Annotated in this window: 57 protein-coding genes and 1 riboswitch (2 of these 58 only partly in view); of the genes, 25 read left to right on the top strand and 32 right to left on the bottom strand. The window is 41.8% G+C overall.

Going from position 1 to position 57,671, the window contains the following annotated elements; all coding sequences use genetic code 11:
• The 9 genes from clpB to argC form a co-directional block, all read right to left on the bottom strand.
• A protein-coding gene (clpB, locus tag ISX45_RS01495) for an ATP-dependent chaperone ClpB (RefSeq protein WP_194519824.1) crosses the window boundary here: on the bottom strand, positions 1-2,094 show its 5' portion. It extends 507 nt beyond the left edge of the window; 2,094 of the gene's 2,601 nt are visible here — the first part of the coding sequence; its start codon is at positions 2,092-2,094; its stop codon lies off the left edge, out of view.
• Between the two features lie 161 nt (positions 2,095-2,255).
• Positions 2,256-2,435, bottom strand: a complete 180-nt coding sequence (locus ISX45_RS01490) for a YjzC family protein (RefSeq protein ID WP_181555769.1) — start codon at positions 2,433-2,435, stop codon at positions 2,256-2,258.
• Between the two features lie 122 nt (positions 2,436-2,557).
• Positions 2,558-3,517, bottom strand: coding sequence for an ornithine carbamoyltransferase (gene argF / locus ISX45_RS01485; RefSeq protein WP_181555768.1), 960 nt, complete (start codon positions 3,515-3,517; stop codon positions 2,558-2,560).
• Positions 3,514-6,648, bottom strand: a complete 3,135-nt coding sequence (locus ISX45_RS01480) for a carbamoyl-phosphate synthase (glutamine-hydrolyzing) large subunit (RefSeq protein WP_194519823.1) — start codon at positions 6,646-6,648, stop codon at positions 3,514-3,516. The genes argF and ISX45_RS01480 overlap by 4 nt, the downstream gene beginning before the upstream one ends.
• Entirely contained in the window at positions 6,641-7,711 is a 1,071-nt protein-coding gene (locus tag ISX45_RS01475) for a carbamoyl phosphate synthase small subunit (protein WP_181555766.1), read from the bottom strand. Before ISX45_RS01475 ends, ISX45_RS01480 begins: the two co-directional genes overlap by 8 nt.
• Before the next feature lie 78 nt (positions 7,712-7,789).
• Positions 7,790-8,947: an acetylornithine transaminase gene (locus tag ISX45_RS01470; RefSeq protein WP_181555765.1), complete on the bottom strand. Its 1,158-nt coding sequence runs from the start codon at positions 8,945-8,947 to the stop codon at positions 7,790-7,792.
• The gene (gene argB, locus ISX45_RS01465; RefSeq protein ID WP_181555764.1) at positions 8,947-9,723 is read right to left on the bottom strand and encodes an acetylglutamate kinase; all 777 of its coding nucleotides are present in this window, start codon (positions 9,721-9,723) and stop codon (positions 8,947-8,949) included. The genes ISX45_RS01470 and argB overlap by 1 nt, the downstream gene beginning before the upstream one ends.
• Before the next feature lie 20 nt (positions 9,724-9,743).
• On the bottom strand, positions 9,744-10,976 hold the full coding sequence (gene argJ, locus ISX45_RS01460) for a bifunctional ornithine acetyltransferase/N-acetylglutamate synthase (RefSeq protein WP_181555763.1): 1,233 nt from the start codon (positions 10,974-10,976) through the stop codon (positions 9,744-9,746).
• A gap of 15 nt (positions 10,977-10,991) precedes the next feature.
• A complete protein-coding gene (argC, locus tag ISX45_RS01455) occupies positions 10,992-12,029 on the bottom strand; it encodes an N-acetyl-gamma-glutamyl-phosphate reductase (protein WP_194519822.1) in 1,038 nt (345 codons plus the stop codon).
• Between the two features lie 629 nt (positions 12,030-12,658).
• Here argC and ISX45_RS20175 point away from each other — a divergent pair.
• Positions 12,659-12,754: a helix-turn-helix domain-containing protein gene (locus ISX45_RS20175; RefSeq protein ID WP_228485605.1), complete on the top strand. Its 96-nt coding sequence runs from the start codon at positions 12,659-12,661 to the stop codon at positions 12,752-12,754.
• 96 nt (positions 12,755-12,850) lie between these two features.
• On the opposite strand, the gene ISX45_RS01445 is transcribed toward ISX45_RS20175, so the two are convergent.
• The 8 genes from ISX45_RS01445 to ISX45_RS01410 all read right to left on the bottom strand — a co-directional run bounded on the left by ISX45_RS01445 (position 12,851) and on the right by ISX45_RS01410 (position 19,062).
• On the bottom strand, positions 12,851-13,585 hold the full coding sequence (locus ISX45_RS01445; RefSeq protein ID WP_194519821.1) for a YwiC-like family protein: 735 nt from the start codon (positions 13,583-13,585) through the stop codon (positions 12,851-12,853).
• Between the two features lie 18 nt (positions 13,586-13,603).
• Positions 13,604-13,834: a molybdopterin converting factor subunit 1 gene (gene moaD / locus ISX45_RS01440; protein ID WP_181555856.1), complete on the bottom strand. Its 231-nt coding sequence runs from the start codon at positions 13,832-13,834 to the stop codon at positions 13,604-13,606.
• Positions 13,834-14,304 carry a molybdenum cofactor biosynthesis protein MoaE gene (locus ISX45_RS01435; protein WP_194519820.1) on the bottom strand — a complete coding sequence of 157 codons (471 nt, stop codon included), beginning with the start codon at positions 14,302-14,304 and terminating at the stop codon, positions 13,834-13,836. Before ISX45_RS01435 ends, moaD begins: the two co-directional genes overlap by 1 nt.
• Positions 14,301-14,810 carry a molybdopterin-guanine dinucleotide biosynthesis protein B gene (gene mobB / locus ISX45_RS01430; RefSeq protein WP_194519819.1) on the bottom strand — a complete coding sequence of 170 codons (510 nt, stop codon included), beginning with the start codon at positions 14,808-14,810 and terminating at the stop codon, positions 14,301-14,303. Before mobB ends, ISX45_RS01435 begins: the two co-directional genes overlap by 4 nt.
• Positions 14,807-16,066 carry a molybdopterin molybdotransferase MoeA gene (locus tag ISX45_RS01425; RefSeq protein ID WP_194519818.1) on the bottom strand — a complete coding sequence of 420 codons (1,260 nt, stop codon included), beginning with the start codon at positions 16,064-16,066 and terminating at the stop codon, positions 14,807-14,809. Before ISX45_RS01425 ends, mobB begins: the two co-directional genes overlap by 4 nt.
• A 348-nt stretch (positions 16,067-16,414) precedes the next feature.
• Positions 16,415-17,437: a GTP 3',8-cyclase MoaA gene (moaA, locus tag ISX45_RS01420; protein WP_194519817.1), complete on the bottom strand. Its 1,023-nt coding sequence runs from the start codon at positions 17,435-17,437 to the stop codon at positions 16,415-16,417.
• 14 nt (positions 17,438-17,451) lie between these two features.
• Positions 17,452-18,108, bottom strand: a complete 657-nt coding sequence (gene modB / locus ISX45_RS01415; RefSeq protein WP_194519816.1) for a molybdate ABC transporter permease subunit — start codon at positions 18,106-18,108, stop codon at positions 17,452-17,454.
• A gap of 366 nt (positions 18,109-18,474) precedes the next feature.
• The gene (locus ISX45_RS01410; protein ID WP_181555755.1) at positions 18,475-19,062 is read right to left on the bottom strand and encodes a molybdenum cofactor guanylyltransferase; all 588 of its coding nucleotides are present in this window, start codon (positions 19,060-19,062) and stop codon (positions 18,475-18,477) included.
• Between the two features lie 393 nt (positions 19,063-19,455).
• Between ISX45_RS01410 and ISX45_RS01405 the strand changes: the two genes are divergently transcribed.
• Positions 19,456-19,602 carry a hypothetical protein gene (locus tag ISX45_RS01405; protein ID WP_181555754.1) on the top strand — a complete coding sequence of 49 codons (147 nt, stop codon included), beginning with the start codon at positions 19,456-19,458 and terminating at the stop codon, positions 19,600-19,602.
• A 556-nt stretch (positions 19,603-20,158) separates the two neighbouring features.
• Here the strand turns inward: ISX45_RS01405 and ISX45_RS01400 are convergent.
• Positions 20,159-20,926: an alpha/beta fold hydrolase gene (locus tag ISX45_RS01400; protein ID WP_194519815.1), complete on the bottom strand. Its 768-nt coding sequence runs from the start codon at positions 20,924-20,926 to the stop codon at positions 20,159-20,161.
• Between the two features lie 113 nt (positions 20,927-21,039).
• Here ISX45_RS01400 and ISX45_RS01395 point away from each other — a divergent pair, with 113 nt between their 5' ends.
• The 3 genes from ISX45_RS01395 (at position 21,040) to ISX45_RS01385 (ending at position 22,285) form a co-directional block, all read left to right on the top strand.
• A complete protein-coding gene (locus tag ISX45_RS01395) occupies positions 21,040-21,846 on the top strand; it encodes a Cof-type HAD-IIB family hydrolase (protein WP_181555752.1) in 807 nt (268 codons plus the stop codon).
• Between the two features lie 86 nt (positions 21,847-21,932).
• Complete coding sequence (locus ISX45_RS01390; RefSeq protein WP_181555751.1) at positions 21,933-22,085, top strand: hypothetical protein; 153 nt, start codon at positions 21,933-21,935, stop codon at positions 22,083-22,085.
• Positions 22,086-22,087: 2 nt separating this feature from the next.
• Positions 22,088-22,285, top strand: coding sequence for a DUF3813 domain-containing protein (locus tag ISX45_RS01385; protein ID WP_194519814.1), 198 nt, complete (start codon positions 22,088-22,090; stop codon positions 22,283-22,285).
• Between the two features lie 340 nt (positions 22,286-22,625).
• Here the strand turns inward: ISX45_RS01385 and ISX45_RS01380 are convergent, their stop codons facing one another.
• Entirely contained in the window at positions 22,626-23,468 is an 843-nt protein-coding gene (locus ISX45_RS01380; protein WP_181555749.1) for a YitT family protein, read from the bottom strand.
• A 123-nt stretch (positions 23,469-23,591) separates the two neighbouring features.
• On the opposite strand from ISX45_RS01380, the gene ISX45_RS01375 reads away from it, so the two are divergent.
• Both ISX45_RS01375 and ISX45_RS01370 read left to right on the top strand, forming a co-directional pair.
• A complete protein-coding gene (locus ISX45_RS01375) occupies positions 23,592-24,455 on the top strand; it encodes a DegV family protein (protein ID WP_194520592.1) in 864 nt (287 codons plus the stop codon).
• Positions 24,456-24,517: 62 nt separating this feature from the next.
• On the top strand, positions 24,518-24,649 hold the full coding sequence (locus tag ISX45_RS01370) for a DUF3941 domain-containing protein (RefSeq protein WP_181555747.1): 132 nt from the start codon (positions 24,518-24,520) through the stop codon (positions 24,647-24,649).
• Between the two features lie 126 nt (positions 24,650-24,775).
• On the opposite strand, the gene ISX45_RS01365 is transcribed toward ISX45_RS01370, so the two are convergent.
• The 3 genes from ISX45_RS01365 to ISX45_RS01355 all read right to left on the bottom strand — a co-directional run bounded on the left by ISX45_RS01365 (position 24,776) and on the right by ISX45_RS01355 (position 28,400).
• A complete protein-coding gene (locus tag ISX45_RS01365; RefSeq protein ID WP_228485604.1) occupies positions 24,776-26,431 on the bottom strand; it encodes a methyl-accepting chemotaxis protein in 1,656 nt (551 codons plus the stop codon).
• Between the two features lie 14 nt (positions 26,432-26,445).
• On the bottom strand, positions 26,446-27,429 hold the full coding sequence (locus ISX45_RS01360; protein WP_194519813.1) for a BMP family lipoprotein: 984 nt from the start codon (positions 27,427-27,429) through the stop codon (positions 26,446-26,448).
• A 107-nt stretch (positions 27,430-27,536) separates the two neighbouring features.
• A complete protein-coding gene (locus ISX45_RS01355; RefSeq protein ID WP_194519812.1) occupies positions 27,537-28,400 on the bottom strand; it encodes a CvfB family protein in 864 nt (287 codons plus the stop codon).
• A 102-nt stretch (positions 28,401-28,502) separates the two neighbouring features.
• Between ISX45_RS01355 and ISX45_RS01350 the strand changes: the two genes are divergently transcribed.
• The 11 genes from ISX45_RS01350 to ISX45_RS01300 all read left to right on the top strand — a co-directional run bounded on the left by ISX45_RS01350 (position 28,503) and on the right by ISX45_RS01300 (position 40,186).
• Entirely contained in the window at positions 28,503-28,994 is a 492-nt protein-coding gene (locus tag ISX45_RS01350) for a YajQ family cyclic di-GMP-binding protein (protein ID WP_181555744.1), read from the top strand.
• Positions 28,995-29,195: 201 nt separating this feature from the next.
• Positions 29,196-29,313, top strand: a riboswitch (SAM riboswitch).
• 305 nt (positions 29,314-29,618) lie between these two features.
• Complete coding sequence (locus tag ISX45_RS01345; RefSeq protein ID WP_194519811.1) at positions 29,619-31,469, top strand: bifunctional homocysteine S-methyltransferase/methylenetetrahydrofolate reductase; 1,851 nt, start codon at positions 29,619-29,621, stop codon at positions 31,467-31,469.
• On the top strand, positions 31,462-34,872 hold the full coding sequence (metH, locus tag ISX45_RS01340; protein WP_194519810.1) for a methionine synthase: 3,411 nt from the start codon (positions 31,462-31,464) through the stop codon (positions 34,870-34,872). The genes ISX45_RS01345 and metH overlap by 8 nt, the downstream gene beginning before the upstream one ends.
• A gap of 188 nt (positions 34,873-35,060) precedes the next feature.
• On the top strand, positions 35,061-35,924 hold the full coding sequence (locus ISX45_RS01335; RefSeq protein WP_194519809.1) for an SDR family oxidoreductase: 864 nt from the start codon (positions 35,061-35,063) through the stop codon (positions 35,922-35,924).
• A gap of 1,039 nt (positions 35,925-36,963) precedes the next feature.
• On the top strand, positions 36,964-37,596 hold the full coding sequence (gene hxlA / locus ISX45_RS01330) for a 3-hexulose-6-phosphate synthase (protein ID WP_181555740.1): 633 nt from the start codon (positions 36,964-36,966) through the stop codon (positions 37,594-37,596).
• 9 nt (positions 37,597-37,605) lie between these two features.
• The gene (gene hxlB / locus ISX45_RS01325) at positions 37,606-38,163 is read left to right on the top strand and encodes a 6-phospho-3-hexuloisomerase (protein WP_181555739.1); all 558 of its coding nucleotides are present in this window, start codon (positions 37,606-37,608) and stop codon (positions 38,161-38,163) included.
• 355 nt (positions 38,164-38,518) lie between these two features.
• Positions 38,519-38,767 carry a hypothetical protein gene (locus ISX45_RS01320; RefSeq protein ID WP_228485603.1) on the top strand — a complete coding sequence of 83 codons (249 nt, stop codon included), beginning with the start codon at positions 38,519-38,521 and terminating at the stop codon, positions 38,765-38,767.
• A gap of 80 nt (positions 38,768-38,847) precedes the next feature.
• Positions 38,848-38,979, top strand: a complete 132-nt coding sequence (locus ISX45_RS20170) for a helix-turn-helix domain-containing protein (RefSeq protein ID WP_194519808.1) — start codon at positions 38,848-38,850, stop codon at positions 38,977-38,979.
• 6 nt (positions 38,980-38,985) lie between these two features.
• Positions 38,986-39,360: a DDE-type integrase/transposase/recombinase gene (locus ISX45_RS20165; RefSeq protein ID WP_194519807.1), complete on the top strand. Its 375-nt coding sequence runs from the start codon at positions 38,986-38,988 to the stop codon at positions 39,358-39,360.
• Entirely contained in the window at positions 39,357-39,509 is a 153-nt protein-coding gene (locus ISX45_RS20160) for an IS3 family transposase (RefSeq protein WP_407649739.1), read from the top strand. Before ISX45_RS20165 ends, ISX45_RS20160 begins: the two co-directional genes overlap by 4 nt.
• Before the next feature lie 206 nt (positions 39,510-39,715).
• Positions 39,716-40,186: a MarR family transcriptional regulator gene (locus ISX45_RS01300; protein ID WP_194519806.1), complete on the top strand. Its 471-nt coding sequence runs from the start codon at positions 39,716-39,718 to the stop codon at positions 40,184-40,186.
• A gap of 118 nt (positions 40,187-40,304) precedes the next feature.
• Here ISX45_RS01300 and ISX45_RS01295 read toward each other — a convergent pair whose 3' ends face one another.
• Both ISX45_RS01295 and ISX45_RS01290 read right to left on the bottom strand, forming a co-directional pair.
• The gene (locus ISX45_RS01295) at positions 40,305-41,522 is read right to left on the bottom strand and encodes a pulcherriminic acid synthase (protein ID WP_194519805.1); all 1,218 of its coding nucleotides are present in this window, start codon (positions 41,520-41,522) and stop codon (positions 40,305-40,307) included.
• A 41-nt stretch (positions 41,523-41,563) separates the two neighbouring features.
• Positions 41,564-42,283: a tRNA-dependent cyclodipeptide synthase gene (locus ISX45_RS01290; RefSeq protein ID WP_194519804.1), complete on the bottom strand. Its 720-nt coding sequence runs from the start codon at positions 42,281-42,283 to the stop codon at positions 41,564-41,566.
• Between the two features lie 340 nt (positions 42,284-42,623).
• Here ISX45_RS01290 and ISX45_RS01285 point away from each other — a divergent pair, with 340 nt between their 5' ends.
• The 5 genes from ISX45_RS01285 (at position 42,624) to ISX45_RS20155 (ending at position 45,619) form a co-directional block, all read left to right on the top strand.
• Positions 42,624-43,136 carry a MarR family transcriptional regulator gene (locus ISX45_RS01285; RefSeq protein ID WP_194519803.1) on the top strand — a complete coding sequence of 171 codons (513 nt, stop codon included), beginning with the start codon at positions 42,624-42,626 and terminating at the stop codon, positions 43,134-43,136.
• 29 nt (positions 43,137-43,165) lie between these two features.
• Positions 43,166-44,377, top strand: coding sequence for an MFS transporter (locus tag ISX45_RS01280; RefSeq protein WP_194519802.1), 1,212 nt, complete (start codon positions 43,166-43,168; stop codon positions 44,375-44,377).
• Positions 44,378-44,623: 246 nt separating this feature from the next.
• Complete coding sequence (locus tag ISX45_RS01275) at positions 44,624-45,001, top strand: hypothetical protein (RefSeq protein ID WP_194519801.1); 378 nt, start codon at positions 44,624-44,626, stop codon at positions 44,999-45,001.
• An 83-nt stretch (positions 45,002-45,084) separates the two neighbouring features.
• On the top strand, positions 45,085-45,342 hold the full coding sequence (locus tag ISX45_RS01270; RefSeq protein ID WP_194519800.1) for a hypothetical protein: 258 nt from the start codon (positions 45,085-45,087) through the stop codon (positions 45,340-45,342).
• A gap of 109 nt (positions 45,343-45,451) precedes the next feature.
• Entirely contained in the window at positions 45,452-45,619 is a 168-nt protein-coding gene (locus ISX45_RS20155) for an IS3 family transposase (protein WP_407649688.1), read from the top strand.
• 400 nt (positions 45,620-46,019) lie between these two features.
• Here the strand turns inward: ISX45_RS20155 and ISX45_RS01260 are convergent, their stop codons facing one another.
• The 5 genes from ISX45_RS01260 to ISX45_RS01240 form a co-directional block, all read right to left on the bottom strand.
• The gene (locus tag ISX45_RS01260; RefSeq protein ID WP_194519798.1) at positions 46,020-46,571 is read right to left on the bottom strand and encodes a DJ-1/PfpI family protein; all 552 of its coding nucleotides are present in this window, start codon (positions 46,569-46,571) and stop codon (positions 46,020-46,022) included.
• A gap of 137 nt (positions 46,572-46,708) precedes the next feature.
• On the bottom strand, positions 46,709-47,380 hold the full coding sequence (locus tag ISX45_RS01255) for a GNAT family N-acetyltransferase (protein ID WP_181555737.1): 672 nt from the start codon (positions 47,378-47,380) through the stop codon (positions 46,709-46,711).
• A gap of 17 nt (positions 47,381-47,397) precedes the next feature.
• On the bottom strand, positions 47,398-48,072 hold the full coding sequence (locus tag ISX45_RS01250) for a GNAT family N-acetyltransferase (RefSeq protein ID WP_194519797.1): 675 nt from the start codon (positions 48,070-48,072) through the stop codon (positions 47,398-47,400).
• A 34-nt stretch (positions 48,073-48,106) separates the two neighbouring features.
• Entirely contained in the window at positions 48,107-48,964 is an 858-nt protein-coding gene (locus ISX45_RS01245) for a carbon-nitrogen hydrolase family protein (RefSeq protein WP_181555735.1), read from the bottom strand.
• Between the two features lie 461 nt (positions 48,965-49,425).
• Entirely contained in the window at positions 49,426-49,791 is a 366-nt protein-coding gene (locus tag ISX45_RS01240; protein ID WP_181555734.1) for a transcriptional activator HxlR, read from the bottom strand.
• 593 nt (positions 49,792-50,384) lie between these two features.
• Here ISX45_RS01240 and zwf point away from each other — a divergent pair.
• Positions 50,385-51,842 carry a glucose-6-phosphate dehydrogenase gene (gene zwf, locus ISX45_RS01235; RefSeq protein WP_194519796.1) on the top strand — a complete coding sequence of 486 codons (1,458 nt, stop codon included), beginning with the start codon at positions 50,385-50,387 and terminating at the stop codon, positions 51,840-51,842.
• A gap of 103 nt (positions 51,843-51,945) precedes the next feature.
• Positions 51,946-52,839 (top strand): phosphogluconate dehydrogenase (NAD(+)-dependent, decarboxylating), encoded by an 894-nt coding sequence (gnd, locus tag ISX45_RS01230; protein ID WP_194519795.1) that lies wholly within the window; start codon positions 51,946-51,948, stop codon positions 52,837-52,839.
• 182 nt (positions 52,840-53,021) lie between these two features.
• Here the strand turns inward: gnd and ISX45_RS01225 are convergent, their stop codons facing one another.
• The 3 genes in view from ISX45_RS01225 to ISX45_RS01215 are tightly spaced (at most 22 nt apart) and all read right to left on the bottom strand, a layout consistent with a single transcriptional unit that may run on beyond the window.
• Complete coding sequence (locus ISX45_RS01225; protein WP_181555731.1) at positions 53,022-54,047, bottom strand: LacI family DNA-binding transcriptional regulator; 1,026 nt, start codon at positions 54,045-54,047, stop codon at positions 53,022-53,024.
• Positions 54,048-54,069: 22 nt separating this feature from the next.
• Positions 54,070-56,433 carry a glycoside hydrolase family 31 protein gene (locus tag ISX45_RS01220; protein ID WP_194519794.1) on the bottom strand — a complete coding sequence of 788 codons (2,364 nt, stop codon included), beginning with the start codon at positions 56,431-56,433 and terminating at the stop codon, positions 54,070-54,072.
• Positions 56,434-56,444: 11 nt separating this feature from the next.
• Positions 56,445-57,671, bottom strand: partial view of an alpha-amylase family glycosyl hydrolase gene (locus ISX45_RS01215; protein ID WP_194519793.1) — the 3' portion only. The gene runs 306 nt beyond the window's last position; only the last 1,227 of its 1,533 coding nucleotides appear in the window; its start codon lies off the right edge, out of view; its stop codon occupies positions 56,445-56,447.

Below are 57,671 nucleotides of genomic sequence, written 5' to 3'. Positions count from 1 at the left end.
TTGTAATAAAATATTAAACACTTCTGGATGCGCTTTTTCGATTTCGTCAAGTAAAATGACGGAATACGGTTTGCGCCGTACCGCTTCCGTTAATTGCCCCCCTTCTTCATAACCGACATAACCAGGCGGAGCACCAATTAAGCGCGATACCGCATGTTTTTCCATATATTCGGACATGTCGATGCGAATCATTTGTTCTTCGCTATCAAATAACGCTTGCGCGAGCGCCTTCGCCAGCTCCGTTTTTCCGACACCGGTTGGTCCTAAAAAAATAAAGGAACCGATCGGACGATTAGGATCTTTAATGCCCGCACGAGCACGCAACACCGCATCAGCGACAAGCTCGACCGCTTCATCTTGCCCGATGACACGCTCATGTAAAAGGTCATGCAGACGCAACAGTTTTTCGCGTTCCCCTTCGACTAATCGTGTTAACGGAATTCCTGTCCATCTTGAGACGATTTCCGCGATTTCTTCCTCTGTTACTTCCTCACGAAGGAGACGACCTTCTTTGTTTGTTTCGTTCATTTGCTGTTCAAGCTGCTTTAATTGTTTTTCCAGCTGTGGGATGCGACCATGGCGAAGTTCAGCAGCTTTATTTAAGTCATACTCGTTTTCTGCTTCTTCCAATTCGCGTTTAGCTTTTTCAAGAGCTTCACGAACATTGCGCACTTGTTGAATCGCTTCTTTTTCTTGTTGCCATTGCGCTTTCATGCTGTTTGCTTTTTCGCGCAAATCGGCGAGTTCTTTTGTTAAAGTCTCGAGCCGCTCCTTGCTTGCTTCATCCGTTTCTTTTCGCAACGCCGCCTCTTCGATTTCCAGCTGCATGACTCGCCGCATCACTTCATCAAGCTCGGATGGCATGGAGTCAATTTCGGTACGAATCATCGCACACGCTTCGTCGACTAAATCGATCGCTTTATCAGGTAAAAAACGGTCGGAAATATAGCGATCCGATAATGTTGCTGCCGCCACAAGAGCACGATCGTGAATGTTGACGCCGTGATGGATTTCAAATCGCTCTTTTAAACCGCGCAAAATGGAAATCGTATCTTCGACGCCCGGTTCTTCGACAAGCACTTGTTGGAACCGACGCTCCAAGGCCGGGTCTTTCTCGATATATTGCCGATATTCATCGAGTGTTGTTGCACCAATGCAATGCAATTCCCCGCGCGCTAGCATCGGCTTTAGCATGTTTCCAGCATCCATTGCGCCTTCTGCTTTTCCCGCTCCGACAATCGTGTGCAATTCGTCAATAAATAAAATAATTTTTCCTTCGCTTTTTTTTATTTCATTGAGCACCGCTTTAAGACGTTCTTCAAATTCACCGCGAAATTTCGCTCCGGCAACAAGAGAACTCATGTCTAAGGCAAAAATCGTTTTATCTTTTAACCCTTCTGGAACGTCTTTCCGAACAATACGTTGCGCCAACCCTTCAACGATCGCTGTTTTTCCGACGCCCGGCTCCCCGATTAACACCGGATTGTTTTTTGTCTTGCGCGATAAAATGCGAATAACGCGGCGAATCTCACTATCGCGACCGATGACAGGATCGATTTTTCCCGCTCTCACTTCCGCTACTAAATCGCGGCCGTATTTTTTTAGAGCTTCGTATGTAGCTTCTGGAGTTGGACTTGTCACGCGCTGATTCCCCCTTATTTCTGTTAATACTTTTAACAATGATGAACGGTCAATACGGTATTGCTGGAGCAAATGGCTAATATCGTTGTTTTCAATTGTTAATGCCAATAATAAATGTTCGACTGATAGATATTCATCTTGCATTTGCTTTGCCTCTTGTTCGGCATTCGTAATGAGGCGTTGCAAGCGATGGGTCATATAGATGTTTCCTTCTTCGACCCCTGCGCCAAGTACTTCCGGTTTTTTCTTTAAACGCGCTCGCAACTCGTTCGTGAACGCCTCTACATTCACATGAAGCAGAGTTAATATTCTTCCTGCTAGTCCTTCTTCTTGTTGAAGCAAAGCGAGTAAAAGATGCTCGATATCCATTTGTTGATGATGATGTTTCACAGCAAGAGATTGGGCAGCGATGAACGCTTCTTGCACTTTTTCTGTCATTTTATTTATGTTCATTGCTTTCGCCCCTTTTTTGACTTTTTTTGACCTTTAAAGTCATTATAACGGATGCTCCCTTTTGAATTCAAATGGAAAGCCATCCCCATATGAGAATGGCTTTTTCGCATGATTAAGAAAGTATAACTTTTTACCGTTCACAGCGTCCCCGCTTTTCTTGTTTACGGTTTTCGCATATATGTCCAATGACGATTATGGTTCGATGTTTCTGGGAACGTGTCTCCGGCTTTTAACCTGATTTTCTTTGGATGCTTCACATTATCTCCTGTTTCACCAATTTCGATATAGACACCATTGTTCGGTGCTTTATCCCCCGGTCCAAAATGTCGTCTCTGGCCCATCTTCATTCCTCCCTTAAACCAAAGGTACATTATTAACGTTCCCGTTGTCTCTTCCGTTCATAACTACGCAAATGATGGTACAACATGATAAAAGCACCGGAATGTAATCCAGTGCTTTTCGTTTATACTAAAAGAGATAGTAAAATCGCTTTTTGTACGTGAAGTCGATTCCCTGCTTGTTGAAACACAAATGAATGAGCGCTGTCAATCACATCAGCTGTCACTTCTTCACCACGATGTGCCGGCAGGCAATGGAGAAAGATGTAATCATCTTTCGCTTTTTGTACTAGCTGCTCATTGACTTGAAACGGCTGAAAGACAGAAAGCCGCTCTTCACTTTCTTGTTCTTGTCCCATGCTCGTCCATACATCGGTGTAAATGACATCTGCACCTACCACTGCTTCGCTTGGATCATGCGTAACGGTAATCGCTGCTCCTGTTTGTTCTGCCGCTTTTACTGCCTCTTTTACATAATTCTCTTTCGGTTCATAGCCAATCGGACAAGCGATTGTACAATCCATGCCCACTTTTGCTGCGGCGATCATTAACGAATGAGCAACATTGTTGCCGTCACCGACATAAACAAGCTTAATCCCTTTTAATTTCTTTTTTAATTCATAAATTGTTAATAAATCGGCTAATGCTTGACACGGATGATCATCGTCGGTTAAGCCGTTAATGACAGGAATCGTTGCATAGTGAGCTAATTCCTCAATTTTACTATGGGCAAATGTACGAATCATAATTGCATCAACATATTGGGATAATACTCTTGCTGTGTCAGCAATCGTTTCGCCGCGACCGATCTGTAAGTCATTACTATTTAAATAAAGGGAATGGCCTCCTAATTGCGTCATTCCAACTTCAAATGATACTCTCGTGCGCGTTGATGGCTTTTCAAAAATCATTGCTAATGTTTTTCCCGCGAGCGGAGTATAACGTTCCCCCGCGCGCTGTTTTTGTTTTAATTCCGCAGCTAGTGCTAATACATCATGAATTTCTTCCGAAGAAAAATCGATTAGTGTTAATAAGTCTTTTCCTTTTAACGAGGAACTGATTGTTTGTTTTACGACTGGGTTCATACAATCACCGCTTTCTCTGATTTTCTTTTCTGTTCGAGCCAATTTTGAATAGACGAAACAGAAGCATTATCAATACCGATCGCCTGTAAAAATAGCTCACATGTTTCTATTTCTGTAAAGGTGATGATTTGTCGGGACAACGCAAGCATTCTCTCTTCGGTGCTTTCAGTATCTTTTTTCAGATTAAAAAACGCTAACGCTTCTTTTCGTTTCACCCATTGGGCAAACGGTATATCCGTTACAATGGTAAGTTGTTTATCTTCAATGAGTTCAAGTAGTGACTGCATATTGTTCATATCAATATCTACATAAATTTCATAAGCGCCGCCTTTTTTAGATAAATACGAATGGAACGCCTTAGCTGCCGCTTCAGTCACTGTTTCAGCGATGCTGATGCCTTCTCCTGTCGATTTCATTTCCGGACCGACGAGAGGATCGACTCCCGGCAATTTATGCGTTGAAAATACCGGATATTTTAAAACGATATATGGCATATTCGCTAATCCTCGGTGTTTTTCGCCAACCGAGTCACACAAACATTTCCCAAGCAATAATTTTGTCGCAATTTGCGCGAGCGGAATTCCTGTCGTTTTGCTGACAATCGGCACGGTACGGCTTGCGCGCGGATTGACTTCTAGTACATACACTTGACCGTTGGCAATGACATATTGAATATTCATAATCCCTTTAAATTGGAGTTTTTGAACAATTTTTTCCGCGAACGTCATGATTTGCGTTTTCTCTTCTTCCGTCAACGTCTGAGCGGGTAAGAAAGCATAACTATCTCCAGAGTGGACTCCCGCTTTTTCTACATGTTCAATAATCGTTGGAAGCAACATCGCTTCTCCATCGGCGACAACATCGACTTCCGCTTCTTTTCCGTCTAAATATGCGTCGATTAAGACCGGATATGTAAACGTTAATCCTTCTTTTAACAGTTGCTGCAATTGTTGTTCATTGTTGACGATAAACATTCCTTTTCCGCCAATAACATAGGAAGGGCGAAGTAAAACCGGATAGCCTACCGCTTTGGCATTGGCGATGAGTTCATTTTCATCGTTTGCCATTAACCCCGGTACATGTGGAATATCGAGCTCTTCTAGTAATTGATAAAAGCGGTCGCGATCTTCAAGTTGGTCAATGACGTCATGGGAAACACCAAGAATGGTTACGTTCGCTTCTTCTAATCCTTTCACAAGGTTAATAGCCGTTTGACCGCCAAATTGAACGATCACTTTTTCAATTCGTTCCGCTTCAATAACATTTAACACTTCTTCTAACGTAAGGGGCTCGAAATAAAGGCGGTCCGCCACAGCAAAATCGGTACTTACTGTTTCTGGATTGTTGTTAATCAAAACCGTTTCATATCCTTCTTCTTGCAACGCATAAACGCTATGAACGGAGCTGTAGTCAAATTCAATGCCTTGCCCGATCCGAATCGGACCTGCTCCGATAATTAACACTTTCTCTTTATCACTTTCTTTTCTCTCATCTTGGCCAAAATACGTCGAATAATAATAGTCCGTTTCCGAATGGAACTCTGCTGCGCATGTGTCAACCATTTTGTACGAAGGAACAATGCCAAGCTGTTTCCGTTTTTCTCTTACCGCCCATTCACTTACGTTCCAGACATCAGCTAAAAACGCATCGGAAACCCCTTTTTCTTTCAAAAGACGGAACGTCGCTTCATCAATATCGTCTAAACTTGTTTCTTTCGCTTTCTGTTCCAACAAAATAAGCTGATAAAAGGAATTCAAAAAGAATCGATCAATCTTTGTCAATTCATAAATCGTTTCGATCGTTTCCCCGCGGCGGAATAGCTCGAGAATCGCAAAAAAGCGACGATCATCTTTGTTAACAAGAAGTCCTTTAAGTTGCTCATTCGTTTGTGCTGCTAATTCCGGTAAACATAACCCGACGTTTTCTCCTTCTAACGAATGGACTGCTTTTTGAAAAGCGCGCTCCATATTGCGGTCAATCGCCATGACCTCACCGGTCGCCTTCATTTGTGTACCGAGTCGGCGATCGACGTGAGGGAATTTATCAAACGGTAGGCGTGGAAACTTGACAACAACGTAATCAAGAGCTGGTTCAAAGCTGGCATACGTATTTTTCGTTACCGGATTTAACAGCTCCGCCAATGTATAGCCGACCGCTAATTTCGCTGCGATGCGCGCAATCGGATAGCCCGTCGCTTTTGACGCGAGCGCGGAAGAACGGCTGACACGCGGATTGACTTCGATTAAATAGTAATGTTTGCTGAATGGGTCAAGGGCAAATTGGATATTGCATCCGCCGATAATGCCAAGAGCAGAAATAATTTTGACTGCAGCGGAGCGCAACATATGGTATTCTTCATCTGTTAATGTCTGCGATGGAGCGACGACAATAGAGTCGCCGGTATGCACACCGACCGGGTCGACGTTTTCCATATTACATACGGTAATACACGTATCTGTATGGTCGCGCATCACTTCGTATTCAATTTCTTTATAGCCGGCGACACTTCGCTCAATAAGACATTGCGTAATCGGGCTTTCCGCTAATCCTTTTTCGACTAAAGCGACAAATTGCTCCATCGTCATTGCAATACCACCGCCTGTTCCCCCTAACGTATAGGCAGGGCGGATAATAATTGGGAAGCCAATTTTTTCAGCAAATGCGACAGCATCGTCTACGTTTGTGATGATCTCGCTCTCTGGAACCGGCTCTCCTAATTCATACATGAGTGAGCGAAACGCCTCGCGATCTTCCCCTTTTTTAATTGCGTCAATCGGCGTTCCGAGCAACTTTACGCCGTATTTTTCTAAAATTCCGGCTTCATGAAGTTGGAACGCTAAGTTTAACCCCGTCTGTCCTCCGAATGTTGCTAACAAGCCATCGGGTCGCTCTTTGGCAATAATTTTTTCGATGCTATCGACAGTTAGCGGTTCAAAGTAGACGGCATCCGCATGAACTTCGTCTGTCATAATCGTTGCCGGGTTATTGTTGACTAAAATTATACGGTAGCCTTCTTCTTTTAATGCAATACACGCTTGAGTGCCGGAATAATCAAACTCGGCTGCCTGACCAATGACGATCGGTCCGGAACCGATGATTAAAATCGATTGCAGCGTTAAATCCTTAGGCATATACTTTCTCCCCTTTTAGCACGGTTTGTAAAAATTCATCAAAGATGTCATTCGTATCGCTAGGGCCGGGATGTGCCTCTGGATGATATTGCACCGATAAAATTGGCTTGTAGCGATGCACCATTCCTTCGACCGAGCTATCGTTCACGTTCGTAAACCGAACAATGAACGGTGTATTCGCTAAGCTGTTTTCATTAACGACATAGCTATGATTTTGCGAAGTCATGAATACTTTCTTTTTAACTGCATCATACACCGGTTGATTCGCCCCGCGATGTCCAAAGCGAAGTTTTTCCGTATTCGCTCCGTACGCCAACGCCACTAATTGATGACCTAAACAAATCGCAAGTGTCGGATAATGATCGATGATATGGCGAATATTCGGCAAATGTTTCGAAAGTTGTTTCGGGTCTCCCGGTCCGTTCGATAACACAATGCCGTCCGGCTGAAGCGCTTGAATCGTTTGCGATGATGTATAGTAAGGAACGATGGTTACTTTGCATCCTCTTGTGACTAATGATTGTAAAATCGATTTTTTATAACCAAAATCGACTAACACAATGTGTGTGTCTCCGTTTCCGTATGTTTCGATTTGCGAGGTTGAGACTTCACGCACAGGAAACGCTTTTTCTTGTAACGCTTGGATATCACATTCCGCTTCCAATGTGATATTGCCAAGCATTGTTCCCTGGTTGCGAATGTCTTTGACTAAGGCCCGTGTGTCTACATGAGTCAATAGAGGAATATTCCATTGCTGCAAATATTCTTTTAAGCTATATTCCGCTTCATAGTGGTATCCCTGAGCACTTGCCTCATAGACAATGACCGCCTGTACATGCGGACGTTTGCTTTCAAAATCTTCGGCGTTAATTCCGTAATTTCCAATTAAAGGATACGTAAATACGACGATTTGATTTTTATAAGAAGGGTCCGTCAGCACTTCTTGGTAACCGGTCATGCCGGTAAAAAAGACGACTTCCCCGCTCACTTCACTGTCTGGAAGCGGAAATTCAAGCCTTCCCGCAAATTTCTTTCCGTTTGCTAAATGCAAATACGCATTCATGATTGCCACCTCATGATCGAATTTTTATTTACTAATAAGAATTTTTATACATACAGTTCATTAAAGATGCAGCTATGTTCAACTAGCTGCGACACTTTCTTTCATTAATGTTTGTTGTAATATATCGACAGCCATATCAAGCTCTTCGTTCGTAACAATAAGCGGCGGTAGTAAACGGATAACGTTAGGTCCAGCGGTTAGTACAAGCAGTCCATTGGCATGAATCGCTGGAATCAGCTTTGTGATCTCTTGTTTACATTCAATCCCTATCATTAGTCCAAGACCGCGCACGTCTTTTACAATATCTACTCCGTGTAGCGCTTCGCGAAGTTGTTGTAAAAAGTATGCTCCTTTTTTTTGCACTTCCTGTAAAAATTCCTCTTTGAAAATGACTTGTAATGTCGCTTTCGCAGCCGCCATAGCAAGCGGATTGCCGCCAAATGTCGAGCCGTGGATACCGGCTGTAAACGTATCTCGCAAAAATGCTTTTCCGATCATTGCACCAACCGGAACTCCGCTTCCTAATCCCTTGGCGCTCGTAATGATGTCTGGCTCGATTGAAAAATGTTGATATGCAAATGCGGTCCCAGTACGACCAATGCCGGTTTGCACTTCATCGACAATGAACAGAGCGCCATACTGTTTGCAAAGTTCGGCGATTTTTTGCAAAAACGCTTCGTTCGCTTGTCTCACGCCGCCTTCGCCTTGCACAATCTCGACCATGATCGCAGCCACACGTTCGTCCATTTCTTGTTCCAATGTGGCGATATCGTTAAAAGGAAGATGAATAAATTCCGGTAACAGCGGCCCGAACCCTTTATACACTTTTTCTTGCCCAGTCGCTGACATCGTCGCAAACGTCCGACCGTGAAACGATTGTTGAAACGTAATGACTTTCGAGCGACCCGTGTGCTTACGCGCTAACTTTAGCGCTGCTTCGTTCGCTTCCGCCCCGCTGTTACAAAAAAACACATAATCTCCGCAGCTATGCTCAACAAGAAGCTGTGCCACTTCTTCTTGCAAATCGCTTGTGAATAAATTGGAGACGTGCCAAACTCGCTGTAGCTGTGCCTCGATTGCAGCTTGAACAGCGGGATGGCGGTGACCAAGATTACAAACCGCGATTCCTGCAACGAAATCTAAATATTGTTTGCCGTCTTTCGCGACAACTTTTGTCCCCTCCGCTGATTCGAGACAAATGTCCCAACGGTTATAAGTAGGAAATAACGCTCCCATTAGTAAACCCCCGCTTCTTTTCGAATGATCGTTCCATAAATCCGCCCATTTTCGGAATAAAATGTTGTTTTTCCGCTGACAATCATTACTTCATCAAGTGACTCCGATAGTGCAGCCACCGCTGCTTTTACTTTTGGAATCATCCCTCCGGAAATAATCCCGTCATCAATCATGTTCTCAATCGTCTCAATGGTTGCGTGCTCGACCAAGGAACCGTTTTGTAAAATGCCCGGAACATCGGTAACGAATACGAGTTGTTTTGCTTGTAACGCTTTGGCGATAGACCCTGCGGCCGTATCAGCGTTAATGTTATATTTTTGTCCTTTCCGGTCACTTCCGATCGGAGAAATGACCGGAATATACCGAGAGAGAAGAAGATCGTTTAAAAATTGTTCATTGACATTTACAACTTCCCCAACATACCCTAGCTTAGCAACATCAATCGATGCAGCTTCAAGCAAGCGAGCATCAACTCCGGAAAGACCAATGCTAGGAAGGTGGTATTGCTGTAGTAAGGAAACAAGCTGTTTGTTTACTTTCCCGCTTAAAATCATTTCCACAACTTCTAATACCTCTTCTGTCGTCTTCCGCAATCCATTAATGAACTCGCTGCACACATTTAATCGTTTCAGCATTTGTCCGATTTCCGGACCACCGCCATGAACAATAACGATATTCATGCCTTGAGAGTACAACGCTTGTAAACTCGTAAAAAAGGATGGTGACAACTCGCTTAATATGCTTCCTCCGCATTTGATGACAATTGTCTCTCCCATCGTTCTCTCCTCTCATTTTCTTATGTACGATAGCTTGCATTAATTTTGACGTAATCGTATGTTAAATCGCAGCCCCACGCCACGCCTGTTCCATTGCCGAGATGGAGATTCACTTCAATAACGACTTCTTTATGTTGTAAATAAGCAGTAGCCGCTTCTTCCGAAAACGGCTGTGGTTCGCTTCCTTTTAACATGACGATATTTCCGAGTGAGATGTCGACATGATCCGGATCTACTGTCGCATCCGCATGGCCGATCGCCCCGATAATTCTCCCCCAGTTCGCATCTGCCCCATAAACAGCAGTTTTCACTAAATTCGAACCGACAATTTTTTTAGCAATTCGTTTCGCTTCTTCATCCGTTGCTGCTCCGTTCACGCGCACTTCAATAAGCTTCGTTGCCCCTTCGCCGTCTTTGGCAATTTGTTTGGCTAAATCTTCGCATGTTTGTTTTAATGCTTCGTAAAATTTTGGCCACTCTGGATGATTCGGAGTAAGCTCGTTATTTTGGGCAAGCCCGCTTGCCATCACGACAACCATATCGTTCGTCGATGTTTCACCGTCAACGGTAATTTGATTAAACGACACGTCCGTAATCGAACGAAGTGCATCTTGAAGGGAACTTGAAGAGATATTCGCATCGGTTGTAACAAAAGCAAGCATCGTTGCCATGTTCGGATGAATCATTCCTGATCCTTTCGCTGCCCCGCCGATCGTGACCGTCTTTCCATCAATGGTCGTTTGATAACACGCTTTTTTCATCACCGTGTCCGTCGTTAAAATCGCCGTTTGAAAAGCAACAGCATCTTCTTGTAAGTGACTCGGCTGCAATTTTTTGATACCAGCACGAATTTTCTCCATCGGCAAAAATTCGCCGATGACTCCTGTTGAAGCTACCGCTACAAGATGCGGTTGCAGGCCAAATTGCTCAGCGCATAACTCTCTCATTTCATAAGCATCTTTTAATCCTCTTTCTCCTGTACAAGCGTTCGCACAAGCACTATTGACGATGATCGCCTGCAATTTTTGTTCAACAGCGATGCTTTGCTGTGTCACTTTCAGCGGAGCAGCTTGAAAATGGCTTTGCGTATAAACCGCGGCACAAGACGCCGGCACCTCGCACACAATCACTCCTAAATCTTTTTTGGCATACCGCAACCCAGCGTGTACGCCTGCTGCTTGAAAACCTTTCGGCGTAACCACCGTTCCCTCAGCGATATAGTAAACGTCACTTCCTTGCTTTGTGATTATCATGACACTAACTCCTTCCTACGGATAAATAGGCGCAAATGCCAGCCCGCTATCTTCGTCCCATCCCATCATCACGTTCAAGTTTTGAATTGCTTGACCGGCAGCTCCTTTGACGAGATTGTCAATGACGGAGACAACCGTCACTCTTCCTGTTCGTTCATCATATGCAATGCCAATGTCGCAATAGTTAGAGCCATAGACTTCTTTTGTCGCTGGGAATTGTCCCGGCTTTCGTACACGAACAAACTTGGAATCTTCATAACTTGTTTTATACAAATCTAGCAACATCTCTAATGACAAATCTTCCTTTGCTTTCGCATAGATCGTTGCCATAATTCCTCTTGTCATCGGGATTAAATGAGTACTGAACGTAATTGGTTGAACATGCTCATCCCACATTTGCAGCATTTGCTCAATTTCTGGGATGTGTTGATGTTCATTCACTTTATAAATTTTGACGTTTTCATTTGTTTCCGAAAAATGAGTGTTTAACGAAGCTTGACGTCCGGCTCCTGATACTCCTGATTTCGCATCAACAATGATCGAATCTTCTTCGATCAAACGATGTTTCACAAGCGGTGCTAATCCAAGTAATGTTGCCGTTGGATAACAACCTGGATTGGAAAGAAGCTGAGCACCTCGAATCTCTTCTTTGTTCCATTCCGTTAAACCGTACACAGCCTGTTGCAAATAAATATCGGAAGCTGTTTGCCGCCTATACCATTTTTCATACACCGTTCTATCTTTAAGGCGAAAATCGCCGGATAAATCAATCACTTTGATCCCTTTTTCAATAAGCAATGGTGCGAGTCCGCTTGAAACACCCGGCGGTGTAGCAAAAAAGACAAGATCGCATGTAGCTGCAATTTGTTCCATATCAATCTTTTGAAGAATAAGCTCTCCTTCTTCACGCGCATGAGGAAAACTGTGAGATAACGGAACTCCTTCTTGTGACGATGAATAAAGAGAGCAACGACTTATATAAGGATGATGGCGCAAAAACCGCAGCAATTCTACACCGCTATACCCTGTTGCGCCAATAACTGCGATGTTCATGTTCTTCCTCCTTGAACGAATTCTCTTTCATGTAGTTATCATTATAATACTGCATAAAAATAAAATCAAATGTATATTTAATTATTTTCTAAAATTTATGTATATATTTATTCAATTGTCTTTTTCCGTATTCTTTCTATAAATCTGAAAACATATTGCTTATGATTTTTAAATCAGTAATAAACGTGGCGTTCGATAATACAGATACTGTTTCAGAGTGTTTATCGCAATATCCCAATACAAAAAATTTCGTGAAGGGAAAAAGAGAAAGCGACAAAAAATTTACTACATTCAGTCCGGAAAAGTACAAATGAGTAAAATGACGGCAGATGGACAAGAATTTACATTACGGATATGCAATAACGGGGATTTTTCCATGCAAAATATCTGCCAAGTGCCAAAGCGCTCGAGACGGGATTGTTTCTGCCACTTCAAAAAAGGTGCTTAAAAAACCACCAATTATCTCTCATGCTTATGAAATGGATAAATGACCAGTGTCGCAAAACTCAAACGAAATTTCGCGACCTTAAAAAGAAGCATTATACTCTACGCTGATTCGCTTATGTAACCGTTACGGGGGGATGAAGGAAGACGGCATTCTAATTAGCTTGCAACTAACACACTAGGAATTGGAGAGCTTTTGCGGAACGTCGCGCGAAGCCGTCAACAGCTTGCTGAGCAAATTGCGGAAAAAAGGCATCACCTCCGTACCAAAAAGTTCATAGCCTTGAATATTTACGTAACGAAATCGCTTGTGAAGGTTGTCCGCCGGAAATATGCAGCATTGATTAAAAAAGGAGACGCATAATGCGCCTCCTTTTTTATGATAGAAAAATCAACATAACGAGCAGAAAATAAGCCGAATTGGCAATTTCCAAAATACCTACTTTTGTTACGGAAAGCGATTTTCCATATAAAGATATTGCACGAATGACGCTTGGAACATAGGCAAGAGCAAACAATGGATAACCAATCATCACTAGGACAACAATTAATAGAAAATGATAAATCCATGACCCCCATTTATAAATAGAATTTTTCTTTTCGCGGATCATCGTTTTCACATAAAAGGTGCTTCCGATAAAAAAGAGGAAGCTAAATAAAGATAGTTCGAACGCTTGAATCGTTAATGCGCCGCGCCCGACGTAAAAGCTGGCAAGACCACCGATACAAAAAGCAGCAATAGCAGCTACATCGTTAAAAAAGGCGCGCTCATTTTTCTTTTTCGCATAATAAAGATTCATCAAAAAGAACGGAACCATGGCGATACCAAAGTTAATGAGCATCGGATGGTACAATAACGGAATAAGAAACATCATGACCGCGAATGAAAAATAACAATAAAACCATGGCATATATTCATTCTTTCGCTTTGTTTTTACTGTCATTAAGAATGGATATTTCGCTAAATGTAAACATAACCAGCCGAGAAATAACGGAAGATGGAACCAAGAAAACCCGCCCGCATATGCTCCTAATCCAAACGGAATGCCAAGCATCGCCCAAGCGCCATGTTGTTTGGGAATAAGCAAGGTCGGCTTCTTGCCAACAATCATCGCTTTGTTACTCCTGATTCATCCCCCGCTTACTGGTGGGATAAAAGCAACGGTATCGCCAGGTTTGAGCTGTTGCTCTTCCCGTGCGTATTCTTCGTTAACTGCCACCATCACGTGGCGCAAGTCGATTCCATACCGTGTTTCAATCTGTTGTTTTAACTCTTTCACTGTTTGCGGAACGTATTGCATTTCGATTCTCTCTTGCCCAATTGCTTCTTGTAAGTGAGCAAAAAAGAGCAATGTAATCATCATATGAAGTCCTCTCCTTCCGGTTTTCCCGTCGGATACGCTTTCGTTTCCAGCTGGTTTCCTACCCATTCTGTCCCATCTTCCCAATGTTCTTTTTTCCAAATCGGCACAATTTGTTTAATTCTCTCAATTGCGTACCGATTTGCTTCGTAGGCGTCGTTCCGATGCGGTGTCGAAACAGCAATGACGACAGCAATATCGCCAATATCGAGCTTGCCAATCCGGTGCGTGATCGCCACTTTTGTTTCCGGCCACTTTTCGCGAATTTCTTTTCCGATTTGCGCCAACATTTTTTCCGCCATCGTCACATATGCTTCATACTGTAAAAATAACGTTCGTTTTCCGTTTGTCAGCTCTCTCACCGTTCCGATAAACGTCGTAACCGCACCTGCTTCCGGACGTATCACTTTTTGTATCACTTTTTCAATGGAGATTGGTTTTTCCGTAATCATAAATAATGGTTCGCTCATACAGCTTTTCTCACCTCATTCATCAACCATTGTAAATAGCGCTCCTCGTCATTAATCAAAAAAACAGGATATGGGATGGATGCTAGCAACGGGGAAGGCTCCCATGTAATAACTGCGACAATATTTGTTAATACAGAAAGCGACGACCAATCTTCATCGGTCCGCAGCATCACGATTTTCTTATATTGTTCACGTTTATACCCTTCGACGATCGTAAAATCAATAGGCAACAGCGAATAAACTGATAAAATTTGTGACAACGTCCATTGTGGCTGAAAGGCGTGTAATTGCAATAGACCATTTCCTTCGACCGAAGTGACAATCGCTCCGGCTTGTTGATGCCGGCTCGAATCATTAGTCACATGACACACATCCGGATTGCCGCCGTGACCATGGTGTTTCACCGTCCCGACTTTGTATCCTTCTTGGGAGGCTTGCTTTATCCATTTTTCGATGAGTGTTGTTTTTCCGCTATTTTTGTAGCCGACGACTTGCCAGACGTTCATACAGCACTTCCTTCTTCATCTTCTAACAGCCATACATCAACCGTATCTCCTTTGGCGAAACCGCGCGTTCCTCCCGGCAACACCATCAGCGCGTTCGCTTTTGCAAGCGATGTGACGATATTCGATTTATCCATTCCGACAGGGAAAACGTATAGACGTCCGTCTTGAACGGTCACATAGCTTCTTACAAAGCGAGTAAACGGATTCGGTTTTGGAAAATCAGCCAATAACGTTGCAGTCTCTTTTCGCAAATACGGCTTTGGCGAAAACAGCCTCGTTCGAACAACAGGGCGAACGAATAATTCGTACCCGACGTAACAAGCGGAAGGATTGCCGGATAAACCAAACAATAGCTTTCCGTTGACATGTGCTACCGTTGTAACACTTCCTGGCCGCATGGCCACTTTATTAAATAATACTTCAGCTCCCAGCCGTTCATAAATAGTCGGCAAATAGTCGTAATCACCGACAGAAACACCGCCTGTTGTAATGAGAATATCGACATCATCCAACACTTGCTCAATTGCCGCCAAACATTCGTCAACATCATCAGCCAATGTTCCGAAATATACAGGTATCGCTCCGCTGCGGATAACTTGCGCGCTAATCATGTACGAGTTGCTGTTGCGAATTTTGCCAGGAACAAGCGGCTCGGAAACCTCCAATAATTCGCTGCCTGTCGCAAAAATGCCGATCCTCGGTTTTTTCGCGACTTTTACTTCTGCATAACCAAATGTTGCTAATAACGCCTGTACACCCGGGTTAATGAATGTTCCTTTTGGCACGAGCACATCCCCTTTTTTCGCATCTTCGCCTTGAAAGGATATGTTATCCCCCGGCTTGAACGAACGTTTAATCGACATATACTTTCTACCATTCCGCTCATATTCTTTCGTCAGCTCAAGCATTACGACCGCATCGCAGCCACTTGGAATTTGTGCTCCTGTCATAATGCGTACCGCTTGAAACGGCTGAACGACTTGTTTTGCTACGTCCCCCGCGCCAATCGCTTCGATGACCTCAAATTCAACAGGATGAGTGAGGCTGGCTGAAGCGGAATCTACCGCACGAATCGCAAAGCCGTCGTAAGGGGAACGATCAAACGGCGGAACATCATGATCGGCACAAAGCGGCTCGGCCAAATATCTTCCATAAGCTTCTTCAAGTTGGACTGTTTCTATCTCTCCCTCTTTCGCATACGCCATCACTTTTTTTATTGCTTCTGTTACTGGAATGGGTGTTCTTTTCTCTATCACTAGGTATCTCCCCTCATTTTTTCTATTGCTTCATAACGAATAAAGATCAGCGGCATTAAAAGTTCCCGTTTCTATCCATTTTACATTGTAGAAAAAAATTGAACAAACAAGTTGTAAGAATTTTCTCTATCTGTTCCAAACGCTAGCGGTCTTAGGGTGTCTCACCTTCTTTCGGACAAACACGAAGAACCCGGGCTGCCTCATCATGATGAGTTAGCTCGGGTTTTAGTCTATATTTGCTTTTTGAATCAGCATCGATATAAAACATAAGAAATCGCTTGAAGAGAAACATTCTCCTCAGCGGATGAAACACGCTTGTGAATCGCATGTAGAGAATGTTTGCGTTTTTTAACCGCCAATATAAGACATTTCGATTTTTTTCCGCGTTTTTGCCGTTTGTTCTGTCCGTTCATCGGAATATCGGTCTGTTCGTTTATTCCATGTCGAAATAATAAGCTGTTGAAGTTCCGATTTTCCTACTCCTGCGCGTAGTTTTTCTTTTAATGAAATCCCATCTGTCGCAAATAAACACGTATACAGCGTTCCATCCGCAGAAATGCGCGCCCGCGTACAGCTTCTGCAAAATGATTCGGTAACTGACGCAATAAAACCTACTTCCGTATTTGTGCCGACGTAACGGTAGCGGCTCGCGACCTCGCCAAAATATGCCTGCTCTACCGGTTCAAGCGAATGAATTTGTTGAATTTGCTCATAAATTTCTTTTTTCGTAACGACATGAGAAAAATCCCAACCGTTCGTGGTCCCCACATCCATAAACTCGATAAAGCGCAGCGTGATTCCTTGTTCCTTAAAATATGTCGCCATCGGTATAATTTGTGAGTCGTTCATTCCTTTTTTCACAACCATATTCACTTTTACGCCAAGCCCCGCTTCTTTTGCTGCAGCAATTCCCTTTAAAATCGGCCCAACTCCGACGCCAACTCCGTTCATTTTTTTTAAAATGGCATCATCAAGCGCATCAAGGCTGACATTGACGCGCTGTAATCCTGCTTCTTTTAATATTTTCGCATACTTCACTAAATGGACACCGTTCGTCGTTAGGGCGATATCACGAATACCTTGAATGACTGTCAGCCGCTCAATCAATGATGGTAAATCTCTTCTTAACAGCGGCTCTCCTCCGGTAATGCGAATTTTTTCGACCCCCAATTCGGCAAAACTTTCGACAAGCAAGACCATTTCCTCAACCGTCAGGAGCTCATCTTCATTTAAAAAGCGAAAGTTCGGGCCGAAAATTTCCGCTGGCATACAATACACGCAGCGAAAATTGCATTGGTCGGTCACGGAAATGCGCAAGTCACGCAACGGACGATTCCATTGATCGACAATTGGCAGCTGTATTTTTCCCATAACCTTCCCTCCTTTCAAGTTGATTTAAAGATCGTTGCACATAGCAGTAGTAAAAACGAAAACACAATTGTTACCGCTACCCACGCCCATGCTAGCGTCATTTCTCCCGATTCCATGGCCACGTAAATCGCCGTAGGGATCGTTTGCGTTTTTCCAGGAATATTCCCGGCAAACATTAACGTCGCACCAAATTCTCCAAGACTGCGAGCGAATGATAAAATCGCCCCCGAGAGAATCGCCTTATTCGCTAACGGAATCGATATATAAAAAAAGACTTGATATTCGTTCGCTCCGTCGATGCGCGCCGCCCCTTCTATTGCCTCATCCACCGCTTCAAACCCTGCCTTCGCTGATTGATACATTAAAGGAAAGGAAACAATGACCGAAGCAATCACCGCCGCATACCACGTAAACATAATTGTCCCTTGAAATATTGCTTCTACCGCTCTTCCAACAAGACTATTTTTACCAAAAACTACCATTAACAAAAAACCAACGACAGACGGAGGAAGAACAAGCGGAAGCATAAACAACGTTTCAACGACGATTTTTCCTTTAAACCGACGGCGCGCCATCCATTTTCCACACAACATTCCAAGTATAACAACAATCGCTCCTGCGACTAGTGATACTTTTAATGACAGCCAAACAGGCGACCAAAACTCGTTCATTACTAAAACCTCTTTCAACTAGAACCGTTCTTTGTCCACGATATATACAAATGTGACATCACTCATATGAAATACTACTTAATTTATAAGGAAAGTATAACATAGCGAACAAAAAGGTGAAAAAATGTAGTTTCAAACAAAAAGCATCATAATTGTCATCAATGTTGATTTCCACAAAAAGGGAAAAATCAATTACTTCGTCGATCCAACAAACATTATATATACATCGCCTAGTACCCTCTTACACAGGTCATCATAATCGCGAATTTCTGTTTGATCATGACGCTAGCGACAATATTCACGTTCACTTCCGAACAGACATTAAGGATGTTCCCTTCTTTCTCATTGAAAAACATAGAAGAAGGGCTATGTCACAATATCGTCGTATTCGTCCCGCTCATTAACATTACGAAATACACCTTCTTCCTCTATAAAGTCATGTTCATTCACATAGCGCACCCGACAACGATTAAGCAGCGACATCATTCTGTTTTCTCCCGCTTCCAACAATTGTTCCATCCGCTCCAATGTGCGCCGATGGTACATGCCGACTAACGGCTGAATACGCCCGAAATGAGCAGAGAGAATGGCATCAAATGTTTCATCGACATACCTAATCATATTGGCCACAGTATTTGTGCGCATATACGGCATATCGCATGGAAGAACAAAGACCCATTCCGCCTTTGTGTTTTTCATCACTGTATAAATTCCAGCAAGCGGTCCTTGACCGCGATACACTTCTTCATCCATGATTATTTTTTCATCCGTCAGTTGTTGAAAGCGCAACAAAAGAGATGGATGACTCACAATATAGATGTCCTCAACAAATGGACGTAATGCATTTATCGCAATCTGAAAAAAATACATCCCTTCTCGCTTCGCAAATGCTTTCGGACTGCCAAAGCGCCGTGACTCTCCTCCAGCAAGAACGGCTCCTACCATCTGTTCCATCTTCGCTCACTCTCCCACAGTCAACATTTTTGTCTCACTGTAACACGAGGGAAACAAAAAGAAAAGATTTCCTAACTGTATTCAGGAACCTCCCTTTTATTCCAATTGCCTCCATGTAAATTAGTTTTCCCTTTCCATCGAAGAGGACATGGATCATGGTCATTCGCTAATTCCATCACTTTTCCCACAAATAAACGGGAAATCGCTGGGTGCCGATCCCGCAGTTTATAATCAGACGTATTGAATTTTCGTAACAAATTGGCTCATAAAATAGGTCTTCCTCATATTATAATAGTCTATATACACATCGTAATGACTTCACTTACTTGTGGTAGTGATGGGCATCTCAATTTGTTATGAACTTTCTCAACGCTCACGAAAGGAGAATGGCGGTTGGAGGAGCTCGTCGGCTTTTGTTCGGAGTGCGGCAAACCGATTCATTGTTTGTATGGGTTTTTGAACGGTGTCGTCAGCAGCGAAAAAGAAACATTGTACTGCTTCCAATGTTATAAGAAAAAAGACGTAAAGAAAAACCGTTAATGATGGCTAATGAATCACGGAACGTCAGCTCTGTGATTCGTTTTTGCTTTTTCTCTTCCCTGATCATCTTTATGATTGCTTTGTATGCATTCTTATCAGTCAATACACTGCCATTGCTGTAATATTGCATCCATATTCATCGTTTCAAATTGGCATTATTTTATATCATCCAATTGAAATACTTCTTCTTTCTTTCGCTTTTGCCCGCTTGGAAAAGTATGAATCACGAATGTAAAAAATTCTCGAGGAGCTCGCTATATCCGTTGACCCTGAATTCAGGATTAACACCGTCGATTTAGGGCTCATTTATAACATCAATTCAAACGAAGGAAAGGTAACCAATCACAACACAGGGTTGTCCCCTCCATGATTCGATAATGGCGGAGTGAAACGGGTACTTGCAGGCATTGAAGAGATGAAAGATGTCGATGTACAAATCTTATGGAAGCCACCATGAACCCCGGAACGAATGAATGGGAAAGCCATTGCCGCAACTGGGACATCGGTAAAAAGAAAAAACGGTAATGTCGCTTAAAAGCAACATAGCCGTTTTATTTTAGACGTGTTGAACAAACCACTTCACCGTTTCTAAAAACGCTTCCCTTGTTACTTTATGGCCCGCTTTATCATCGAAAATCCCCTTTACCCTCTCTTCATTTCCTTGGTAAAGAGGTTTTATTTGTTCATAAAATTCATATGTATATTGATAAGGTACAACTTGGTCGCGCACACCATGCCAGATCATTAATGGGCGACCTTGCAGTTTTTCCGGATGAAGCGACAAATCGTATTTCGCCAGCCGCTCCTTTTCCTTTTGCAGCTGCTCATCGGTGAATGGGATCGATATACGCATTTTTTTCGCCATTGCAATTTGTGCGTCAAAAAATGCTTCGTAACAAGGGTTCCCCATTAACGAGACCGCGGCTTTAATCCAAGAATACGTCGCGAGCGCACCAAATGTGACGATTCCTCCCATTGACGTACCGGCAACTCCGATTCGATCTGCTTCAATGAGATGACGACGATTGAGCTCCTCTTTTATTTGTTCAATTTCTGCAATCGTCCGAACGACAATGTTCCAAAACGACAATTGTAATTGTTTTTCTGTTAAGTTCTTTTCACGTTCTCCATGATAAAGCGCATCCGGCAAAATGACGCGATATCCTGCTTCGGCAAGCAAATAGCCGAAATGAAGGTTATGTTCTTTCGCGCTTGTAAAACCGTGAACAAATATAATGAGCGGCAGCGGCTCTTGTTTTTTCTCCTCTTTCACAACATGTAATACAGGAATTTGTGCGATTTTTTCATTTTCAATAATAACCATGGCGCTGGAGACTCCTTCTTAATTTTCTTTTTCTAATATATTAGTGTAACATGTAGACAAAAATTTTGGAAAAGAGTTACACTAAATAAAAATATACAAGTAAAGGAGATAGTATGGAACGATATTTAATTGCTTTAGACTTAGATGGCACATTGCTAAAAGATGACAAAACAATTTCCCCATTGACCAAAGAGGTGATTTTTCGGGCAAAAGAAGCAGGCCATATTGTCGTCATTGCTACTGGAAGGCCGTATCGCGCTAGCAAAATGTACTATGCAGAGCTCAGTTTAACAACACCGATTGTCAATTTTAATGGTGCTTTTGTCCATCATCCAAATGATGATTCGTGGGGGATTTACCATACTCCCCTTGAATTGAAAACAGTAAAAGAAATTATTGAAGTAAGCGAAACATATCATGTGAAAAATATTTTAGCTGAAGTGATGGATGATGTATATATTCATGAACATGATGAAAAGCTTCTTGATATTGTTCAATTGGGCAACCCGACGATTGAAATCGGCGATTTAAGGCAAATGTTAAAAGCCGACCCGACGAGCATTCTTATTCATACCGACGAGGAACACGTCGATGATATTCAGGCGTATTTATCCGACGTCCATGCCAACGTGCTTCATCATCGTCGTTGGGCTGCTCCATGGCATATTATTGAAATTGTTCGCGCAGGCATCCATAAAGCCAGCGGCCTGCAGCGCATCGCCGAATATTACCAAATTCCGAAAGAACGTGTCATTGCCTTCGGGGATGAAGATAACGATTTGGAAATGATTGAATGGGCTGGATATGGTATCGCGATGGGGAATGCGATTGAACCGCTAAAACAAATCGCCAATGATGTCACAAAAACAAACGAAGAAGATGGGATCGGCGTTTACTTAAAGGCGCTGTTAAAGTTGTAACGAATTGCCTTATTATCATTCCACTGATGCGGTTACAATATAAATGACGCAACATTGCGTCTTGATTTTTTAAGGGGGAATGCGTCTTGGGTAAACGAAATAAATCAAAACGCTTCATTCAGCAAAGCGTTGATGCCGTAGAAAAGCACGATGAGCGAATCCCTTATCATATGACGTACGCAGAGGCGGAAGAGCGAAAGGCCAAGCAGGCAATTGACTCTTCACTTGGAGGAGCATAACAATGGGAAATCCCCTGTTTCAAAAAGCGCGTGAAGCGGTCATGATCGCCAAGCAAGCAGCAAACGGGAAAGCCGATACCGACCTTCAGCACGCGATCGATGTCGCCAAAAATGCCCTTTCCTCTGCCTATGCTCATTCAAGTCTAGCCGAAAAAGCTCAGTTACATCAGTTTCAACAAGAGCTGGATAAATTACAATAAACAACTTCACGTATAAGAAAAGCGGGAATAGCCCAATTTTGCCTAAAGGCTGTCACATCCTGTAAGCACAAAATGATGCCATTGTGGCTTGCCATGGGCAACGTTCTTTCACCCATAGAAGTGCTTGTCACCTCAGGGGAGAAGACTATTTGGCACAAGAGAGCTAGACAAAATGACAAAGGAAGGTTATTCTTCAGACGCTTGCGCCTTCGATAGCATATATCATCGAAAAAATTGATTCAAGCAGTTGATACGTTGCAAGCTGAGCTAGACAATTCTCCTCGAAAAGGAAGCAAGATATCAATTCTTATGATGAAAAAGCTGCGGACAATCCGCAGCTTTAATCTTTCCGGAAAAATCCAAATACATCTGTCGTCTGAACAACATTCGTAAAGGCATTCGGATCGACTTTTTTAATGATCCTCGTTAAATCAAATAATTCATATCTCGTGATAACGATAATGAGCATATCTTTCGGTTGTTGTGAAAATGCTCCTTTCGCTGGTACAGTCGTAATCCCGCGCACAAGTTTCGCATGAATCGCTTTTTTCAATTCTTCCCCTTTATTCGTAATAATCATGACCGTTAATTTTTGATAACGCGTATGAATCGCATCGATGACACGCGTCGATGCATATAACGTAACGAGCGTATATAACGCTTTTTCCCATCCGTATACAAAACCTGCTGTTAAAATAATAACTGCATTTAACGCAAAAAAGTATGTGCCAACCGGACGATCTTTCATGCGTGATAACACTAATGCAATGATGTCAAGGCCTCCGGTGGATGCCCCCCACTTTAACGTAATCCCAATACCAACTGCCGCAATTACTCCACCGAATACTGCATTTAGTAAAATATCTTGCGCAACCTCTTTCACTGGAATGATTTCTAAAAATAACGACATAAAAATCACACTGAGAAAGCTATAAAACGTAAATGATTTTCCAACTTTTTTCCACCCCAAAATCGCAACGGGAATGTTAAGCAGGAACAATAAAAGTCCCGTCGAAATATGATAAGGCGTATAGTCATGAGCAAGTTTTGAAACAAGTTGGGAAACTCCAGCAAATCCGCTCGTATAAACGTTAGCGGGAATAAGAAATAAGTTCATGCCTACTGCATTCAGCAGTGCGCCAATGATAACAATGATCAACTTTTTCGCTTCTAACAAAATCATTTGTGCTCCTCCTGTAGGTCGTTCTTCCATAGTGTTTGTTTTTCCTTTTCTTCGTAAACGAAAAATGGTATCTTACACTTATAAAAATAAAACTATTTTATAAAAAGGCAGAAGGTGAACATGATGTCGATTAACATTGTAGCCGATAGTGGCTGTGATTTGCCATACTCTTTTTTACAAAAACATTATATTTCCTTCCTTCCGCTCATTGTTCATTTGAACGGAACGGATTATGAAGACTTTGTAACGATTGACCCAAAGCAAGTATATGAGGCAATGCGAAAAGGGGAAATCGTAAAAACATCGCAGGCAAATGCACTGAAGATGAAAGAATTGTTTACAGAGCTTGCCAAAGATGGTCGCCCAGCGATTTATATCGCGTTCTCGTCGCAATTATCAGGAACATATCAAACGGCAATGATGGTGCGTGAGGAAGTGCTCGAACAGTACCCTGACTTCTCACTCACGATTATCGACTCGAAATGCGCGTCACTCGGCCTAGGACTTGTCGTCGCCAAAGCAAGCGAATTAGCCCAGCAAGGCATGCCATATGAACAGCTATGTGACACCATCGCTTCTTATTGTCAACATATGGAACATATTTTTACCGTCGATGATTTAGAATTTTTAGCACGCGGCGGACGGATTAGCAAAGCATCTGCGCTTGTCGGCGGACTATTGAATATTAAGCCGCTGCTTCATGTCGAAGATGGGAAACTTGTTCCGCTTGAAAAACTGCGCGGTCGAAAAAAAGTGTATAAACGAATGCTTGAATTGATGGCAGAACGCGGGGACGATTTGCAAAAACAAGTGATTGGCATCAGCCATGGCGATGATGAAGAAGCCGCTTTAGAATTAAAAAGACAAATCGAAGAGACATTCGGCTGCACACGCTTTTTCATTTCTCCGATTGGCGGCGCAATCGGCGCTCATGCCGGTCCGGGCACATTGGCGCTCTTTTTCCTCAATCAACACGTCGAAGCATAAAATCATGCCTTTTCGAAAAAACTACCGGTGTACAATCCACATAAAGGAGTTGTAACACCAGTATGTCCCATACAAGCGATAATGATAAAAAGGCGCGTGACAATAACGCGAAACTCCACGAAAAAAATATGCTTCGCGAAAAAAACCGCCAAGCGGGAAAATACGAATATTCGAAGAAAACGGATCATCTGTAACATTGATATAAGAGAGGGATGTCCCTTAAAAGGGCATCCCTCTTTTTTACTAACAGCCAAACTGGCCCCTAGAAAAAATGTAAAATATTCTATTGCAATAAAGAACATGCCTTTTCTTAGGTTGCATTATTTCGTTCGGAACCTCGCCATAACTGCGTGCAGTTCATCTGTGAGCTGGCGCAGCGTCGTCACTTTTTCGACCATTTTTTCAAATGCGGTCAGCTGTTCTGACATGGAAGCGGCGATTTCTTCGCTTCCGGCTGCGGATTGCTCAACAACCGCGCTAATGCTTTCGACATTTTGCAATACTTGGTTTCCTAATTCTTTCGATGTATTTACATCCGCCACAAGCGCTTGAATATCGCTTGAGATTCCTTCAACTTTTTTCTCAATTTCGGCAAACGCATTGGTCGTTGTTTCAATCGATTGCGATTGTTGTTCGGCGATTCTTACGCCTTGAGCTACCGCTGACGAAACAGAAGCAACGCCGCGTTTGATGAGGGAGACCGTTTCAAAAATTTGCTTTGTCGCCCTCGCGGATTCTTCAGCTAGTTTGCGAACTTCTTCAGCAACAACGGCAAATCCTTTCCCTGCTTCTCCCGCTCTCGCTGCTTCAATCGCCGCATTTAATGCCAATAAATTCGTCTGTTCGGCAATATCTGATACCGCTTTAGCCATTTGTTCAATGTTCGCAGCATAGCTCGTAAATTCATTAGTCGCTTGTTCAATAGACAATGTCGCTTCCGAGTTATCGCGAACGAACTGCATCTGTTGCTCCATCGCTTTTTGGCCGTTCTGAATCGCCGCAACAGCCGCTTCGCTATACAGCGCTGTCTGCTCTGTTCGTTCCGCCGTTTTTGCAAATGTAGCATCCATCTTCTCAATGAGCAATACCGCCTGTTGCAATTCTTCAGAAATGCTTTGTGAACCTGCCGATAGCTCATTCGTTGATAAAGCAACTTGACGATTGATCTCTGTTAACATTTGATTCTCTTTTTCCAGTTCTTTGGCAAATGTTTCAACTTGTTTGCTTACCCCATCAACAGAGTGCAGCAACCGATTGAGCTCATCAACCATCGTATTGAACGCGGTATTCAGCGCTCCTAATTCATCATCATGCTTATAAGAAACTCGTTCCACAAGCAAGTTACCACTAGCGATTTCTTTGGCGTTGTTCGCCAAACGCTGCAGCGGATTCGTAATGGAGCGCGTAAGCCGTAAACTGATTCCCCCTGACATGATGATGAGCGCAATACTTCCGATAATGGCTGTCCAAATGACAAAGCGGATTTGCGCTTGCAAATCGCTTTGCAGTTTTTGATAAAAATCATTCGTGTATAACTGCAAAACGTAAACGTCATTGAGCGCTCCCTCAATCCGCATCGCTTGCCGTCTCACTTCGGATGCATCACGCTGATCGAGCGCCTCAAGCGATTGGGTGTGCACATCCGAAAATTTCTGCTTCGCTTTCGTTAACAGCTCAATAAATTGTTTTTGTTTTAACGTTTTTTCTAGTTTGCTAACGAATCGTTCTGTTTCTTGAATTTGAGTCGTTACTTCTTGCTTATTTCCCTCGGTCATATTATAAGCAAAATTATTTAAGCTTTGTTTTGTCGATTTCATGCTTGCTTGTAGCTGTTGTACCGTCAGCAAAACCGGAACGATATCTTTATTCGTCGCTTGAATCGACAGCATATTCACAATAATAAATCCCATCATTGCCATCGACAACAATAACAAAATGAACGAATGAAGCCATAGCTTTTTCCGAATCGTCATCATAATCCCCTTTTCCGTTACTTCGTTGTCACTTCACCGTTAATGATTTTTTGTTTCCATTGTTCAATCAGCTGTTGCTTATGCTCATCCCACGGTACTGCACGAATCTGTGCGAGTCCGACTCCGTTTTCCGCCAATCCAAGCTGAACCGTTCCGCTTGGCAAATCTCCTTTTGTTACGTATTGCTTTAAAACGGTAAACAAGGCAACGTCCACGTTTTTAACCATGGATGTCACGACCGCTTTTTCCGCATAAAAATATTGGTCACTATCGACTCCAATCGCATACACCCCATGTGCTTCCGCTTCCCGAAGCGCGCCGACCCCTGTAAGTCCCGCCGCGGCATAAACGATATCGCATCCTTTTTGGAACATCTCTTTCGCAATCGTTGCGCCGAGCTTCTCATTTCCGAAGTCACCCGCATAAACGACATTAACAGAAGCAGAAGGTTTGATCGCGTGAACACCTTTTTCAAAACCTGCCTCAAATTTACGAATAAGCGGCACATCATCTCCGCCGATAAAACCGACTCGATTCGTTTTCGTTGTCAATGCGGCGACGACGCCAGTCAAAAAACTACCTTCATCTTCTTTAAATGTAATGGATGTTACGTTTTTTAATTTGGATACAGAATCAATTAAAATAAATCGTTGTTTCGGATATTGTCTCGCCACTTTTTCTAAATCCTCTTGCACCATAAAACCAAGACCAATGACAATGTCATTGCCTTCTTCGGCAAGCTCTTTTAAACCTTGTTCATACGTCTTCGTATCGCTCAATTCCCGATAATCAAAAATGATTCCTAATTCGTCGCGCGCTTTCATTAACCCGCGAAACGCGGAATCACTAAACGATTGATCTCCTAGTCCGACGTCCGACAACATAATCCCAACTTTGATTCGGTCTTTTTTCTTCGTTGCCTCTTGTGTCGAACAACCAGCTACGATACTAAATAAAGTGATGAGTACGATGATAAGACATATGTGTTTCTGCTGTTTCATTTGCCTGTCCCCTCATTTTTTAAAATATGTCCATTGTTTTTATCGACAAGGCTGGAAATTTTTTAAGTTTTTTTATAAAAAAACGGAGCTGTTGTCAGCTCCACACACTATTTTTCTTTTACCGTATACGTCCAACCACTTTCTTGATATACTTTCTTTTCTTTCATCAAGCGACCTAATGCTCGTTTAAAGGCTGCTTTGCTCATTTGAAAACGCGCTTGAATATCCTCAGGGTCGCTTTTGTCGCTATACGGCATCGCCCCGCCGCGGCTTTCCATATAACGATAAATCATCTGCGCATCCTCGTCAATACTTTCATGTTTGCGCGGCAGCAGGGATACATTGACCGTTCCATCTTCTTTTACACCGATAATTCGGCCTTCGACTGCTTCACCAAGCCTCGGCTCTCTTCGGCGTTGTGATTCATGAATAAAACCAAGATATCCGACATCCGATATGATAAACGCCCCTACCTTAATGACCCGATAGACGCGACCGCAAATGTTTTGATTGAACACCGATTCCGGTGCTTTTATTGCAATTTCTTTCATGACCTCATCAGTCGCTAATTGTGCAAGCAACCGGCCACGTTTATCCGTTTTGAGAGAGCAATATAACATATCGCCGCGTTGTGGCCATAGTGACGGAAGCGTCGGCAAATCATCTATCGACACTAATACATCTTTGGAAATCCCAATATTGACAAACACGCCAAGCTTCGGTACAACGTCGGCAACTTCCACCCAGCCGTACGTTTCATTGGTAATTTTCGGCGTTTTTGTCGTTGCGCATAACCGTCCTTGATGATCATGATATAGAAACACCGTGACAGGCTCTTCAATCGCTAGCAAATGTTCCGTTTCGTTTTTAGGCAATAACACTTCCTCTTTTCCATTTGTTAAAAAATAGCCAAACGGCACTTCCCTTTTTACTGTTAATGTTGTTATTTCTCCGGGTACAAATCGTTCCATGTTCACATCTTCCTTTTTTCATTGTTCGTCAGAAAAAGTTGTTTCACATGCTACATTTTACTATAATGAAACCAAATGACCAAACTTTGTTGGAGGTATTTTATGTCAAAAGAAAGCTCATTTGATATTGTATCCAAAGTTGATCTATCTGAAGTCACCAACGCGATTCATATTGCTATGAAAGAAATTCAAAACCGCTATGATTTTAAAGGAAGCAAAAGCGACATTTCTTTGGAAAAAGACGAGCTAGTGTTAATTTCGGACGACGAATTTAAATTGGAGCAGCTGAAAGATGTGCTTATCGGTAAACTCATTAAGCGCGGCGTGCCAACGAAAAATATTCAATATGGAAAAGTGGAACCTGCCTCTGGAGGAACGGTTCGTCAGCGCGCGAAACTCGTTCAAGGCATCGACAAAGAGAACGCGAAAAAAATTAACACAATTATTAAAAATACAGGTCTAAAAGTCAAAAGCCAAATTCAAGAGGATCAAATTCGCGTCAGCGGCAAAAGCAAAGACGATTTGCAAAAAGTGATCGCTGCGATTCGTGAAGCAGACTTGCCAATCGATGTGCAATTTGTTAACTATCGATGAAGAAAAAGAAGGTTATCTCACGAAGGTCTAACTCCCTCACTTCCACAATATTTGTGGGTGTCATTAAGGGTTTAGGCCTTTTTGCTTTTTTCATTGTATAAACACAGCGCAGCGTCAAAGAATAAAAAATTAATAGTTGAATATTTTCACAAAATTATTTACATTATATATAAATTCATTTCGTCAAAACTTCATAACCATTTCTTATCAAGAGAGGGGGAGGGACTGGCCCAGTGAACCCTCAGCAACCGACTTTCGACCGCATTTTCGAAAGTCCAGGTGCTAATTCCAGACAGGCGTTTCGCTTGGAAGATAAGAAGAGACAATGCTCACAAAAAGTCTTCTTCTTATGGAAGGCTTTTTTATTTTACTGTCTAGCTCGCCTTGCAACGCCTAATGGAAAATAACCTTCCTTCGTCGAAATGCCAGCATTTCTCATCGAAAGAACATTTTCCTTACGGCATTAAGCAAGCGGCTCTGATTTTGTTATTGCCTAGCTTCAGCGGCTAGCTCTCTTCTGCCAAATGACCTTCTCCCTTGAGGTGGCAAGCACCTCTTCGGGCGAAGAAGAGCTGTTCGCGCCGCTTCCACTTTTCTTACTTTATATCGAACGGGGGAATGAACATGGGGCTTCTCGAAGATTTAAAGGAACGAATCGTCATCGCCGATGGTGCGATGGGAACATTATTATACTCTCATGGAGTGGATCGATGTTTTGAAGAGTTGAACCTATCAAAACCGGATGACATTATTCATATCCACGAAGCCTATATGGCTGCTGGAGCAGAAGTCATTCAAACGAATACATACGGCGCGAACTATATAAAGCTCGCCCGTTACGGTTTGGAAGACGAAGTAAAAACGATCAACCGGGCAGCTGTAAAGTTGGCGAAACAAGCGGCAGCAAATCATGCCTACGTACTTGGAACGATTGGCGGTTTGCGCAGCATCAACAAAAGCTCCCTTACCATCGAAGAAATCAAACGAACATTCCGCGAACAACTATATGTGCTGTTGCACGAAGATATTGACGGTCTGTTACTCGAAACGTATTACGACCTAGAAGAGTTAAAAACAGTGCTAACAATTGCCCGAAAAGAAACGGACAAACCGATTATCGCCCATGTCACCCTTCATGATGTTGGCGTTTTACAAGATGGTACTCCCCTTGCCGATGCAATTGTGCAATTAGAACAATTAGGTGCCGATGTTGTCGGACTCAACTGTCATCTTGGTCCGTACCATATGATTCGCTCTCTTGAAGAAGTGCCGTTGCCGACAGCTGCCTTTCTTTCTGCTTATCCGAACGCAAGCTTACCGGATTATCGCGACGGTCGTCTTGTGTACGAAACGAATGCCGCTTACTTTGAAGAAACGGCACTTTCGTTTCGCGAACAAGGCGTTCGCCTCATTGGCGGCTGTTGCGGCACAACACCAAAACATATTGAAGCGATTGCCCGCGCACTAAAAGACCGCACTCCAATTCATGAAAAAACGGTAAAACCTCGCAGAACGGTCGTTTCCGTTCAAGAGGTCGAACAAGAAAACGAGCCGCCGTTACAAGAAATTGTGCGCAAGCGGCATTCGGTCATCGTCGAACTGGACCCGCCAAAAAAACTGGGGATCACCAAATTCTTAGAAGGAGCGAAGGCGCTCAAGGAGGCGAATATCGATGCGCTTACTTTGGCGGATAATTCATTGGCGACCCCACGCATTAGCAACATGGCGCTCGGAACGATTGTCAAACAACAGCTCGGCGTTCGCCCGCTCATTCATATTACGTGCCGCGACCGCAATTTAATTGGATTGCAATCGCATTTAATGGGCTTACATACGCTCGGTATTACCGACGTGCTTGCGGTCACCGGTGATCCGTCGAAAATCGGCGATTTTCCGGGAGCAACATCCGTATATGATTTATCGTCATTTGATTTAATTCAACTCATCCGTCAATTTAATGAGGGGTTATCATATTCCGGAAAGCCGCTCGGGCAAAAAACAAACTTTTCGATTGCCGCAGCGTTTAATCCGAACGTTCGCCACCTCGACAAAGCGGTTGAGCGTCTCGAAAAGAAAATTCGTTGCGGCGCCGACTACTTTATTTCCCAGCCTCTTTATTCCGAACAGCAAATCGAGGAAGTGTATGAGGCAACGAAACATCTCGAAGCACCGATTTATATCGGAATTATGCCGCTTACAAGCGCGCGCAATGCTGATTTCCTTCACCATGAAGTGCCGGGAATTACCCTTTCTGAAAAGATTCGTTCCCGCATGGCCTCATGCGCCAACAACCCAATTCAATCGGCGCGCGAAGGAATTGCGATTGCGAAATCGTTAATTGATGCTGCCTTTGATTTATTTAACGGCATTTACTTAATTACACCGTTTTTACGTTATGAAATGACCGTCGAACTCGCTCATTACATCCATGAAAAAGAGCAGGCCGCTCAAGAAAGGGAGGTACTCCATGGCTAGCACACAGTTACAACAACAGCTCGAAAAAAAAATCTTAATTATCGACGGCGCGATGGGAACGATGATTCAAAGCGCCCAATTAACGGCGGAGGATTTCGGCGGAGAACAATACGAAGGATGTAACGAATATTTGTCGCTGACCGCCCCTCACGTCATCGAACACATTCATGAAGCGTATTTGCAGGCGGGAGCAGACATTATCGAAACAAACACGTTCGGTGCTACAAGCATCGTATTAGACGAATACGGACTAAGTCATCTGGCATTAGAACTCAACATTCAATCAGCCAAACTCGCTAAAAAAGCGGCCGAAGCCTATTCCACTCCCGAATGGCCTCGCTTTGTCGCTGGTTCGATGGGACCGACGACAAAAACGTTGTCGGTCACCGGAGGAATTACGTTTGACGAATTAGTTGCAGCCTATGAAGAACAAGCGCGCGGACTGCTCATCGGCGGCGTCGATCTTCTTCTTTTAGAGACATGTCAAGATACGCTTAATGTAAAAGCAGGATTTATCGGCATTTCACAAGCATTTGAAAAACTAGGAAAAAAAGTGCCCTTAATGATTTCCGGAACAATTGAACCGATGGGAACGACGTTGGCTGGGCAAAACATCGAATCATTTTTTATCTCAATTCAACATATGAAACCATTTGCTGTGGGACTAAACTGCGCGACCGGTCCAGAATTTATGACCGACCATTTACGCTCACTTGCCTCCCTTGCGAACACAGCGGTTAGCTGTTATCCGAACGCCGGTCTTCCTGACGAAGAAGGTCATTACCACGAAACGCCGGAAATGCTAGCGAAAAAAATTCAACGTTTCGCTGAAAAAGGATGGATTAACATTGTTGGTGGTTGTTGTGGTACAACACCGGATCATATTCGCGCCGTCGCTGAAGCGGTGAAGCATATTCCACCGCGTCCGATTCCGTCATCATTTGAAGCTCATGCGGTATCCGGCATTGAACCGCTCATTTATGAAGAAACGATGCGTCCTCTCTTTGTCGGGGAGCGAACGAACGTGATCGGCTCCCGAAAATTTAAGCGGCTCATCGCTGAAGGAAAATACGAAGAAGCCGCGGAAATTGCACGCGCCCAAGTCAAAAATGGAGCGCATGTCATCGACATTTGTTTAGCCGACCCGGATCGAGACGAAAAAGAGGATATGGAGCGTTTTATCCAACATGTCGTGAAAAAAGTAAAAGTGCCGCTCGTCATCGATTCAACCGACGAAAATGTCATCGAACGCGCCCTTTCCTATTCCCAAGGAAAAGCGATTATTAACTCGATTAACTTAGAAGACGAGGAAGAACGATTTGAAAAAATTGTTCCTCTTATTCACAAATACGGGGCAGCTGTCGTTGTCGGAACAATCGATGAACAGGGAATGGCAATTCATGCAGAGCGAAAGCTGGAGATTGCCTTGCGCTCTTATGATTTACTCGTCAACAAATACGGGATTTCCCCGCACGATATTATTTTTGATCCGCTTGTCTTTCCGGTCGGTACCGGCGATGAACAATATATTGGCGCCGCCAAAGAAACCATTGAAGGCATTCGCCTTATTAAAGAACGATTGCCGCACTGTTTGACGATTCTCGGCATCAGCAATGTTTCGTTCGGCTTACCGCCGGTTGGCCGTGAAATTTTAAATTCTGTCTTTCTTTACCATTGCACACAAGCGGGATTAGATTATGCGATTGTCAATACAGAAAAGCTCGAACGGTTTGCCTCCATTCCGGAAGAGGAAGTAAAATTAGCGGAAGCGTTGTTGTTTGACACAAACGATGAAACATTGAACGCCTTTATTCAATTTTATCGTGACAAAACGAAAGAAACGAAAAAACCGAATACAACGCTCACCCTGGAAGAACGGCTGGCAAACTATGTTGTCGAAGGAACGAAAGAAGGATTATTCGCCGATCTGGAACTTGCCTTGCAAACGTATTCCGACCCGCTGCAAATTATTAACGGACCGTTAATGGCAGGCATGGATGAAGTCGGTCGATTGTTCAATGACAACCAACTCATTGTCGCTGAAGTATTGCAAAGCGCAGAAGTGATGAAAGCAGCCGTCGCCTTTTTAGAACCGTATATGGAAAAAACAGAAAGCAGCACAAAAGGAAAAGTGTTGCTCGCCACAGTCAAAGGCGACGTTCATGATATCGGAAAAAACTTAGTGGACATCATTTTAAGCAATAATGGCTTTCATGTTGTCGATTTAGGAATTAAAGTGACGCCGCAACAGCTCATTGAAGCTGTTTATGCAGAGAAACCTGACATTATCGGCCTTTCCGGGCTGCTTGTCAAATCGGCGCAGCAAATGGTCCTCACCGCCCAAGATTTGCAGCAAGCAGGAATTTCGATCCCGATTTTAGTAGGCGGCGCGGCATTATCACGAAAATTTACGGAAAATAAAATTGCCCCGGAATACGATGGCATTGTATTATACGCCAAAGACGCGATGGACGGGCTGGCGCTTGCGAACCGCTTACAACAAGACGAGATTTCTTATACAAAAACGGAAAAGCACTCCGTTACATTCGACACGACTGCACCAACCATGACAGTTACAAAATCAAATGTAGCTACTGATGTGCCTGTCTTTGAACCAACCGATTTAGAACGTCACGTACTGAAGGATTTTTCTCTTTCGCATATTGAACCTTACATTAACTGGCAAATGCTTTTAGGTCATCATCTTGGATTAAAAGGAAAAGTGAAAAAGCTTTTGGCTGAACAAGATGAAAAGGCACTTATGCTGAAACAGCTTATCGATGAACTGCTCGATAAAGCAAAACAACAACAATGGATTGTGCCAGCGGCTGTGTATCAATTTTTTCCAGCGCAAAGTGAAGGAAATAAAATCTATATTTACTCTCCAGAAGATCAAAAAACCGTTATCGAAACGTTTGAGTTTCCGCGGCAAGCGAAAGCTCCTTATCTCTGTTTAGCCGATTACGTCAAATCAGTCGAAAGCGGACAAATTGATTATGTAGGCTTTTTTGCCGTCACCGCCGGAAAAGGCATTCGCGAATTAGCACAACAATGGAAAGAAAGCGGCGAATTTTTGCGCAGCCATGCAATTCAAGCATTGGCGCTAGAAGTCGCTGAAGGGCTGGCGGAGCGCATTCACCAAGTGATGCGCGACCGTTGGGGTTTCCCAGATGACCCTGATTTCACGATGGAAGAGCGATTTGCCGCTAAATATCAAGGCCAGCGGTTCTCATTTGGCTATCCAGCTTGCCCGAACCTTGAAGACCAAGAAAAACTATTCCGCTTACTGCATCCCGAAGAAATCGGCATTCAATTGACCGATGGGCTTATGATGGAACCGGAAGCCTCCGTTTCCGCCATCGTCTTCGCCCATCCGGAAGCGAAATATTTTAACGTATTATAAAAGGAAAAACAAAGGCGACCTCCCCGCGCTTGAAGGCCTGCCGAAGCGTCGTGGGGGATGGTCGCCGCAGCTAGACAAAGCCGAGGTCCTTACCTAACTTCGGCTTTCCTTTTTCCAGACAGATCAAATATTTTTCTGCCATTGTCCCATACTAACGATAAAACAATGATTCATGAGGAGGAATGACAATGGCAACAAAACAGCAGACAACGCTGCCCCCGCAACATCAAAACCGCCAACCTGGATTGCAGACGGACATGAACCCCCAACCAATTTCGATAGGCAATCATTATCACGGAAGTGGAAAACTAAACAATAAAGTCGCCATCATTAGCGGCGGTGACAGCGGGATTGGAAGAGCGGTCGCCATCCATTTTGCGAAAGAAGGAGCTGATGTAGCGATCATTTATTTAAACGAACATAAGGATGCCGAAGAAACAAAGCGCCAAGTCGAACAGGAAGGACGAAAATGCTTACTGTTTACCGGTGATATTGGCGATGAACAGTTTTGTAAAGAAGCGGTGAAACAAACTATCAATCAATTCGGCAAACTCGACATTGTTGTCAACAACGCAGCAGAACAACACCCGCAAAACAGTCTGCTTAATATTACATCACATCAACTCGAAAAAACATTTCGCACGAACGTCTTTGGCTATTTTTATTTAACGAAAGCCGCGCTCCCGTACTTGCAACAAGGAAGCGTAATTATTAACACCGCCTCGATTACAGCGTATGAAGGAAATGAACAATTGCTTGACTACTCGGCCACAAAAGGAGCAATTGTCGCTTTTACACGTTCGTTAGCAAAATCGCTCGTACAACAAGGCATACGCGTCAACGGGGTCGCTCCCGGACCGATTTGGACACCGCTCATCCCATCGACATTTCCAAGCGACCAAGTGGCGACATTCGGAGGAAACACCCCGATGAAACGACCGGGACAACCGAGCGAAGTCGCTCCAAGCTACGTCTTTTTAGCCAGCGACGATTCTTCCTATATCACCGGGCAAATGATTCATGTCAACGGCGGGAAAATTGTGAATGGATAAAAAAGCGGAAATGCAGTGATTAAGCAAATGTTCTTCCCTCACAGAAGTGCGAGCACTTCTGTGAGGGAAAATTTATCCTAAAAGAGCTATACACCATTTGTCTTTCAGAAAAAGAGCTCATATATCATAAAAACTGTTCCGTATCAGTGGGACAGTTTTCTCTTTATTTGGTCATATACGCAGGGACAAGAACTGTAGAAAACCTTGAAAGAAACGGCTGCATGTCACATCCTTTCCGCCACGAATGGCTGAAAAAGGAAGAATTTTTAACAAAAATCCCAGTTAGATATTTTTTATGTAATATTTTCTAACATCTTTATTGATTTTCTCTTAACATGCCAGCTACTATAAAGATGTGTACTGTTATAGGCTACGTTTCATCGACCTTTTGGACGTACAACAAAAGGTACCCCTCTCTTCTCTTGGCTTGCAACGATATGTTGCAAGTTTTTTCTTTTACCATGCCTATTCTCCCTTATTCCTAATGAAGGGTGCATTTCTACTGTGCTATCCACCATTGCCTCTTTTTCCCCGTCTTTCGTCGATTCTTCTCACTGGATACTTACTATTAGCGCAATGACAGACACTCAATTAACGATTTTTTCTGAGAAGCAGCGGTAATTTGTCACATTGGCTTCACTTCCTCGCTTAGTATAGGTGTTTATCAGCCCTATTTTCACTTCTCCTATACTCAAAATCCCTCAACTGATACTCAATGAATTCATTCTAATACACCATAATAAGAAAAATTTGTAACCAAGTATTTTTCCTTCTCTCATATCATCTAGCTACTCATGCTTTATTCCCAGCTTTTAATGTTCTTTCACCGCTTACAGTTTGAATTCCCTTGAATGGTTTCCCCGTTCCATGTATTCCCCCCTTATCTGAGCACTACAATGATAATTTACAGCTATATAACCAATAGTATATTTTTTAGCACTATGTAAAAATAAAGTGCGTACTTTTTAAAAAAAATCGTACATAGTATACTCATCGTTGTGTAACACACAATAAACTTTTATGAGAGGTGAAGAATTTTATGGAATTACAATTAGCATTGGATCTTGTAAACATTCCAGAAGCGAAGAAGCTGGTGAAAGAAGTTGCGGAGTATGTTGATATCGTAGAAATTGGCACACCAGTTATTATTAATGAAGGCCTTAAAGCAGTGAAGGAGATCAAACAAGAATTCCCTCACTTAAAAGTATTGGCAGACTTAAAAATCATGGATGCGGCCGCATATGAAGTGATGAAAGCATCCGAAGCTGGCGCTGATATTATCACTATACTTGGAGTTGCTGAAGATCTGTCCATCAAGGGTGCCATTGAAGAAGCTAAAAAACAAGGAAAAAAAATCTTGGTTGACATGATCGGGGTTAAAAATTTAGAAGAACGAGCTAAAGAAGTTGATGAATTTGGAGCAGACTATATTTGTGTGCACACGGGTTACGATCTTCAAGCAGTCGGAAAAAACTCTCTTGAAGACCTTCTGACAATTAAACGTGTCGTGAAAAATGCGAAAACTGCCATCGCAGGCGGCATTAAATTAAACACGTTGCCGGAAGTCATTAAAGCAAAACCGGATCTTATCATTGTAGGTGGCGGTATTACCGGACAAGAAGATAAAAAAGCTGTAGCTGCTGAAATGAAAAAATTGATCAATCAAGGGTGAATAACACTCATGCAGACTACGCAATATTTAGTTGAAATCATAAAAGAGCTAAATCATACTGTTAATTTAATAGCTGATGAAGAAGCTGAAAAACTGGTAAATGGGATTCTGGAATCAAAGAAAATCTTTGTAGCTGGCGCAGGTAGATCTGGATTGATGTCCAAATCCTTTGCGATGAGAATGATGCACATGGGTTTAGATGCCTACGTAGTAGGCGAAACCATAACCCCTAACTTAGAAAAAGATGACATCTTGATCATCGGATCCGGTTCAGGAGAAACGAAAAGTCTGGTTTCCATGGCTGAGAAAGCCAAAAGCTTAGGTGCAACCGTAGCGCTTGTTACGCTTTTCCCTGAATCGACCATTGGACAATTAGCAGATATCAAGGTTAAATTACATGGCTCACCTAAAGATAAATCGGACAGCGGATACAAGACTATACAGCCAATGGGGTCACTGTTTGAGCAAACCCTCTTATTATTCTATGATGCGATCATATTGAGGTGTATGGAGAAAAAGGGGTTGGACTCCAATACTATGTTCAAAAGACATGCCAATCTTGAGTAGAGTAAGGAGTCCTGGTTAGAATTTTAAACTAATTCAAGTAATTGATCAAACTAAATTTTTATCTACGAAAACAAGAGATAAAAAAGGCCGCAAAGCTTTCTTTAAGAAGCGCTTTGCGGTCTTTTCATTAGAGTCGTGCCTATCACGCTCAAGGAGTATGATATGATCCCCTTATAGTAGATAGAAAAAAAGAAAGCCAGTTCATCTGTTTACTATGGAGGGGATTTTTCTATGGAGAACATACGAAAAACAAATGATGTAACGCTAGCGGTGAATTAATATTCGCAAGAGGACATGGGCTATAAAACAGTGGCTAAAGAATTAGGGATTAAGTCATTCCATGATACGTCGATAGGTGAAACGCTATGAACAGGAAGGAATACAAGATCTGGAGGAAAAACGGGGCAAAGCGAAAGGGCTAAATAAAGGAAGACCGAGAACTCGTTCAGAAGATCCTGAAACGAAAATCAAGCGTCCGGAAGGCAGAAGTCGAGAGGCTAAAAAAGCTCTTAAAGACGTGAAAGTGGGAATAGAAACCGTACCAACGCACAAGAAGTTCGCCATCATTCGAGACGTGGTGGAGCGTTATGGTTCGATTCGATGATTATGTGAAATTGCAAGGATTCTCGCATCGGATATGACAAGTGGTGGCTCAAACGACAGGAACATCCATCTCAAAAGCACTTGGAAGACGAACCGCTTAAACAAAAAATCAAAGAGTGCCATGAAAAATGGAAGGGCATTTATGGGTATCGGGGAATCCGGGTGTGGCTCCAACGGGAATACAAACTGAATATCAACCCCAAACGAGTATAAAGGCTGATGAGAGAGATGGGAATTCGGGCTGTGATTCGGAAGAAACGGCCTTATTACGGAAAGAAAGAGCCTTATGTGATTTCGGACAATCATCTAAACAAAGATTTCTACGCGTCAAAGCCAAACGAGAAGTGGGTAACAGATATTACCTATTTCATTTTTAATGGGCAAAAGCTCTATTTGTCCGCCATAAAGGACCTATACAATAACGAAATCGCGGCTTACCACATTAGTCAAAGAAATGACATCAAACTGGTGATTGATCCGCTAAAAAAGGCCATAAAAAAACGGAATGTAAATGGACTCCTCCTCCCTCTAGCGATCAGTGGTTCCAGTATACATCCCGTCCATACAATAACCTACTCAAAAGATACAATATAAAGGCCAGTATGTCCAGAAAAGGAAACTGCTTAGACAATACCTGCATGGAAAACTTCTTCAGCCATTTTAAGACAGAGTGTTTTTATCTGTACTCTTTCCGCACAGTCGAAGAGGTGAAGGATGCCGTACACCAATATATTCGTTTTTAAAACCACGAACGGTTCCAAAAGAAATGAAACAACCTGAGTCCTTATGCATATAGAACTCAGGCTGCTTACATGTGTTTTTTTATTCCTGTCTACTTGACTGGGTCGCTTCAAATGATGGAGTTTTTATTTTCTAATCCCTTGACATTTCAATAGTTAACCAGTAAACTGTTATATAGTTAACTGGTTAACAATAAGGAGGTTTCGCTATGACAAACACTATACATGAACAGGCATTTCAAGCAGTTCAAGATTTTGTCATAAAAAGAGAGCGGAAAATTCAAACTCGACAATCTATGGTAGACAAAATAGCTTATGATCTTAAAGACTTGAAAAAGAATTGGACTATTACTCAACTTCACATTGTCTCATTAATTAATTCTAATAATAATCCAGTAAACAATACTTTTCTTGCTAATAAGCTAAATATTTCAAAAGCAGCAGTTTCAAAAGCAATTAGTGTCCTTATGAAGCACAACATACTTTCATCTCATAAGAATGAAAACAATAATAGAGAGATTTATTATACTTTAACAGAAGAAGGAAAGCGGTTAGCTGCTATTCATGACCAGATGCATGAGATCGTAAAGAACCGATATATTCAATTATTTAAACAATTTTCAGATTCTGAGTTAGAAATTGTGATTAAATTTCTAAATGAATGGTCCAAACTAATATAATAGAGTGATTTCTGAAAAATTGTTTCTTCTTAAAAAATAAACCCTTTGTCTATGTAGATATAGACAAAGGTTTAAAGAAGTTAAAGAACATTTTCTACAAAAAACTGTGATAAATCTTTTAGTTGACTGGGTCGAATAATATTGGGAGGGACACAGGTCCACGTGTATAAAGGCCTGTTTCAGTATATTGAAAATCGTCTTCTAATTTCATGTTTTGTAATCTATCTAGAACAATATTGGCAACAACTTCAATTTCTGCTCCTGCAAATGCTGCGCCCACACAGTTATGGAGACCTGATCCAAAAGCAAGATGACGAGCAGTACCTGTAAATGCACTTTTTACATGAAGATCAGCACGATGAATATCAAAAACATCCGGACGTTCAAATGCAGCTGGATCACGATTTGCAGCCCCAATCATACAAAACACAGTCGAACCTTCTGGTAGCGTAATGCCACCAATAGTAGCGCCTTGAGAAAGTTGCCTTGGAATGAGTTGGACTGGTGGCGTGAAACGTAATGTCTCAGCAATAGCATTAGGCAATAGAGAACGATCTTCAAGCACATCCCTCATTTGCGAAGGATTATTAAGTAAGTGATAGATTAATAGAGCTAATGTCTTATCTGCTGGTTCTGTAGCTGCCAATAATATATTGAGAATTAACGCTAATATATTGGTGTTCGACATCGCCACGCCTTCGTATTCAGACGTACATAGGATAGAGATCAAATCAGAACCAGGATTCTCCCTGCGCTCTTCTATAACTGGTGCGAGATATTGAGCAAGTTGTTCACTGCACCAAAGTGAATGAGCTCGTGCTTCTGGCGTTTGCTGCATACTTGTTATAAAATCCGCGACGCCACTATGCCAGTTAGCAATAAGTTGATGATCCTTTTTGTCTAAACCTAGCATGTCCATTGTGACATACACAGCGAAAGTTTTCCCGAATTCATTAACTAAATCTATGCGCCCTTTACTTAGGTACGGTGATAATAACCCTTCAGCATTCTGTTTAATCAGTGGTATTAAGCGTTTAAGTGCATCTCCAACAAAGCTTTTCACAACGATTTTTCTTTTCGCCGTATGCTCTTTACCATGCATTTGAGCAAGAACCGGTCCACGCATTACTGGTTCAGCACGTTTTGCAAGGGATTTTGTTGTGAAGATATCTGGATTTTGTAGTACATAACGCACGTCCTCATATCGGCTAATAAAGTAACTATCAATTGATTCTTCATAATGTATTGGATCATATTGGCGAAGATCTGAGAAGTATTTATATGGATCTTTATGGAACTCTTCAGACAAAACACTAAATTTTTTTAACAAACTCATTTCAATTCCTCCTAAAGATCTTTTATGTGTCAATAGCAAATTTAGATTAAATTTTCAGTTTCATGAACCAAGAGATAGCCTTGGTTTGATCGCATTCTTATTGAAAATTCTCCTAAGCATATCCGTTCACCGAGTTTCCATGGTTTGTGGTACGCAAGAAGTGTTTCTTGCACACCTAATATTTCAGAAGCTCCAATGAAGAATGGCAGTTCAGCTATAACATATTCAACAGCAATTTTTAACATTTCATCACTAACCGTGTGCAGTGTTGTATTTGTACCACGTGCACGACCTAGAATTGCTGCATGAGACATCTCCAGGCAAGCATTACGAAAATTTTCTTCATTTAAAAAGGCATTCTTTACTTCTTGACGCATATTACAATACGCAGGATGATCATTAAAATCCGAAAAAGTATAAATGGCTTTAGGGTCGCCACCATGTGCCTTCAGTGCTTTTTCCGCAGATCGTCGATTGCGAGAAACTTCTTTCCTAACTTTACGTTCAGCTTTGACTCTCGGTGTGCCTAGTGCTTCCAGTAGGTTGGCAGCTTCTTTTCCAGCTAGAAGCACCGCCACATCATCAAATTCTCTTATTGCCCATCCAATAAGTCGATAAATATAATCATCTGAAAATCGACTGTTGAACGGACTGATTCCGATTAATATGTGGTGACGGCGTTTGAATATATCATCACAATTCTGAGATAAAGGTTGAGTTACAAATTGTGTATATTCTCTCGTGGTAACGAGCTCTGCCATTTTTGTTTTTCCTCCTTAAGATGAATTAGGTTTTTGTTTTACACGTGATTCAGCGATCTTTAAATGAAAGATTCATTTCTTTACAACTAGAGAATGCAACGTACCTATTTTCAAAATCGATTTTGAATATTTTGAATATAATGTTTACTAGTAAACAAAAATAATTTTATATTCAATGTTATTTGTTGTCAACATTTTTTTCCAATACGAAATTTTATGAGATTTAAAGGCGAATAAGAATTGACAATCCAGAATTTAGAAGTTAGAATATTTTTATTCACTAGGAAACAATTTTGGTTATTGAGTTACAATAACGCTTTAAGAAAGGAAATGAAGATTGATGTCTCAAATAACGAAAGAGTTAATATATGAAATGTATTTAAAATTGCTACACCTTAACGAACAAAAGGCAGACTCTGTTTCTCAAATATTTCTTCAACACATTACAGATGAAGAAGATAAATTAAAACTTCTTCCTAAGAATATGACGAGCATCCATGTTATTGAATGCATTGGTCACAATGAACCTATCAATAACACTACAATTGCGAAAAAAATGAATTTATCGAAAGCGAATATAACTAAAATTAGCACGAAATTATTAAAAGAGGGTCTAATTAAGCGTTGCCAATTAACCGGAAATAAAAAAGAAATATATTTTCGCCTAACTCCAAAGGGGAAACAAGTCTTTGAATTACATGAGAAGTTGCATGAAATGAAAAAAGAACAATTTCATCATTTTATAGATACTTTTACAGATGAGGAACAGAAAGTTATTTTAAAATTCCTTGAAAGCCTGACTATTAGGCTGATGGAAGAACAGAAGGAGACGAATTCAGCTACACATCTATAACAAAATATAATAAAAAGGAGGAGGATTTCATGTGGGGACGTGTTAGATCAAGTTCTACTTTCATTTTATATTTAGTTTGCATAAGTGCATTCTTTGCATCTTTAAATCAAAATATTTACTCACCACTCATTCCTTTAATTAAAGATTCTTTTCATGTTTCTTTAACTATGGTTAATCTGTCGGTCTCGATATTTATATTCATTACAGCTATCATGCAAATTGCTCTTGGATCACTAATTGATTTTAAAGGTGCTAGGTTCGTACTGATTCCCAGCATAATATTAACGGTGATTGCTAGCATTATTTGTGCTATCACAAACAATTTTACCTTATTTCTTATATTTCGGTCTCTACAAGCAGTAGGAACTGCTGCAATTCCACTTATCGCAGCAACAACAATTGGTCGCCTATTTCAAGGAAGCGATCGAGGAAGTGCTATGGGTACTTATCAAACACTATTATCAATTGCTCCTGCTATTGCACCAGTACTTGGAGGATGGATAGGCGACCAGTATAGTTATCATGGGGTTTTTTGGCTCCTCGTAGGAATATCGATCATTTTGCTTATGGCTAATGTCATTTATTTTCCAAAAAATAAAGAACCTCAGAAAAATAGTATAAGCACAAGCAATGTATGGAGTCATTATCAAATTATTTTTAAAAATAAGTTAGGAAACTCTATTCTAATCTTAAGTTTTTTGAACTTTTTCGTTTACTTTTCTCTTATTGTATATTTGCCTATTTTATTAACAGATCATTATCATCTAAGCTTAAAAATAGTAGGATTGCTTTACTTACCTATGACTGTGAGTTTAATAGCAGGAAGCATAATCTTTAAATATATCCAAAAAGTCATCGCGCTTAAGAATCTTTTTACATTCTATAATTTAATCGCAGGTTTTAGTATTATTTCATTTGCATTAACCAGCTCAGTTTCTTTAATTGGTATGTCTATAGTTTTGTGTATTTATGGAATATCTATTGGGGGCATAACCCCTCTCTATGCTACTATGATTACGAATGAATTTGAGCATAATAGGGGGAGTGCTATGGGAGTATTTAATTTTATCAGATACATTGGCATGGCTATAGGACCTGTCGTATCTGGTTTATTGTTAGCTAAAATAAACTCTGAAATCGTCTTTGGAGCACTAGGAATTTTGTTCGTAATACTAAGTTTTCTACTGCTGGTACTCATTAGTGAAACAAATAACGTTATTAATAAGAAAATGACACAATAGTACGGTAAATTTCTTCAAACCAGTAACTTTATCAGACACTGCTCAAAGAACTAGAGTAGTGTTTTTCTTTTACTAATTTTACTAATACAACATAAAATACATTGTGTTGTTGTTTAGTGCAAAATAAAAGTAGCGCATGATGCAAGATAAAAGTTTAGCAGTTTTCGCAATAAAAAAATCATTGTCAGCATCCCAGCCTCACATCTTCTAATTGGACACGAAAAACTGTTAGAAGGAGACGAAAGGATGCTTACAATAATTCAACAACATCATATCAAATATTTGTACGAATATAAAGGGATGTCTCTACGAGCCATCGCAAAAGAGACGGGACATAGCTTTCAAACCATCAAAAAATATGCCCATAAAGAAGATCCCAATCCTCTTCCGACTCCAAGGAAGCCAAAAAAGTCCAAGATTGATGAATGGTTAGAGGAAGACCAAAAGATGCCGCCAGTATCCTTGAGAGCCGTGCAACATTATGTTGGTCAACAGAAGCGAGACATATATCAAGAGAGTGAGGAGTATCTTCCGTTAGAACATTCACCGGGGAGGCACAGGCCGATTTTTGCCGTTTTACATATCAAGATGAGAAAGAGATCAAGCAGGAAGGATTTTTTCTGACCCTCTCATTCCCATACAGTAATGCGAGTTACGTACAGGTGGTACCTGCGCAAAATCAAATCAACCACCACCGAGTACAAAGGATGATGAGGGAGATGGGAATTCGGGCGGTGATTCGAAAAAAACGGCCGTATTACGAGAAGAAAGAGCCATATGTGATTTTCGCCAATCATCTAAACCGAGAGTTCCATGCATCAAAACCGAACGAGAAATGGGTAACAGACATTACGTATTTAATCTTTAATGGCCAACAACTGTATTTATCCGCTATAAGGACTTGTACAACAACGAAATCGTCGCCTACCACATTAGTGAAAGAAAATATATCAAACTGGCCATGAGCACGCTCAAAAAGGCCGTAAAAAACGGAATGTAAACGGAATCCTCCTCCATAGCGATCAGGGGCTCCAATATACATCCCGCCAATACAGCAACTTACTTAAGGCCGGTATGTCCAGAAAAGGAAACGGTTTGGACAATTCCCGCATGGAAAACTTCTTCAGCCATTTTAAGACAGAGTGTTTTCATCTGCACTCTTTCCGCACGGCTGAAGAGGTGAAGGATGCCGTACACCAATATATTCGTTTTTATAACCACCAACGGTTCCAAAAGAAATGAAACAACCTGAGTCCTTATGCATGTAGAACTCAGGCTGCTTACATGTGTTTTTTTATTCCTGTCTACTTGACAGGGGGCACTTCAGTATGGGTTTCTTTTCTTTTTAGTGAGAATACACCACCAATAAGGTATGGTGGTTTTTCAATCAATTCTAGAAGTAAAAACTACTCATGAATATTTTAGGTTTTGGGCATGTTGCCGTTCGGTATGCGAAAGCGACAGGTCTTCACGTTCGTTGTCGCTATTAATTTAGAGAACTAAAGAGCTTGCTGCTAATCTTGTTGTAAATTTTCTAAAAAAGGATGCAGCACAATTTATGAAAGAAAAAACAGGCAATGCACCATATTATTTGAATCATAGAAAAGGCGTTCCCTATAGGAGAACGCCTCAATAAATCATTTTACTTGGTTAATAACTTAATAAATTCGCGCATAAACGCTGGTAAATCTGGCCATGCATGAGCAGATACGAAATTGTTGTCAACATGAGTTGGCTTAGATACATAGTTTGCACCAATTGCTTCTACACCCGGCTTGCAGGCAATGTATGCGGTCATGCTGCGTCCTTTCATAACATCAGGAAGAGTTTCCAATACAAGCGAAGCATGGCAAATCGCCGCTACTGGTTTGTTAGCTTCAAAGAAGTGACGTACGATTTTTGGCAAGTTTTCATCAAGACGGATATATTCTGGTGCACGTCCTCCCGGAATAATGAGCGCATCGTACTGTGTTGGATCGATTTCTGCAAATGATGCGTGCGCATCAATGAGATAGCCTGGTTTTTCTACAAAAGTATCCCAATCAGCGAAATCGTGAACAACTGTATGCAGTTTCTTTTTCTTTGGTGCAGCGATTGTAACATCAAAACCTTCCTCTAACAAACGATAATACGGATAATAAATCTCTAACGCTTCCACTGCATCTCCAGTAACAATTAATACTTTTTTGCTCATATTGAATAACCTCCTCCACTATTATGATAAAAGAATTTCACACATCACTTTTTATTGGCAAAGTGTACTGTCACTGCTTGAAATGGATAAAGGATTTTTTAGTTTTTTGGCTTAAATAAAAGGCAACGCTAGTACAATTAAATATTTAAAAGCAATACCGTATTCTTAGCTTCGAGATTTTCAATCATTTCATACCAAGACTTCGGTTTGTTCGATAAGACAGAATAATAACGTTTCAAAAACTTCACCACAAGCTCCGCCGGAAGTTCATTCACGCTATCGTCCATCGGAAGGAAACAAAGATCAAGCCCGGTTACCGCTTCTCCATCGTTGTTCCAAGATGGATGGACATAAGGGAAGTCAAGCCGCTTATAACCAAGATGAGACAATACCTCACGACGAACATATGGGTCCATCGGCTTAACTCCGCCAAATTCATAATGCTCTACCCGATAAGGATCATAAATTTCAGCAAACATGCCATATAACTGCTTTCCATTTGCTGAAGCCCAGTTGTTTAAATCCTCCAACCTCTTTTGGGCTAAAAATCGACCAATCCCTAGTCCTGCTTGGCCGATGATCGTGAAATCTGTCATCGCGACATTTAAATCTTCATAATAGCGGTACTCGGTCGCACCTACTACCTCCCCTTCATGAACCGCAACGCACACGCGAATTCCCGGATCTTCCAAAGGCTCTTTCCAAAGCTCGAATGCTAATACTTCTTCGGGAGGAAATACGTTTTGCATCAACTGATGCATTTTTTTAAACAAAGGGTCTTCAATACTCGTAATTCTCCGATATTCCACCTTCATCATTCTCCTTGTCAAGATTTTGATGTATAAAAAGGATTTCTCCATTCCATCAGTGCTGCATAATTACAAGATTCTTCATCCTCTAAATAGTTAGCTATCACTTTCACAGGGGTACGGCCGCAACGAAGCAGGAAGGTAATCACAGGATCCTTCAATTCCCCTTTTACAACAGCTTCGAGGTATTGCTCCGCTGTCATCTCATCAGCTTTTTTATGATATCCAGGCATTCTTCCTCCGCCTAACAGCCGTTCTAATCCCAATTGAATGACGACTTCATACATGGATAACATCAGCCATTTTCCTAATCCTAATTTGCGATAAGCAGGGCGCACGCCAATATCGACTACATAGAGCGTATTTCCATTTTGATTATGATTGCGAATATATCCATTATCCGTGACCTCTTCCCATGTATGTTCCGGATGGTTGGGGTCAAAGTCAACAATCAATCCTGTCATCGATCCTGCGATTTCACCATCCACCTCAACACATAAGGCGCCCTCTGGAAATAGCGTAACATGGTTTTTCAGCTGTTCCGTGTTCCACCATAATTCAGACGGGAATGGCGGGGGAAAACTTTCCTGTTGAATGCGGATTAAGCCGGGAAAGTCCTTTTCTTCATAATTTCGGATTACCGCTGGTACAGGCCGGTCCTGGTCAAAGACATAAAACTCCTTTCTATACATTCTTCTCCCTCCTCATAGAGCAGTTAGCCTCACCTTATTTCCAATCCGGATAAAGATCTGTGCGTCGATCACGCCACGTGGTGACGGAACCGCTTTCTCGAACTTGATATAACAGTTCTAAATCAAGATCAGCGGTGACAATCATATCATGGTTGATTTCCCCTTCTACCAAGATGCCGCGTGGAGGAAATGGGATATCGTTTGGCGTAATCACCGCCGCTTGCCCAAAGTTCGCCCGCATAAAGTCAACTGTCGGAAGGGAACCTACTGTACCAGTCGTGACGACATAGACTTGATTTTCAATGGCTCTTGCATGGCTTGTGTAACGAACACGATGGAATCCATGACGATCATCGGTGCAAGAAGGACAGAAAATGACATCAGCGCCTTTCGCTTTAGCTATGCGAACAATTTCAGGAAACTCAATGTCATAGCATGTCAACATCGCAATAGTTCCTTTTTCAGTTTCGAACACTTGAAGATCATCGCCAGGTGACATGTTCCATTCTTTTACTTCCGTAGGTGTAATATGGAGTTTTGCCTGTTCGGCGACTCTTCCATCTGGATAGAATAAATGAGCAACGTTGTATAATTTGTCGCCTTTGCGGATGACATGAGTTCCACCAATAATATGCATCTTTGTTTTCTTAGCCAAATTGATAAATAAATCCCGATACTGTTCTGTAAAATCAGGGAGATCTTGAATCGTTAAAGGTTGTCCTTGTTCATTGCCAATGGACATGAGCTGAGTAGTAAAAAATTCTGGGAATAAAACAAAATCTGTATCAAACTCTTGAGCTGTTTTAATGTAATGCTCCACTTGTTGAGCAAATTCTTCGAATGATTGTATCGTATGGAGATGATATTGAACGGCTGAAACTCTTAGTTTCATCAGTCTCCTCCTTTCTTGTCATCAATCCAGAAAAATTTCACCCCATTCATGTTATGATGGCGATGATACTGATATTATTAGGCACATAAATAGTTTTAACAAGTACACACTTTCATGTTACATAGTGTAAAAAAGTATACTACAGGGAATAAACGAAAAAGGACGAATCTGTAGAAGCCACGTTAAAGGGAAATGATGATGGGGGCGGGATATATAGTAAGGACCTAGAGACACTAAAAGAGTTTCTGACAGTCTACATATGGACAGTCACCAACGTATATGGGGAAAAACAAAGGGCAGCGGATCTTTGATCAAGATACTGCCCGTTAGTTTTTTTATAACTTATAATGAACTTTCGTTACTTTTTTCTCAATCGTTATCTTAGTGAGTGCGTATCTCTACATGATTTAACAAAACATAATGGATGGGGTAATTTCAAACACTAAAAAAAAGAGAGTTGTTTACTTAATGGACTCGTTGATTTTTACTTGGTCTTTCACGACATTCTCCATATAATTTTTTCCCCATTCATACATAGCATCGAGAATTGGGATCAGACTTTTTCCATGCTCGGTCAGCGAATATTCCACTTTTGGTGGAACAACGGGATAGACTTTGCGTTGAACAATGAGGTCTGCTTCGAGTTCTCGCAACTGGTTCACAAGCATTCTTTGGGTAATCCCCGGCATGAGAGCCTTCAGTTCACCAAATCTCTTCGTTCCTTCTTTTCCTAGATGCCATAAAATAAGCATTTTCCACTTACCACCAATGACAGCAAGTGTCAATTCTTTTTCACAGTTATATATCTTGCCACAAACATGTCCCATTTATTCCACCTCCATCAACTTATTATAACTAAATAGTATACTTTTTACCACTATATGATAATAATGCATGTACTTACAAATAGATATTATACACATTTGAACATTTTATTCCCCCTATAACAGCCACGGTTCATTCCTTTTCATAAGTAAAGGTCTTTTTCTGAATATATTCCATCATCGTATCTTCATACCTACTATAACCATTAGTATACTTTTTTATACTATATTATATTTTTATCACTACGTGATAATAAAGTGCGTACTTTTAAAGATAGATTATACAGATTATACTAGCGTCTGTACAGCAAATCATAAGCACGGGAGGGAACAGCATGAATCGTTTTACTATTTTACGTGATAGGCAGCCAATGCTGTACAAAATCCATATGCAAGCATTAGTCTTTATGAAATTTCCGTAGAAAGAAGAATATATATCCGCAGTGTTTTATGCTCTAGATGTTAATTTTTAAGCAGTAGAAAAGAATGAAAAATCTGACAAGAGCTAATAGATTTAAAAACCTTTTAGTAAAAGAGAAGAAATTGAGAGTTTTTCTGTTTTGAAAATGTTTTAAAAAGATGGAGGTGAATTGAAAGTGAATCCGATGACCTTTGTCTTGTTTGGGGCAACAGGTGATTTAGCCAAAAGAAAAATTTTTCCTGCATTATATCATTTATTTCTCGATCAAAAAATGCCTCCTTCGTTTTCCGTTATTGGGGTGAGCAAAAGAGAATTATCCGATGTTGAATTTCAAGTATATGTGGAAAATTCATTAAAAACATTTTCTAGACGTTTGACAAATGACCGTTCCAAAATGGAAGAGTTTCTCCATGCGTTTCGTTATACTTCTTTAGATGTAACGAATGCCCAAGGATATAAAAAATTGCTTGAAATGGTTCAACGACGTGAAAAAGAATTGAATATTCCTGAAAACCGCATGTTTTATTTATCTGTTGCGCCGGAATTTTTTGATGTGATTGCAGCAAACATCAAGGAAAGTGGACTAGGATCCGCCAAAGGTTGGAAACGCCTGATTATCGAAAAACCGTTTGGTCACGATGTAAAATCAGCGCAAGATTTAAATAAAAAGTTAAGTCAAGCTTTTGAAGAAGACGAAATTTATCGAGTAGATCATTACCTTGGGAAGCCGATGGTCCAGAACTTGGAAGCTATAAAATTTGCCAACTCTGTATTTCAAGCCATCTGGAACAATCAGTATATAGCCAATGTACAAATTACAGCTAGCGAAACGGTTGGAGTTGAAGAAAGAGCAGGTTATTATGACCAGGCAGGGGCCATTCGCGATATGGTTCAAAATCATATGTTACAATTGTTGATGATGACCGCTATGCACCTTCCAAAACGGATCAGCGCAAAAGACATCCGGAATGAGAAAAGAAAAATCATGGAATCTCTTCGGCCAATACAGAAAGAAGAAGTAAGTTTACACGTTGTTCGCGGTCAATATGGTCCTGGAGAAATCGATGGAAAACCAGTTGTCGGATATAAAGAAGAACCCGGAATAACTGCTTCTTCAACAACGGATACGTTTGTTGCGGCTCGTTTGTGGATTGATGATGAGGTTTGGAGAGGGGTACCATTCTATATCCGCACAGGTAAAAGAATGAAGGAAAAGTCCACACGTATTGTGATTGAATTCAAAAATCCATTAAAGGAATGGTATTTACCGAAAAATGAGGAACCAGCTCCTAATCTTTTAGTGATTCAAATCAATCCGAACGAAGGAGTTTCATTGCAATTAAATAATAAAAATGTATTAAACGATGGAAGGATTGAACCCGTCCATATGCACTTTTCGACTAATCAGAAAGATGTACCCGAAGCCTATGAGCTCTTGATTTTCGACTCTTTATGCGGTGATTCGACTTTCTTTGCTCATTGGAACGAAGTTGAACTATCTTGGAAGTGGGTTCAACCCATTTTGGATGCATTTGAGGAGAATCTCCTTCCTCTTCACTCATATCTTGCAGGTTCGATGGGACCAGAAGCTTCTCATCAATTATTGGAGGAGGCCGGATTTCATTGGTGGTAGTTAAGCATGACTATAGGTTGTCAATATAAGAAATAGAAGCCACATTTAACAACAAATTTTCCTTACCTTATAAGATTAAAGACGTTTTTAGGAGGTCATTAACATGAAAATCGGGTTAATCGGTTTAGGAAAAATGGGATTCAACTTAGGTAAAAATCTCATCGACCATAAGCACGAAGTAGTAGCGTTCGATGTAAATGCAAATGCGGTTGAAGAAATAAAAAAATATGGAGCCAAAGGCGTATCTAATTTAGAGGAACTCGCTCTATCATTAGAAAAACCAAGAATTATTTGGATCATGGTTCCACACACAGTGGTTGATTCGGTAATTGGCGAAATTACACCATTTTTAAGCAAAGGAGACATTGTCATTGATGGCGGCAATTCTCACTATAAGGAATCGATTCGTCGTTATAACGAACTAAAGGAGATTGGAATTCACTTTATGGATGCCGGAACCTCTGGTGGAGTGGAAGGTGCTCGTAACGGAGCGTGTTACATGGTTGGAGGGGATTCTGAAGCTTGGAACGTTGTCGAGCCTCTTTTCCGAGATACCGCTGTGGAAAATGGGTATTTATATACAGGAAAAGCAGGTAGCGGCCACTTCTTAAAAATGGTCCACAATGGGATTGAATACGGGATGATGGCGGCCATTGGTGAAGGATTCGAAATATTGGAGAAAAGTGAATTCGATTATGACTACGAAAAAGTGGCAAGAGTGTGGAATCACGGTTCTGTTATTCGTTCATGGCTCATGGAATTAACAGAACGCGCCTTTTCTAAAGATGCAAAATTAGAGGAAATCAAAGGGATTATGCATTCTTCCGGTGAAGGAAAATGGACAGTCGAAACGGCTTTAGATCTACAAACCGCTACTCCTGTCATCGCTATGTCTTTATTGATGCGGTATCGTTCATTAGAAACCGATACATTTACAGGCAAAGTGGTAGCCGCTTTACGCAACGAATTTGGTGGACATGCTGTAGAAAAAAAATGAGGAGGAATAAGCCGTTATAATCATTTGAAGCATCTCCAGAAAAAACTTTTAAGGAAACAGCATAAAACTCCTCTATTTTCGATCAGAGAAATACAACTATCCATTCATGATAAATGAACTTCTCAATTTGAAAAAGCTGACTCTAAACGATCACGTGTAGGGTGACCGTTTGTGCCAGCTTTTTATTTCCGATAATAATCGCACGAAAACCGTCTGACAAGCCGATGCGGGATAATAATGCGCTTAATCGGTTCGTTCGGGTTAGCGATTTTTTCGATTAAGTTTTTCGTTGCTTCGTAGCCGAGTTGGAAGATATGAATGTCGACCGAGGTTAACGGCGGGCGCGAGATTTCTGATAATAGCGTATTATTAAAACTGACGATGGAAACATCATCGGGAACACGTAAGTTCATTTCATCGAGCGTATTTAATACACCAAGCGCCATTAAATCATCAGCAACCACAAGGGCGGTAGGCGGTTCGTTGAGAGAAAGCAATTCTTTCATCGCCTCTTGACCGCCTTCTTTTAGAAACTCTTCATGCATAATATAGTCTTTCCGGTAAGGCAATCCTGCTTCTTTCAATGCCTCTTCATATCCAAGCAGCCGGTCTACTGTCACTAAATAGCTAACATTTCCGCCGACAAAGGCAATTCGCTCATGCCCAAGCTCAATTAAGTGTTGCGTTGCTTCTTTGGCAGCGCGGTAGTTGTCATTGTCGACATGGGTAATTTGTTCGGCTTTTTGATGCGGTTTTCCGATGACGACAAACGGAAACCCATTTTGTTGCAAGTATTTCATGAGTTTGTCATTGACGCGCGAATAGAGCAAAATAACCCCGTCCACGCGCCGACCTTGCAACATTTCAATGACACCTTCATAAATTTCTTCTTCTTTCTCTCCTGTCGACATTTGCAAAGCGTATTTTTTCTCATGCGCAGCCTTGCTAATTCCGCGAATAACTTCGGGATAAAACGGATTTTGCAAAGCTTGATCGGCGGAGCTTGGCATGACTAATCCGATGACTTGTGAAGATTGATTCGCTAAGCTGCGCGCGATAAAGTTTGGATGATAGCCAAGCTCCTTCATCGCCTCGCGCACTTTTCGTTTCGTTTTTTCGCTAATTCGTGGGCTGTCCGCAATCACTCGTGAAACAGTGGAGGGAGCCACGTTTGCTCGTTTCGCTACATCTTTTATCGTAACGTTCATCATTTACTCCCCCATTCGATGTTCATTCACTTTGGATGAGTAGGATACGCTGATGAGGATCAAATATCGCATTTTGTTCGTTTCCATCGATCGTGACTTTCGTCTGTTCCGTCGCGTGATGAATTGCAAAAGAGAGCTTCCAACTTGGTTGATACGTTCCTTCGCTTTTCGTTACGATATGCACGGAATTTTCGCCATATTCGACCTCAATATACATGCGTAAATAATCTCCCTTTTCGTAAGAGAACGTTTGTCCGTCATCATCATACAGTACATACGTCGCTTTGCCACCATTGGCCTTATAAATATGAACAGTCCGATGTTCGTCCGGCATTTCTGTCGAACGCTTAACGTCACCTAAGGCAATAGCCGATCCTTGTTTAATGAAAATTGGCAATGTCTCTAAATCCGCAGAAATTAAATGGTATTGGCCGCCTTCTAGCACTTCGCCTGTCCAATAATCCACCCAGTTTCCTTTCGGGAAATAAGCGACGCGACGGGTCGTGCTCGGCGTCATGATCGGCGCAATTAATACATTGGCACCAACGAGAAATTCGTCATACAGATTATACGTGTTTTCATCATCCGGGTACTCGAAAAACAATGGTCTCATGACAGGTGCCCCTGTTTCATGTGCCTCCGCAAACAATGTATATAAATGTGGAAGCCACTGATAGCGCAATCGAATATATTTTTTTATGATGCGCTCATATTTTTCCCCAAACGCCCACGGTTCTTGACGGCGGAACCCAATCGCGCAATGATTGCGAAAATATGGCGTAAACGCCCCTACTTGCATCCATCGCGTCAACAGCTCTCCGTTCGTGTTATGGGCAAAACCGCCAACATCCGGACCGCAAAACGCAACTCCAGATAATCCTAAGTTCATACACATCGGCAGTGACATTTGCAAGTGTTCCCAGAAGCTGCGATTATCCCCCGTCCATACCGCAGCATAGCGCTGAATGCCGGAAAAGCCAGCGCGTGTTAATAAGAACGGGCGCTTTCCGTTTAATAATTTTTTCATTCCTTTATACGTTGCTTCTCCCATCATAAAGCCATACACGTTATGAAGCTCGCGATGCGTTTTCGGATCGCCGTCGTTGTCGTGTATCACTTTGACGTCCATCGTTTTCGTTTCGTTAAAAACGGATGGTTCGTTCATGTCGTTCCAAATGCCTTCAATGCCTAAATCCGTATAAAATTGGTGCTTTTCTCCCCACCATTTTCGCACCTTTTTATTTGTAAAATCCGGAAACGCGCTCTTGCCCGGCCAGACTTCTCCAAAATAAACGTTTCCTTCGATATATTTGCAAAAATAATCATGGCGAATGCCTTCTTGGTAAATGACGTATTCTGGGTCTTCTTTCACTCCGGGGTCGACAATCGGAACAACACGAATTCCTTTTTGTTTTAAATCGGCAATGAGCTGCTTCGGATTCGGAAAACGGTTACGGTCAAACGTAAACACGCGATAGCCATTCATGTAATGAATATCTAAATAAATGACATCAAGCGGAATGTCTTTTTCGATAAACGTTTGTGCGATCTCTCTTACTTCTTGTTCGGTTTCATAGCTATAGCGGGATTGATGATACCCGAGTGCCCATTTTGGCGGAAGCGGCATTCGGCCGGTAAGATCCGTATATTGTTCTAACACGTCCTTTGGCGTTGGACCAGCAAAAACGTAATAATCAATGGCCCCTCCTTCTGCGGAAAAACAATACTCATCGGTCGCTGTTTGAAAATCAAATGTTGTTTTGTACGTATTGTCAAAGAAAATGCCATGCGCACTTCCATTTCGCACCGTCATAAAATACGGATGGGATTGGTATAACGGGTCCGTTTCCGGATTGTGTGGCGCATACACATCCGTATTCCACATCGTCATTGTTTCGCCACGCTTATCGAGGAACCCTGTTTTTTCACCAAATCCGTAAAAATGGTCAGCTTCATCCATCATTTTAAAACAGCATACTTCTCCTTGATAGGTAAACGCCATCCCCTTTTTTCCTTCCGCAACAAGCAGTCGTCCATGATTGTCGTAAATGCGGACGCGAAACGGTTGTTTTTGCAAAACAACCGTCAGTTTTGCCGATGTTAACGTCACCTCTTCCTCGGTTTCATGTGCGGAAACATCTACTTTTTCCGGCTCTTTTACGACAGCGACACTTGTGGACAAACTTGTTTCGCCAAAAGGGTTGAAGGCGATACGGACAATATCTTCACGGTAAAATCGAATTTTGACGATTCCTGTGTCGCAATGGAATGAAAATACGTGTTCCGTATGAGAAAATGTATGCATATTCCCGATGTCGATCCGGTGCGTTTCTTGCGTTTTGTCATCTTGTTCCGGCTGAATGGCGAAGCTTGTATCCTCGAGCATTTTTTTCCCTCCTAGGTTGTCTGTTTTGACCTTTTCTTTACATAATATAAAAACAACCCAAATAGCACATAAATGGCAATTAACGTTGCAATAAATGGAATATTGAGCCCCGTCTTTTTCGCAAGCACATAAATTTCCGCTGTCTCGCGATTTAAAATGAGATCATATCCGTCGCGATCGCTTCGGACTAAATCTCCTGCCAGCAGTCCGCGTAGTTCTTTTCCCGGGGCAAGTTGATTGTTTGTCAAATGAACCTTTCGTGTTTTTCCGGTATTGTTAATGGCAATGACCGCTGTTTCGTCTTTATACGTCCGCTTAAAGACAGCCATACCGTTTTTTTCATATAACAATGTAAAATCGCCGCGCCGTAGCGACGGTAGCTGTTGGCGCAGTTCCCCTAATTTTTTAATATAACCAATGATTTCCTTGTCAGTACGGAAATTCATTAAGCGACGATTATCCGGATCGTTCCCGCCGTCCATTGCAATTTCTGTTCCATAATACATAATCGGAATGCCCGGTGCAGAGAACAAATACGTTAACCCGAGCTTAATTCTCGTTATTGGATTTTGCTTATTTTCTATCGCAAGTCTTGTAAAACGCACCGTATCATGATTGTCTAAAAATGTTCCAAGCAAATACGGGCGATCGTAAAATGTTTTGTCATACTCCCATACGTCGTAAAGCGGCCGCAACGATTGATCGCGCTTGCTGAACACTTTCGTGATTTCGTTGTAAAGCGGATAATCGACAAACCCGTCGATGCCGTATTTTCCATAGTCGGCAATATAACGCGGGTCATCATTCCATACTTCTCCAAGCAGGAAAAAGTCTTTTTTCACCGATTTCACTTCTTTGGCAAACTCTTGCCAAAACGATTTCGGGACGTGTTTGACTGTATCAAGGCGATAACCGTCAATGTCCGTTTCTTTAATCCACCATTTGGCCATATCGATTAAATAGCGCTTTACTTGTGGATTTTCTTGCGCTAAATCAGGCAGTCCGAACACCCAGCCGTTTTCCACTTGTTGTTGGTCATCCCAGTTAAAAATGTCGTTTTTCTCATGAAACCAGTCTTTTTTCTTCGGATCATTCAGCCATGGATGATGGTAACCGGTATGATTGACGACAAGGTCTAAGATGACTTTCATATCGCGTTTATGCGCTTCTTTGACTAATGTTTTTAAGTCACTCAGCGTTCCGAAATGCTTATCGACTTTGTAAAAATCAGAAATCCA

The organism is Thermaerobacillus caldiproteolyticus, from assembly GCF_015326725.1.
GTDB lineage: Bacteria > Bacillota > Bacilli > Bacillales > Anoxybacillaceae > Thermaerobacillus > Thermaerobacillus caldiproteolyticus.
The sequence above is the reverse complement of the archived record's forward strand: the minus strand, read 5'-3'. Positions and strand labels throughout refer to the sequence as shown.

What these genes read in the sequence shown, in the direction of transcription:
- ISX45_RS01490 (WP_181555769.1), bottom strand. Translation starts at nt 2,435, where the DNA reads ATGGGCCAGAGACGACATTTTGGACCGGGGGATAAAGCACCGAACAAT.
- argF (WP_181555768.1), bottom strand. Translation starts at nt 3,517, where the DNA reads ATGAACCCAGTCGTAAAACAAACAATCAGTTCCTCGTTAAAAGGAAAA.
- ISX45_RS01480 (WP_194519823.1), bottom strand. Translation starts at nt 6,648, where the DNA reads ATGCCTAAGGATTTAACGCTGCAATCGATTTTAATCATCGGTTCCGGA.
- ISX45_RS01475 (WP_181555766.1), bottom strand. Translation starts at nt 7,711, where the DNA reads ATGAATGCGTATTTGCATTTAGCAAACGGAAAGAAATTTGCGGGAAGG.
- ISX45_RS01470 (WP_181555765.1), bottom strand. Translation starts at nt 8,947, where the DNA reads ATGGGAGCGTTATTTCCTACTTATAACCGTTGGGACATTTGTCTCGAA.
- argB (WP_181555764.1), bottom strand. Translation starts at nt 9,723, where the DNA reads ATGGGAGAGACAATTGTCATCAAATGCGGAGGAAGCATATTAAGCGAG.
- argJ (WP_181555763.1), bottom strand. Translation starts at nt 10,976, where the DNA reads ATGATAATCACAAAGCAAGGAAGTGACGTTTACTATATCGCTGAGGGA.
- argC (WP_194519822.1), bottom strand. Translation starts at nt 12,029, where the DNA reads ATGAACATCGCAGTTATTGGCGCAACAGGGTATAGCGGTGTAGAATTG.
- ISX45_RS01445 (WP_194519821.1), bottom strand. Translation starts at nt 13,585, where the DNA reads ATGATTGTTGGCAAGAAGCCGACCTTGCTTATTCCCAAACAACATGGC.
- moaD (WP_181555856.1), bottom strand. Translation starts at nt 13,834, where the DNA reads ATGATTACATTGCTCTTTTTTGCTCACTTACAAGAAGCAATTGGGCAA.
- ISX45_RS01435 (WP_194519820.1), bottom strand. Translation starts at nt 14,304, where the DNA reads ATGAGCGAACCATTATTTATGATTACGGAAAAACCAATCTCCATTGAA.
- mobB (WP_194519819.1), bottom strand. Translation starts at nt 14,810, where the DNA reads ATGAACGTCTGGCAAGTCGTCGGCTACAAAAATAGCGGAAAAACAACA.
- moaA (WP_194519817.1), bottom strand. Translation starts at nt 17,437, where the DNA reads ATGGGAAAAATACAGCTGCCAATTGTCGATCAATGGAATCGTCCGTTG.
- modB (WP_194519816.1), bottom strand. Translation starts at nt 18,108, where the DNA reads ATGAACGAGTTTTGGTCGCCTGTTTGGCTGTCATTAAAAGTATCACTA.
- ISX45_RS01410 (WP_181555755.1), bottom strand. Translation starts at nt 19,062, where the DNA reads ATGGAACAGATGGTAGGAGCCGTTCTTGCTGGAGGAGAGTCACGGCGC.
- ISX45_RS01400 (WP_194519815.1), bottom strand. Translation starts at nt 20,926, where the DNA reads ATGGTTATTATTGAAAATGAAAAAATCGCACAAATTCCTGTATTACAT.
- ISX45_RS01395 (WP_181555752.1), top strand. Translation starts at nt 21,040, where the DNA reads ATGGAACGATATTTAATTGCTTTAGACTTAGATGGCACATTGCTAAAA.
- ISX45_RS01385 (WP_194519814.1), top strand. Translation starts at nt 22,088, where the DNA reads ATGGGAAATCCCCTGTTTCAAAAAGCGCGTGAAGCGGTCATGATCGCC.
- ISX45_RS01380 (WP_181555749.1), bottom strand. Translation starts at nt 23,468, where the DNA reads ATGATTTTGTTAGAAGCGAAAAAGTTGATCATTGTTATCATTGGCGCA.
- ISX45_RS01375 (WP_194520592.1), top strand. Translation starts at nt 23,592, where the DNA reads ATGTCGATTAACATTGTAGCCGATAGTGGCTGTGATTTGCCATACTCT.
- ISX45_RS01370 (WP_181555747.1), top strand. Translation starts at nt 24,518, where the DNA reads ATGTCCCATACAAGCGATAATGATAAAAAGGCGCGTGACAATAACGCG.
- ISX45_RS01365 (WP_228485604.1), bottom strand. Translation starts at nt 26,431, where the DNA reads ATGATGACGATTCGGAAAAAGCTATGGCTTCATTCGTTCATTTTGTTA.
- ISX45_RS01360 (WP_194519813.1), bottom strand. Translation starts at nt 27,429, where the DNA reads ATGAAACAGCAGAAACACATATGTCTTATCATCGTACTCATCACTTTA.
- ISX45_RS01355 (WP_194519812.1), bottom strand. Translation starts at nt 28,400, where the DNA reads ATGGAACGATTTGTACCCGGAGAAATAACAACATTAACAGTAAAAAGG.
- ISX45_RS01350 (WP_181555744.1), top strand. Translation starts at nt 28,503, where the DNA reads ATGTCAAAAGAAAGCTCATTTGATATTGTATCCAAAGTTGATCTATCT.
- ISX45_RS01345 (WP_194519811.1), top strand. Translation starts at nt 29,619, where the DNA reads ATGGGGCTTCTCGAAGATTTAAAGGAACGAATCGTCATCGCCGATGGT.
- metH (WP_194519810.1), top strand. Translation starts at nt 31,462, where the DNA reads ATGGCTAGCACACAGTTACAACAACAGCTCGAAAAAAAAATCTTAATT.
- ISX45_RS01335 (WP_194519809.1), top strand. Translation starts at nt 35,061, where the DNA reads ATGGCAACAAAACAGCAGACAACGCTGCCCCCGCAACATCAAAACCGC.
- hxlA (WP_181555740.1), top strand. Translation starts at nt 36,964, where the DNA reads ATGGAATTACAATTAGCATTGGATCTTGTAAACATTCCAGAAGCGAAG.
- hxlB (WP_181555739.1), top strand. Translation starts at nt 37,606, where the DNA reads ATGCAGACTACGCAATATTTAGTTGAAATCATAAAAGAGCTAAATCAT.
- ISX45_RS20165 (WP_194519807.1), top strand. Translation starts at nt 38,986, where the DNA reads ATGAGAGAGATGGGAATTCGGGCTGTGATTCGGAAGAAACGGCCTTAT.
- ISX45_RS01300 (WP_194519806.1), top strand. Translation starts at nt 39,716, where the DNA reads ATGACAAACACTATACATGAACAGGCATTTCAAGCAGTTCAAGATTTT.
- ISX45_RS01295 (WP_194519805.1), bottom strand. Translation starts at nt 41,522, where the DNA reads ATGAGTTTGTTAAAAAAATTTAGTGTTTTGTCTGAAGAGTTCCATAAA.
- ISX45_RS01290 (WP_194519804.1), bottom strand. Translation starts at nt 42,283, where the DNA reads ATGGCAGAGCTCGTTACCACGAGAGAATATACACAATTTGTAACTCAA.
- ISX45_RS01285 (WP_194519803.1), top strand. Translation starts at nt 42,624, where the DNA reads ATGTCTCAAATAACGAAAGAGTTAATATATGAAATGTATTTAAAATTG.
- ISX45_RS01280 (WP_194519802.1), top strand. Translation starts at nt 43,166, where the DNA reads ATGTGGGGACGTGTTAGATCAAGTTCTACTTTCATTTTATATTTAGTT.
- ISX45_RS01275 (WP_194519801.1), top strand. Translation starts at nt 44,624, where the DNA reads ATGCTTACAATAATTCAACAACATCATATCAAATATTTGTACGAATAT.
- ISX45_RS01270 (WP_194519800.1), top strand. Translation starts at nt 45,085, where the DNA reads ATGATGAGGGAGATGGGAATTCGGGCGGTGATTCGAAAAAAACGGCCG.
- ISX45_RS20155 (WP_407649688.1), top strand. Translation starts at nt 45,452, where the DNA reads ATGTCCAGAAAAGGAAACGGTTTGGACAATTCCCGCATGGAAAACTTC.
- ISX45_RS01260 (WP_194519798.1), bottom strand. Translation starts at nt 46,571, where the DNA reads ATGAGCAAAAAAGTATTAATTGTTACTGGAGATGCAGTGGAAGCGTTA.
- ISX45_RS01250 (WP_194519797.1), bottom strand. Translation starts at nt 48,072, where the DNA reads ATGTATAGAAAGGAGTTTTATGTCTTTGACCAGGACCGGCCTGTACCA.
- ISX45_RS01245 (WP_181555735.1), bottom strand. Translation starts at nt 48,964, where the DNA reads ATGAAACTAAGAGTTTCAGCCGTTCAATATCATCTCCATACGATACAA.
- ISX45_RS01240 (WP_181555734.1), bottom strand. Translation starts at nt 49,791, where the DNA reads ATGGGACATGTTTGTGGCAAGATATATAACTGTGAAAAAGAATTGACA.
- gnd (WP_194519795.1), top strand. Translation starts at nt 51,946, where the DNA reads ATGAAAATCGGGTTAATCGGTTTAGGAAAAATGGGATTCAACTTAGGT.
- ISX45_RS01225 (WP_181555731.1), bottom strand. Translation starts at nt 54,047, where the DNA reads ATGAACGTTACGATAAAAGATGTAGCGAAACGAGCAAACGTGGCTCCC.
- ISX45_RS01220 (WP_194519794.1), bottom strand. Translation starts at nt 56,433, where the DNA reads ATGCTCGAGGATACAAGCTTCGCCATTCAGCCGGAACAAGATGACAAA.